This is a genomic window from Aquabacterium olei, from assembly GCF_003100395.1.
In the GTDB taxonomy this organism is placed as follows: Bacteria; Pseudomonadota; Gammaproteobacteria; order Burkholderiales; family Burkholderiaceae_C; genus Aquabacterium; species Aquabacterium olei.
Map to the genome: position 1 here is coordinate 55,136 of NZ_CP029211.1, position 55,594 is coordinate 110,729.

Below are 55,594 nucleotides of genomic sequence, written 5' to 3' on the forward strand. Positions count from 1 at the left end.
ACCAGCCGCATGCAACCGCACTTTGGCCTAACTGGGCGGTCAAGCGGACGCCAACAAGGGCCATGCCTTCGGCATTTTCATGGCCCTTGTTGGTACCCTCCGCACCTTCGGTGCTCCGGCGCCGCTTACCTTGTTCCCCGCGCAGGTCCAACCTTGGTTCATCAACGCGGCATCACGCCATGAATCGGTACACGGGCACTCTCAGGCAGTCGTCAGGTCAATGGCCTGAACGCTTCGCCTTTGCTGAGCATCGCCCAGGCCATGCGCGCATTCTTGGCCGCCACCGCCACCACGGCTTTCCAGTACCCACGTCGCTCAGCCAGGTCTGCCACCCAGCGACTGAGCCGGTCGTCCTTCTTCTTCGCATTGGCCACCACCGCTCTCGCTCCCAATATCAGCAGCATGCGCAGGTAACCGTCACCGGCTTTGGTGATTCGCCCCAGACGCTGTTTGCCCCCAGAGCTGTACTGGCTGGGGACCAGGCCCAACCACGCCGCCAGCTGCTTGCCGCACTTGAAGTCGTGCGCGCTGCCGATGCTGGCCATCAGGGCGGTGGCCGTCTTGTCGCCCACACCGGGTATGGACATCAGCCTGCGGCAGCGGTCGTCGGCCTTGGCCATCGTCTCGATGTGGCGGTCGTACTCGGCAATGCGCTGATCGAGCCGGTGAACTTCGCTGAGCAGGTCACCGATGGCCGTGTTGGCCCAGCCGGGCAGGTCTTCCAGGCATTGGCCTGCTTCGCGCCGAACCACCTCGGCGCGCTGCGGCAGCACGTGACCGTACTCGCTGAGCAAACCTCGGATGCGGTTGATCGTGGCGGTGCGCTGTTCGATGAACCCTTGGCGCACGCGGTGGATGCTCAAGCGGCCTTGCGCGTCTTCGCTCTTGATCGGCACGAACCGCATCTGCGGGCGCTGCACCGCTTCGCAGATCGCCTGCGCGTCTGCCGCGTCGTTCTTGCCTCGCCGCCCGCTGAGCCGATACGGCGCCACAAACTTCGCCGCCATGATGCGCACCTGGTGCCCGAACTGCTGAAACTGCCTCGCCCAGTGGTGCGCCCCCGAGCACGCCTCCATGCCGATCAGGCACGGCGGCAGTTTGGCCATCAGCTCCAGCAGCGCATCTCGCCGCACCGCCGGACGCACCAGCACCGCCTTGCCCGCTGCATCCACCCCGTGCACCGCAAACACGTTCTTGGCGAGATCGATCCCAATCGCAATAATGGCCATGGACTTCCCCTTCCGAGTGAGTTGATGAGATTCGCAACCCCATCGTGGCACTTCGATGCCGTTCGCCGCAATACGCGGCTAGCTCGGGACGGGGAAGTCCCTTTCATTCGTTAGGCCGCGTTAATAGTGGTAGCGCAATTGGGCAATCAGCATTGAATCGCCATCAACTTTGTAAACCATGCGGTGTTCGTCGGTGATTCTTCTGGACCAATATCCCGCCAGCGCGTGCTTCAAAGGCTCAGGTTTACCGATCCCGGCAAAGGGTTCACGCTGCGCCTCTTTGATCAGCTTGTTGATGCGCTCAACCATGCGCCTGTCTTGTTGTTGCCAGTAGAGGTAGTCATCCCATGCGGCATCTGCGAAGATCAACTTCATTCGGCCAGCTCGCGTCCCGTGCCAGTACCAGCATTCAACTGCTCAATCGCGCCCATCAGTCGTTTCGCGTTCGAGGGGCTGCGGAGAAGGTACGCTGTCTCTTCAAGGGCAGTGAAGTCCTCAAGAGAGAGCATCACAACAGACTGTTGGCCGTTGCGCGTGATGATGAGGGCTTCATGGTCTTCGCACACGCGATCCATGGTGCTGGCCAAGTTGGCGCGAGCAGACGAGTACGAGATGGCATCCATGGTTGGAGGGCTCCAGAGTTGTACGCAACATTGTACAATAAAGCCGTGGCAACTGTCCAGCGCTCCGGTCAGGCTGCGCGGTCTAACCGGCGGTTCAACGCGGACGCCAACACAGGCCATGCCTTCGGCATTCTCATGCTGTTCTGGCCTGCGACAACAGCATCCCGCACTTGCTCACAGACGACGACATTCTGACGGCCTTTCAGCAATGTCATCGCGCGCTGCAACCCTGGCGGTGTGGCTGTGTTTTCGGTTCGCGATTACGGCGATCGACCGTAGATCGCCAGACGTGCGGCCATACGGGCTGCGCGTTGAACGCGATCGCCGGTTTCTGGCCGTTCAGGTGTGGGAGTGGGATGGGGACCAGTACAACGTGAGCATGTACCTCACCTCCGAGTTCGGTGATGGCACGTGCAAAACGGAGGTTCTTCGCAGCCGCTATGACGCGGTCTCGGTCGACCGATTGATGGATCTCCTCCATCAGGCGGGGTTCGAGGACGTCGAGCGCAGGGACGGCGTTCTTTTTCAGCCGGTCTTTTTCGGACGCACGCCCGTCTGAGAGCAGGCCGGCTCATGTCGATGTACGCTGTGCTCTCCCAACAATCCAGGAGACAAGCGATGTTCAGTCACGTCATGGTGGGCTCCAACGACATCGAGCGTTCGAAGCGCTTCTACGACGCGGTCCTCGGCGTTCTGGGCGCCGGAGAGCCGCTGCGCAATCAGAACGCGACCGGGCACACACGCCTGTTCTATCGGCATCAGGGCAACACCTTTTGCGTGGTTCAACCGATCAACAACGAGCCTGCGTGTCCGGCGAACGGAGGGACCGTCGGCTTTCAGTGTCAGTCTCCCGAGCAGGTGCAGGCCTTTCATGACACGGCAGTTGCGAACGGTGGCCAGTCGATCGAAGAGCCCCCTGGCCTGCGCGATGCCGGCGGCCTCGGTTCGCTGTATCTCGCTTATGTCAGGGACCCGGACGGCAACAAGCTGTGCGCGCTCTACCGGATGCCGAAGCCGGCTGCTTGACGCACGTGGCCCGCGCGGTCACGCGCGGCTGATCGACACACCGCCGTCCACCAGCATGGCGGTGCCGGTCGTGAAGGACGCGGCATCGGACGCGAGGTAAAGCACGGACTGGGCGATTTCCTCCGGGGTGGCCATGCGCTTCAGCGCATGAAGTGCCTTCACGTGGGCCTCCGCCTCCGGCGTGTTGGCCACCTCGCGGCCCATCGGCGTGTCGGTGCCGCCAGGCAGGATCGCGTTGACGCGGATGCCGCTGGGGCCGAACTCGGTCGCGAGTGCCTGTGTCAGACCGATGAGCCCCGACTTGCTGGCCGCGTAGGCCGCCATGCCTGGGAAGGCGGCGGTGTATCCCACGAACGTGGACGTGAAGATCAGGCTGCCGCCCTGCCGGTTCAGCATGGCCGGGATCTGATGCTTGGCCCCGATGAACGCGCTGGTCAGGTTTGCCGCCAGGGTCTCTGTCCAGTCGTGCAACGCGATCGACGGTGTGGGGCCCATCGCGCCGAGCGTGCCGGCGTTGTTGAAGGCGATGTCCAGTCCGCCGAACGTCCGCACGGCAAGGGCCACCAGGGCTTCGGCATGGCGTTCATCGCGAACGTCGCCAGCCAGGGCGACGGCGTCTCCGCCCCGCTCCCTGATCTCCGAGACGAGCGCGGCCAGTTCCGCCTCGCGCCGCGCGGTCACGACGATTCGCGCGCCCTGCTGTGCCATCAGCCGTGCTGCTGCGCGGCCGATGCCCGAACTCGCCCCGGTCACGATGGCGACCTTCTCATTCAACAGCATCATGTTTTGCTCCTTGGTGGATGAAGGGGCCAGTCTTGGGGCTTCGGGGTTGCGTGGCACTCCGTTTCTTGCTGTCAGCAACAGTTCCTTGGGATCGGTCTCTGGCAAACTCGATTCAACAGAGATGGCAGAGCATCACGACGCGCGCGCAAGGCTATGCGTTCCATCAGGCCGCGATGGCCGCGGGTGGTGTCGACAACGGGCCGCCCTGCCCTTCAGGCTTGCGATGCGTTCATGTTTGAGAGGACGTCCCGCACGATGGTGAGCGCCTTGCCATAGTCAAAGCGCGCCATCGCGTCTCCCAGCGCCGCCGTGTCGCGCTTGAAGTGAATCGTCAACTGGGGTGCGAGACGTTCCCACGCATCGGCCGCATCCATGTCGCCCACCGCCAGCAGATCTGCCAGGCTTTGCAGGTCGTTCCGCAATTCGTGGGGGGCGAGGCTGGCTTGCATCGCTGGCAAGTCTGCATCCGGTGCAGGAACGCACGCGAACGCCTGCCGGGCGTCCGAGAGGGCGGCCCTGAGGCGTTGCATCGCCGGGTGATGAGCGACCGAGCCCACGTCATGCTCTGGCTGCAGCAACAACTCGATTTCTTGTGCCGCCAGCCCGATGGCATCGAGGCCGAACATGAGCGCCACGCCGCGCAAGGTGTGCGCTCGCCGCCTTGCACCGGTGCGGTCACCGGTTTCTGTTTCAAGGCAGATCTGGGTCGGATCGTCGCCGTGCTCGTCAAAGAATCGGCGCAGTCGATCGTGGAGCTGCTGCACAGAACCACCCGTGTGGCGCAATGCTTCGGCGATAGACAGGCCCGGAACACCCGCGAGTGCGGCGAGCGTCGCCGTGGGCAGTGGCACGGGTGCCTCTGCCGAGCAGGCCGGATCTCCCAGGGTACCCAGCCAGCGCGTGAGCACCGCGCGCAGGGCGGCGGGGTCCACGGGTTTGGCCAGGTGGTCGTTCATGCCGGCGGCCAGTGCGTTGGCCCGGTCTTCGGTGAAGGCGTTGGCGGTCACGGCCACGATGGGCGTGGTGCCGAAGGCGGGCAACTGCCGCAGGGCCCGAGCGGCCTGCAAGCCGTCCATGCGGGGCATCTGCAGGTCCATGAGGATCAGGTCATAGTGCGCCTGGCTTGCGGCTTCGAGGGCGGCCACGCCGTCGGGTACGCTGTCCACGGTCAGGCCCAGGCGCTCGAGCAATTCACCGAGCACCTCGCGGTTCAGCGCGTTGTCCTCGGCCAGCAGCACGCGTTGTCCCGGCTTCAGGCGGGTGGGCGCATCGCCCGCTTGCATGGGCGCCGGCAGATGCTGGACGCTGGTCAGGGCAGTGCGCGCCAGCACGCTCACCACAGCCGATGGCAGGACCGGCTTGGCGATGAATCCATCGATGCCGGCTGCGGGGTCGGCATGTTCCGGGCTGCCGCTGCTGCCACTGAAGAGGATGCCCACGGGGTGGCCGGGCAGGGGCAGGTGTCGCAGTCGCCGCAACGCTTCGGCACCGGTCATGCCGGGCATGTTCCAGTCTGCGAACACGTGCGTGTACGGCGCACCCGCCTGGGCCGCCGCGGTCACGCGTGACAGCCCTTCTTCGCCATTCACGCAGGTGTCCACGCGGGCGGCGCCCAGCTGCGTGAGCACGACCTGGATCGCTTCGCGTGCCTCTTCCATGTCGTCCATGACCAGCACGCGGGCGTCGGGTGCGAAGCCGTGAAGCACAGGCGGCGCGTGCGCAGCGAGCGTGAAGGGCAGTTCGACCCAGAAGGTGCTGCCCTGCCCTGCCGCGCTGTGCACGCCCACCGTGCCACCCAACAGATCTGCCAGACGGCCGCAGATCGCCAGGCCGAGGCCCGTGCCGCCGTACAGGCGGGTGGTGGAATCGTCGGCCTGCTGAAAGGCGGTGAACAGGCGGGTCTGTTGCTCGGGACTGATGCCGATGCCTGTGTCTGCGATCTCGAAGCGCAACCATTGCCTGTCTTCTTCGTGCCGCGAAGTCCGCACGCGCAGCCGCACATGACCGCGCTCGGTGAACTTCACCGCATTGCTGAGAAAGTTCAGCAGGATCTGCCCCAGGCGCACAGGGTCGCCGTGGAGGGCGGTGGGCACATGGTCGAGGTCGGAGACCAGCTCGAGGTCCTTGGCTTCGGCCTTCTCGGCCACCAGCGAGAAGGCCTGCGAGATGACCTGCTCAAGGTTGAAGTCGGTGGGGTCGACAGAGAACTTGCCCGCCTCGATCTTCGAGAAATCCAGGATGTCGTTGATGACGGCCAGCAGGTGCATGGCCGCACCGGTGATCTTGTCCACGCGCTCTTGCTGGCGCGGGTTCAGCGCCTCGCCCTTGAGCAGATGCGCCATGCCGACGATGGCGTTCATCGGGGTGCGGATCTCATGGCTCATGTTGGCCAGGAAGGCGCTCTTGGCCCGGCTGGCACTCTCGGCCATGTCGCGCGCCACGATCAGGTCCTGCTGCGTCCGCTCGAGATCGCGCGTGCGCTCGGCCACCAGCGATTCCAGGTGCTTGCGATAGCGGTCCAGTTCGAACTCGGCGCGCTTGCGCTCCGTCATGTCCAGCCAGATCGCGCTGATGCAGTCCCGCCCTGGCAGGGCCAGCGGCTTCATGGAGACCCAGTAGTCGCGCAGCTCACCGGCCTTGGTGCGGCTGGTCGCTTCGAATTCGACGCCGCCTTCCGAGAAGACCTGCTCCACCAGTCCGTCGAGTTGCTCCGGTTTGCCGAACGCCAGGTCGTGCAGCGTGTGGGAGGCGAACTCGTCGGCGTCGTATCCCAGTGAGCGGTAAGCGGCCTCATTGAAGCGCAGCATGCCCAGCGTGTCGCGGGCGATCAGCGCAATGCCGGCGGGGGCTTGTTGCACGATGGTGGCGAACAGCTGCTCGCGCTCCTGCAAGGCGATCTGCGCTGCATCCCGCTCGCGCTGCACCTGTTGCAAGGTGAGCACCGACTGGGCCAGGGTCGACGTCAGGGGGTTCTGCGCCCGCGCGATCTCGCGGACGGCGGCGAATTCATCATGGTCCTCGCCGGCATGCTGGCCTTTGGCCAGCCGCCCCACGGCACGATCCAGCACCTCCAGACGCCGGGCCAGCACAACTGCGGCCACGGCCCACAGGGCGGCAGCCACCAGCAGTCCGATTCCGCTGATCTGCGTGGAATGGGTGCTGTAGCGTTCCACCTCGGCCTCGGTCGCTTGCAGGTGGGCCACACCCTCTTTCGACATGGCCTCGTTGAAACGCTGTAACTGCAGGGCATACCGCAGAGAGGTGTTGCGGCTCGCCAGCAGCGCCTGGTTCACCACGTCGAGTGGCTGTGCCATCAGGGCATCGGACGTGGCCAGAAAGCGCTGAAGATCGTCCATGAGCACCAGGGCCTCTTCCAGCGCCTGGCGACGCTCCGCGTCCTTTTCCCGTGCCAGCAGTTCCTGCAGCCGCTTGTTCTGCAAGGCCAGCCGCGCCTCCTGAATGCGTCGGAATGCGGGCCAATCTTCGGCTTGACGCAGCCCCTCCCTGCGGGCGTTGATCTCCAGGGCAATCGTCTGGATGAGCTCAAGCGTCTCGGACGAGACCGCGTTGGCTTCGAAGGCTGCGCGGATCGTGGCCACATGCTGGGCAGAGGCCGTCTGGTAGCCAGTGATGGCGACCTGATGGGAGTAGTAGTTCATGGCCGAGGCCAGGCCCAGCGTCAGCATCACGGGCCCGATCAACAGGGCGAGCAGCCTCCAGCGGCGGGGAATGTGCAAGCGTCTCTCCGTCAGGCGGCTGCAGGGTGCTCGTCGTCGGCGAAGTGACGCGCGACCTCGGCAAACTGGTCGACCAGTTCAACAAAGGCATCCACCACATCGGGATCGAAGTGTCGCCCCCGTTCGTCGCGGATCATGGCCACGGCCCGCGCCAGCGGCATGGGCTCCTTGTACGGGCGGCGCGAGATCAGGGCATCGAACACATCGGCCAGCGCCATCAGCCGGCCGGGCAGCGGAATCTCATCGCCCCGCAGGCCCTTGGGGTAGCCGCTGCCGTCCCACCGCTCGTGGTGGCTTTCGGCCATCTGCGCGGCGGTTTCCAGGAAGGCAAAGGGCTCCCCTGGCGCGTCGGGGCGGGCAAAGCGCACGCGGCCCACGGCCTCGCGCAACGCTTCGGCGCCCAGCGCCGCATGGGTCTTCATCACCGTCCATTCTTCCGGCGTGAGCTTGCCCGGCTTGAGCAGGATGTGGTCGGGGATGCCGACCTTGCCGATGTCGTGCAGCGGCGCACATTGGGCAATGCGATCGCGCAGCGCGGCATCCTCCAAGGCCTCGGCAAACCGCGGCTTCTGCTTGAGTCGTTCCAACAGCAGCGTGATGTAGGCCTGCGTGCGGCGCAGGTGGTTGCCGGTTTCGTTGTCTCGTTTCTCGGCCAGCGTGGCCAGCGCCATCAGGGTCACTTCTTTGACCCGCTCGTTCTCGGCCGTGCGACGGCGCACTTCGGCATCCAGAAAGGCGTTCTGGTCCGCCAGCCGATCGCGGGCGCGCTTGAGTTCAAGATGCGAGCGGACGCGCGCCAGCAGCAACGCGGGCTTGTAGGGCTTCGTCACGTAGTCCACGGCCCCGAGGCTCAGCCCCATCTCCTCTTCTTCGGCGGCGTCCAGCGCCGTCACAAAGATGACCGGGATGTCCTGCGTGCGGGGTGATTGCTTGAGTGCACGCAGCACCGAGTAGCCGTCCATGCCGGGCATCATGATGTCGAGCAGGATGAGCGCCGGCACCGGGTCCAGATCGGCCACTTCCAGCGCCCGCGCGCCGCTGTTGGCCACCCGGACGCTGTAGGCGGGGCGCAGCAGGTCGCCCAGGACACGAAGGTTTTCATGCGCGTCGTCGACGATGAGGATGCATGGACGAGGTTCGTCCGCCCCGGCTTCGGTGTTCGTCATCGACCCTCCGTGACCAGCATGGTCCGCGCCCTCCGGTGATGACAGCACAGAGAGCTCGACAGTTGTGTACGGAGGTTAACCGATAAGTAACAAATTGCGAACGCGGCGTTTCCCGGTGTCAGAAGGTGATGCGGACCGACGCGGCGCTTCTGTTTGCCTCACCGTGGTAGACCGCTTCGATGTTGTTGCCGTCCGGGTCCAGCACGAAGGCGGCGTAGTAGCCGGGGTGGTAGGGGCGCTCTCCGGGGGCGCCGTTGTCGCGGCCGCCATGCGCCAGTGCCGCCGCGTGGAACGCCTGCACCATGGCACGGTCACGAGCCTGGAACGCCAGGTGATGCCGTCCGGTGAGTGCGCCTTGCGCCGCGGCGCTCTCGGCCGTTGAAACAAACAGCTCGTCCGCCCAGAAGTAGTCGTCGGCCTCGCCTCCGAGCGGGATGCCCAGTGCCCCCAGGACCGCCTCGTAGAACACCTTGCTGGCCGGCAGATCCTGTACAACGAGTTGAATGTGATCAATCAGCCGGCCGCGATGCAGTTCCTGCGTTTCCATGGTGTGCTCCTGAGTGGGCATGAGTATGGGAGCGGCGGCCGAAAAGCGGAGGCGCTCATGGCAACCGACCCGTATGATCTCCAGCGATTCCTCGACGCGCAAGAGCACAGCTACGCTTCTGCTCTGGCAGAACTGCGCGCCGGCCGCAAGCGCTCGCACTGGATGTGGTACATCCTGCCGCAACTGCGGGGCCTGGGACACAGCGAGATGGCCTGGCGATATGGCATTTCCGGGCTGCCCGAGGCCGAGGCGTATTTGAATCACCCGCAGTTGGGCCCTCGGCTCATCGAGTGTGTCGAGGCCGCGCTCACGCACAAGGCCACCTCGCCCGTGGCGATCTTTGGGGACATCGACGCAAGGAAGTTTCACTCCTGCGTCACGCTCTTCGCCGCGGTCAGCCCGGCCGGCTCGTGCTTCCATGAAGCGTTGGGGCAGTGGTTTGCGGGCGAGCGCGATGGGAACGCTTTGGTGTTAAGGTGAACGGACAGACCATTCAGAAAGCACCCGCCATGGCCAAGCCCAATTACCAGTTCGAAAAGCGGCAGCGCGAACAGCAGAAGAAGCTGAAGAAGGCCGAGAAGGCCCAGCGCAAGGCGCATGCCGAACCGGCAGCGCCATCGCCCGACATGCCTGCCCCTCAGGGTGAGCCCCTGCCTGGTTGAGCCCCCGGACGCGAGGCCACACCTTCAAGAGGACCACAACATGCCCAAAGGCGAACAGCGCAGCAACAAGATGGCCAAGAAGCCCAAGAAGGACACCAGTCCTCCGAAGGAATCGACCGGCACGTCCACCCGGCCCATGGCGCCAACCACGTCCGTGCTGCCCAAGGGCAAGTTGAAGAACAAGTAAGGATCATCCCATTCGCCCCACTCCCTTGACCGCCGCGCTGGCCGGCGTCATTGCTGCACTCGCATGGCCCTTTCTGTGGGCCCGGTTCGGCGGCCCGACGGCCGCAGGCGGCGTCGAACTGATTGTGTCCACCCTGCTGGTCATCGCATTGCCGGCCCATGCTTTCGTGGTCGGCTTCGGTCGCCCCGCCGAGTCGTCGGGGCGCACGCTCGACACCGCGCTGCTCAAGCGCGTCGGCGTGTGGCTGCTCGCTGCGGCGGCCACCGTGGTCCTGCGTGGCGCTCTGGGGTTGTAACCTTCCCGCCATGCTCACCCCCGATCAGTTCACTGCCTTTCTGTTCGCTGCCGTGCTGGTCACGGCCACGCCCGGTCCGGACAACCTGATGGTGCTGGGGCTGGGCATGTCGAAAGGCCGCCGCCAGGGTATGGTGTTCGGTCTGGGCTGTGCAGTGGGCTGCCTGAGTCACACCGCCCTGGCCGTGCTGGGCGTCAGTGCGCTGATTGCCGCTTCCCCGGTGGCCTTCACGGCTTTGAAGACGGGCGGCGGGCTGTACTTGATGTGGCTGGGCTGGCAGGCCTTGCGCAGCCGGGGCCCGACCCCTGTACCGGGTGCCTCCGCGATGGATGACACCCCCTTGGGCCGTCTGTTCCTTAAGGGCATGCTGGCCAACGCGATCAACCCCAAGGTCGGGTTGTTCTTCCTGTCTTTCCTGCCGCAGTTCGTGGCGAAGGACCACGGTTCAGCGGCCGGCCAGATCGGGGCGCTGGGCCTCGTGTTCACCTTGCAGGCCGCCGTGCTGTTCGGCGCGCTGGGCTACTTTGCCGGGCGCGTGGGCCAGTGGCTGGCCAGACGCCCGCAAGTCGGCCCGTGGCTGGACCGTGTGGCAGGCGGCGTCTTCATGGCGCTCGGCCTGCGGCTGGTGGTGGCGCGCTGAGCGTTCAGACGCGCAGCAATTGCTGAAGCCCTTCGACGCCCACCGGCGGCTCGGCCGTCCACGGCACGACAAACACCTCACGCGCCAGACCGTCGGCGATGCGGGCCATCTGCTTGCGCTCGCCTGCGAGGCGCGCGGTCAGGAGCGGGTCGCGCGTGCCGGCAGCCAGAATCGAGCGGTTGACGACCCAGGCATAAGGCTCGATCTTCGCCCGCCGAAGGTCGGTCTGCAACGCGGCGGCCTGTGAAACGGGCGTCGTCTCGGGCAGCGTCACGAGGATGATGCGCGTGTACTGCGGATCCTGCAGCCGCATCAGCGGTGTGATGAGGTGTGCAGCCCCGCCGCTGCCCTCGAATTCGCGGGTCATCTGCCGGTGATAAGCCCCGGTGGCATCCATCAGCAGCAGCGAATGGCCTGTCGGTGCGGTGTCCAGCACAACGAATGCGCTGCGGGCCGACGCGACCGTGCGTGAAAAGGCATGGAACACCGCCACCTCTTCGGTGCACGGCGACTGCAGGTCCTCCAGCATCAACGCCCGCTCGTCGTCGCTCAGGCCGGCCCCGCGGCTCGCCATGATCTTGTCGATGTAGCGATGCGTTTCGGCCTTGGGATCGATCCGGCTGACGTCCAGCCCCGGCAACTGGCCATCGAGCGTGCTGGCGAGGTGGGCGGCCGGGTCGGTTGTGCTCAGGTGCACGGCATGGCCTCGCTGCACCAGGCCTACGGCCAGTGCGGCCGCCAGCGTCGTCTTGCCCACCCCACCCTTGCCCATGACCATGATGAGGCCCTTGCCGGCGGTGGCCAGATCGTCCACCAGGCGCTGCAGGGGCGCGGCGAGCAGCGAGGTGTCTGCTGGCACGGCCGTGGGTTGCAGAGCCTGCGCGGCGGCGTCGTCCAGCAGGGCGCGCAGGGCAGGCACCCCCACGGTGTCGAAGGCGCGCAGCGGCACCGAGGCCCGCGGCAGCGCTTGCAGGGCCGCCGGCATGTCGGCCAGCGCGGCGTGACCCCACGCTTCCATCGCTTGGGCGATGGGGTCGTCGGCGATGCTGGCCCGGAACACGCCATTGATCGCCAGCATCTGGCGCTGCAATCCCAGCGCGTTCAGTTCGACAGAAGTCCGGCCGGCCTCTTGCAGGGCGCCCTTCTCCGGGCGCGTGACCAACACCACCATGGTCTGCGCCGGGTCGGTCAGCGCGGCCAGTGCGGCATTGAAGCGGGCTTCCTGCATCTTCAGGCCCGAGTGCGGGCCCAGGCACGAGGCGCCCCGGTCGTTGTCCTTCAGGAAGCCGCTCCAGGCCTTGGGCAGGCTGAGCAGCCGCAAGGTGTGGCCCGTGGGCGCCGTGTCGAACACGACGTGGTCGAAGTCGGCGGCATCGCCGGCCAGCAGGCTCGAAAACTCGTCGAAGGCGGCGATCTCGGTGGTGCAGGCGCCGGAAAGCTGCTCGCGCACCGTGGTGCGGGCCTCGTCGGTGGTGTCGTCGCCCATCTGCGCGATCACGCGCCTGCGGTAGGCTTCGGCCGCCTCATCCGGGTCGATGTTCAGCACGGACAGGCCGGGCACGGCGGGCACCGGCGTCGGCGTGTTGCGCAAGGGCACGCCCAGCATCTCGTCGAGGTTGGAGGCCGCGTCGGTGCTGACCAGCAGGACGCGCAGGCCACGGTCAGCCAGCTGGATGGCGGTGGCGGTGGACAGCGAGGTCTTACCCACGCCGCCCTTGCCGGTGAAGAAGACGAATCGGGTGGGTTGGTCGAACAGTGTCACGTGCGGCTCCCTGCAGATTACAGCGCGCGCTGGTTGACGCGGCGCATCAGTTCCTCGGCGGATTCCTTGCGTTCACTGTAGCGGTCGACCAGGTACGGTGCCATGTCGCGCGTCAACAAGGTGAACTTGACCAGCTCTTCCATGACGTCGACCACGCGGTCGAGGTAGCTAGAGGGCTTCATGCGGTTGTGCTCGTCGAACTCCATGAACGCCTTGGCCACCGACGACTGGTTGGGGATGGTGAGCATCCGCATCCAGCGACCGAGCACCCGCATCTGGTTGACGGCATTGAAGGACTGCGACCCGCCGCACACCTGCATCACGGCGAGTGTCTTGCCTTGTGTGGGCCGCACCGCGCCTGTGTTCAGCGGGATCCAGTCGATCTGCGCCTTCATGATGCCCGTCATGGCCCCGTGGCGCTCGGGCGAGCACCACACCATGCCTTCGCACCAGAGGGTCAGCTCACGGAGTTCCTGCACCTTGGGATGGGTGTCCGGAGCGTCGTCCGGCAACGGCAGTCCGCTCGGATTGAAGATGCGGACTTCGGCGCCCATGGCGCGCAGCAGTCGCGCCGCTTCCTCGGTCAGCAGGCGGCTGAAGGCTCGCTCACGCAGTGAGCCATACAACATCAGGATGCGCGGCGGATGGGCCGACGGCGTGCTGGCCCGCAACATGGCCGGATCCGGCACGCGGAAGTGCTCTGCTGCGATCTGCGGCAGGTCGCTGAGATCAGGCGTGGCGTCAGACACGGCGTTGACCTTGCGCGTCGATCACCACTTCCCCGTCCTCCTTGCTGAACGGGCCCTGTTGCGGTTGGTGAAGGATGTCGAGCACCTTCTCGGAGGGCCGGCACAGCGCAGTGCCCTTCGGCGTGACGACGATCGGGCGGTTGATGAGAATGGGGTGCGCCACCATGAAATCGATCAGCTCGTCGTCGGACCACTTCGGGTCGGCCAGGCCGAGGGCATCGTAGACCTCGCCCTTGTTGCGCAGGACGTCGCGCACGGCCACGCCGCAGTCGGCGATGAGCTGGACGAGTTCAGCCCGTGTCGGCGGGGTGTCGAGGTAGTGAATGACCCGGGGCTCGATGCCCGCGTTGCGGATCAGCGCCAGGGTGTTGCGGGACGTGCCGCACTGCGGGTTGTGGTAAATCGTGGTGTCGCTCATGGCTCGATTGTCTTTCTTTGCTGCCTGAATCACTGGTCCAATGGCTCTCATGTTCACGCGCCGCGCGCTCCTGCAACTGGGCCTGGCTTTGCCGGGGGCTGCTGCTGCGTCGCGCACGGGTCTTTCTGCGTCCTGGCCGCAGTGGGAGGCCTACGCCGCAGCGTTCATCCAGCGCGACGGCCGGGTGATCGATGACCAGCACGCCACACGATACACAACATCGGAAGGACAGGCCTACAGCCTGTTTTTTGCGCTGGTGGCGGGGGATCGGACCCGGTTCGAGACCTTGCTCGACTGGACGCGGGACCACCTGGCGGGGGGCGACCTGGGCGCCCGCCTGCCGGGCTGGCGGTGGGGCCGCCACGACGATGGGCAATGGGGGCTGGTGGATGCGAACGCGGCAAGCGATGCAGACCTCTGGTTGGCCTACGCGCTGCTGGAAGCCGGCCGGCTGTGGCGCGAGCCAGGGTGGCGCCGCCTGGGGCGCCGTGTGCTCGCGCTGAGCGTCGAGGCAGAGGTCGTCCGGGCGGGCGGCCTGACGGTCCTCCTGCCCGGGCCGCTGGGCTTCCGGCTGGATGAGGACACCGTGCGGCTCAACCCCAGCTACCTCGTGCTTCCGCAACTGCGGCGCTTTGCGGCCGAGCAGCCTGATGGACCGTGGCGCGATCTGGCATTCGATACGGTGCGCTGCGTGCAGGGCGCGGCACCACGGGGTCTGGCCCCGGATTGGGTGCGCTTGCGCGCCGGGCGCTGGCTGCCGGACAGCACCGCCCCCGATGTCGGCAGCTATGACGCCATTCGCTGCTACCTTTGGGCGGGGCTGACGCATGCAGGCGACCCACTGCGGGCGCCGTTGCTGGCCTCGCTGCGAGGGATGGCGGGCGTGATCCGGGCACGAGGTGGCGTGCCGCCTCAGCACGTGAACGTACGCGATGGCACAGGCAGCGGGACCGCGCCCTCCGGCTTTGCGGCAGCGCTGCTGCCCTGCTTTCATGCGCTGGGCGACGCAGCTCAGGCGCAGGCGATGGCGGCCATTGTGAACGCCGCGCGGACGGCCAGACAGGGGCCGGCGGGTGCGCTGCCTGATGCGGTGGCACCATCTGCCCGATTGCTGGCGCAGCCGGAGCAGCCGCCCACCTACTACGACCAGGTGCTGGCCTTGTTCGGTACGGGCTTCATGGCACGCCGCTATGGCTTCCGAGCCGATGGCAGCTTGTGGACCGTTTGGCGGTCGTGAGCATCAGGGCACCCACGACATGCCAAAGGTGAGGTAAGTCCCCGTGCGGCCGTCCCGGTCTCGCTGCTGGCCTGCGCTGAACGTGGTCTGGACCCCGTGATCCCAGTTGCGCCCGATCACCACACCAGCAGCGGCATCGGCATAGCGCCGTCCTGCCTGGTAGGCCGCTTCTGCCCCGGCCACCCAGGCGCCACCGACCGGTCGGTGGCCTCTCAGTCGGACATGGTGGTCGCGGGGCCCCAGGCTGTACGCCGCTCTGGCTTCGAGCGTCCAGCCATCCGCAAGCTGTTGAATCAGCGCCGCCTGCGGCGACACCGAAGCCCGGGTGCCTTCCACGCTGTCGTCGAGCCCTTGGGGGTCGAGCCGGCTGTGCCGCGCGCCCACGGCCAGCGCCAGTTCGATCTGGCTTGATCCGGTCGACCATGCATGGCCGCGCGCGAACTCGATGCCGGGTGCATGCGCGTGCACTCGAACGCGCTGCCCGTTCTGCTCGGTGTCATAGCGATAGCGCAGCATGCTGACCACAGCCCGCGAGAAGGGCCCGCTGCCGAGCAGCTGCCCGGCATCGAAGCGCACCGCGCCAGCGTAGGTGTAAGCGCTGCTGCCCGAGAACTGTGCGCCCCCGAAGGCCAGCCACGGTGCCTCTGCTGTCGCGGCAGACTGGGCCCGGGCTTCAGGGCTGCCCGCAGCAATGGCGGGGGCGATCAGTGCAAGCACCAGCTTGTTCATGAGCGGGCTCCATCGTCCCGACGCTGCGCCGGCTGGGGCGGCAGGTGCCGCCGGCGGTAGATGTCCAGCGCCTTGCGGGTGAACCAGACGAGCAGGGCCAGCAGGACGATGAGGAGGAAAAGCGAGGTCCACGGGTACTGCGAGATCCAGAGGCCCAGCCCCCCGCGCAGCGAGTACGCCGTGAACGGCGCATCTTCCGCGGAATGCGTCTGCACCGTCTCTTCACCGGGGCGCCACGTGGCGCGGTCGCCTTTCAGCTGGCTCCATGGCCCGTGTGCGACCAGGGTGCCAATGGCAGCTTCGAGCGTGGCGGGCGTGGGCGCCGTGAACACCGTCATGGGGGCGTCGCGCACCAGGGCCGTGGCCGCAAGCGCACGGTTGCTGGGGCCGGGCCGCAACGTCACACCGGCCGACAGCACCGAAGGGGCGGCGTCGAAGTCCTCGATGTGGCGCCTGAGCGCCTGGAGGGTGTCGCCGCCTTCGAGCACGGCCACCGACGACGACTGGATCAAGGGGACCGCATCGACCAGTTCGCCCTCCGAGCCGATGCCGGCCGCATTGCGGACAGCGGCGGGGAGCTGTCCCAGCGCCCCGACCCAGATGCCGTGCCGGACGCCCTCGACGGGCCCGATGGCCATCTGCGTGCGCAGCAGCGGCCCCTTGAACACCTGCGTGAGCTTGGCCATCAGCGTCATGGCGGCCCCCACCGTGGCGTCGTCTCCGGCAGCGAGTTGGACCGCCATGCCGACGCCAACCGGTGCGCCGGGCGTGGGGCGCCCGCTTTGTGCAAGCAGCGCCAGATCTGGCCGACGCATGGGGCTGCCGCCAAAGGTCTGGATGGTGCTGTCGTCGTAAACCGTGACCGCCAGATTGCCGGGAAAGAACGGCTGGCACTCTCCCCCGCGGGTTTGCGGGACGAGAGCCGGCTCGAAACTCAGCGTGTTCCAGCCCGGGCGCAAGGCCCCTGCGGGCAGGCTGACCGCGTAGTTGTCATAGCTGCCGCCTGCGGGTTCGCTCAAGGGGATGGAGCCATGCACCACCCCATTGGCCACGATGTTCAAGGCCGATTGGGGCGCCATGCCCGCGGTGTAGCTGGCATGGACGCGCGTCTGGATGCGACCCTGCCAGGCGTCGTGCCACAAGCGAAGCGTGGTGCCACCGCTCTGCAGGCCCTTCAACGTGGCGGTGCGGTAGCCCAGCGCGCTCAAGGGATAAGCCTGGGTCGAGGGCTTCAGCGAGGCCGCCACCCCGGTGACGGAGCCGAGGGGCGGCATCCGGATCGAGGCCACCGCAGCCCAGGGCGTGTCGGGCCAGGGCATGGCCGGCATGGCAAACGCGGCGGCCGCCAGCCGCAGGTCCTGTTCCGTTTCTGCTGCAAAGACCACCATGAAGCGGGTGTCATCGCCGGGCACGTGCTGCAGCGACACGATGGGGCCCCGGTTGCGGGGCACGTTCGGGGGCAGGACGCTGGCCAGATCGGCAAAGCGCCCGGCCACGATGATGCCCGGTGCGTCGGCGGGCAGACTGGTGGCCAGTGAGGCAAGGCCCGGCGGCAGGCGTCCGGTGCGCAGCTGAACCGGGACGTAGTCGAGGCGCTGGCCCACGCCTTGCGCCACGAGGTTGAGCGCCGTGAGCATCTCGGCGCTTGCAGGGCGAGGGGTCAGCACAGGCAGTACGACGCGAGGCGCCCAGGTCAGGCGGGAGAACAGGTCTTCCAGTCTGTCCAGCCGGGTGGGGGGCGCGGTGAGGGTGTGCTTCACCGAGAAGCTGGAACCGGTCAGGTCCACGTCCGTCCAGAGTTCCGGTGCCAGCGGATACTCGCAGCGGTCCGTGTGGTGCTGAACGGCCTGAAGGCGCACATCGTTGTACCCGTGACGAAGCACATCGGGAGGCACGTCCAGATCGGCCTCAACCCGCGGGGATCGGCCATCCAGTGGCACTTGCCCGACGACGTGGCCGTTGACCGACACGGCGAGAGAGCCCGTCGTGAGCGCGGACGAGGCCGTGGCGCGCAGCCGCAGGCGCAGCTGCTGAACGGTCCAGTTCGGCGGCAGCGGCAGAGACACGCCGGCCTCGCCCTCCACCCCCCGCAATCGCAGCGGCGCAGTCGATCCCATGATGGCTGACAAGGACATCTGCCGCTCGGTGGGCAAGGGCTCTGCCCGTGCTGTCGTGAGCGCCATCACGCAACTGAGGAGCCCCGCGCCCCACAGCGCACTGCTTCTTGGCCACCACATGCATCATGCCTTTCCGCGATCCTGACGCGTGCCGTCAGCAAGCGAAGTGCCCGCCTGCGACGGCCGCCTTCGCACGCCGCGCTGCAGGGATTGCCACCAACGGTGGCCGACGCGCATGAGGTCGGCCTCGACATGCACCAGGTGGTCGATGCCATGGTGCCCGGCGTGCCGGAGCAGCCGCCACACCGATCGAAGAATCGATTGCCCCCCGTGGCGATGCCGGTTGTTGTCCACCAGAACCGAGCTGGAGCCAAAGGCGATGGAGACGGCCAGCCGTTCATCCTGCAGCGAGCGGAACCGGTATCGCACGCCCAGTGCCACCAGTCCGTCGGGGCGCACCCGCGCCGCCTGCACCGTGCCTTCCAACTCCACGCCTCGCCCGAGGAACTCGGCCCACACCGGCAGGCCGATCAACGACTCCACAGGCCGGTTGCCTGTCCATTGCTCAAGCACCAGGCCCGCGCCGGATGCCGAAGCGTCGACAGTCCGGCCCTGCCATGACTGGCCGTCCAGCAGCACGCCGGCCGACTCCCTGTGCGGCGCGCGCGGCTCGGCGCGCAACTGGCGGCGTTCGAGCGTGATGCCCAGTGCGCCCAGCAGGAGCACCAGGTCGACCACCGCCCAGAACTGCACGAAGGCGATGCCGCTACGCTGCCAGGTGGCGTCTGCATAGCGCTCGGCGCCCACGATGATGGCCATCACCGTGAGGGCCAGCAGGATGTAGAACGGCCAAGCCAGCGCCGAGACGAACTGCTGGTCCAGCACCTCGCCTTTCGGGGTCACCTTGAACGTCGGGGCCTGCGGCTGACGCAGCACCTTCCACAGCCCGGACACCACGTAGACCGACTGCACCACCTCGTACAGCTGCGACACGAAGGGCCACCGCACGCGGCCATAGAAAAACTGGGTCGACCACAGCGAGGCCAGCAGCGCCGGCCCGGCATAGGCCAGCAACTGGTCAGCGGTCGTGTCGCACAGCGTGATGCCGAACAAGAGGTAGACCGGGGGGGCCAGCAGCATGATCAACCGGGATGCCGCAAAGCCCCAGTACACGGCAAAGTTCGTGTAGAGCATGCGCTGCATGAAGCTCAGCCGCGGCTGCAACCAGGGGTTCTTCAGCAGGAAGATCTGCATCATCCCCTGCCCCCAACGGACGCGCTGCACGATGAAGCCCGAGAAGGTCTCGGGCTGCAGGCCGGACACCATGGGGCGGTTGTAGTAGGCCGAACGGTAACCGAGCGAAAGGGCATCGAGCGTGGTTTCCGCGTCTTCGGTGATGGTGCGGCCCGAGATGCCGCCCAGCTCATCGATCACCGCGCGACGCAGGATGGCCGCGGAGCCACAGAAGAACGACGTGCCCCAGAAGTCGAGACCCGGCTGCATCACGTCGTAGAACAGCTCGTTCTCTGACGGCGACGCCTGGTGGGTTTCGAGGTTGCGTTCGATGGGATCCGGGCTGACGAAGTTGTGCGGCGTCTGCAGCACGAAGAGCTTGGGGTCTGCCAGAAAGAAGCCGACGCACCGGGTCAGGAAGTCCTCCGCGGGGATGTGGTCGCAGTCCAGCACCAGGATCAGGTCACCCCGCGTATGCGCCAGGGCGCTGTTGATGTTGCCGGCTTTGGCGTTCAGATTGCGGTCCCGCGTCAGGTAGCCCGCCCCGGCCCGCTGGGCCAGCGCCTGCAGCGTGGTGGCCCGTTCGGCGGCGGCTGCCGCACGAGCGGGGTCGGCGTCATTCAGCTTCTGCGCCGTCCCGCCGTCGTCGAGCAGCCAGACGTGCAGCTTCTCGGCGGGATAGCGCAACTGCGTGGCCGCAATGAGCGTCGGGCGCACGATCAGCGGGTCTTCGTTGTAGGTCGGGATGTAGACGTCGACGTGGGGCCACGTGGCGGTGTCCGAAGGGAGCGGGACGGAACGCCGGTAGAACGGCTCGCTGTTGATGACGAAGCCGAAAAGCGTGTTGATGAAGCTCCACCCCTCCGCCAGAAAGAGCAGGAGCCCGCACACCATGGACAGCAGCCCGTACTGCAGGGGCAGGGATTCGAACGCGCGCCACTGCATGTAGCGAAGAAACAGGAACGTGCTGACCGCGATGACCGTCAGACGCAGCAAGGATTTCATCCGCAGCGTCCGGGCCCGTCCCGAAAGGCTCACCGCCAGCATGAGCACACCGAGCAAGGGCGCGGCCAGGAGAAGCTGCGCGCCATGTGCCAGGGGGAGAGTGGCCACGGCGGTAAAAATTGCACCCAGCGTCACCCAGGCGCCCAGGGTCGCCAGGTCTCGGTGCGGGGAAGGGGCAGCGGCCATCGGCAGGCTCGAGCAGCCGCTGTGCCCGGCTGCGCGTCGCTATGGCGGCGATAGGAAATGTTGCGTTGTTCCTGGGGTCGTCGGCTTCTAGACTTTCGAACACGTTGCGGAAAGAAACAGGAGTCCAGAGATGTCTACCGAAGCAAAATGCCCGTTCGCGGCCGGCTCGTACGCCGCCCCCATCGCCCAGGCCCGCCGGAACCACGACTGGTGGCCCGAGCAACTCAACCTGTCGGTGTTGCATCAGCGCTCCCCGCTGTCCGACCCCATGGGCGCCAACTTCAACTACGCTGAAGCCTTCATGCAGCTCGACCTCGACGCCGTGGTCAAAGACCTGCATGCCTTGATGACCGACTCGCAGGACTGGTGGCCCGCCGACTGGGGCCACTATGGCGGCCTGTTCATCCGCATGGCCTGGCACTCTGCCGGCACGTACCGCATCCACGATGGCCGGGGCGGTGCCGGCAACGGTTCGCAACGCTTCGCGCCCCTCAACAGCTGGCCAGACAACGGCAACCTCGACAAGGCGCGCCGACTGCTGTGGCCGATCAAGCAGAAGTACGGCCGCAACCTCTCGTGGGCCGACCTGATGATCCTGGCGGGCAACGTGGCGCTCGAATCCATGGGCTTCAAGACCTTCGGGTTTGCCGGCGGCCGCCAGGACATCTGGGAACCCGAACTCGACATCAACTGGGGCTCCGAAAGCGAGTGGCTCGCCACCAGCGACAAGCCGAACAGCCGCTACAGCGGTGACCGCCAGCTGGCCAACCCGCTGGCCGCCGTGCAGATGGGCCTGATCTACGTGAACCCCGAAGGCCCGGACGGCAACCCCGACCCGGTGGCATCGGGCCGCGATGTGCGCGAAACCTTTGCCCGCATGGCCATGAACGACGAGGAAACCGTGGCCCTGGTGGCCGGCGGTCATACCTTCGGCAAGGCGCACGGTGCGGGCGACCCGAAGCTGGTCGGCCCCGAGCCGGAAGGCGCGCCCGTCGAGGCGCAGGGCCTGGGCTGGATCAACCAGTTCGGCACCGGCAAGGGCGTGCACACCACCACCAGCGGCATCGAAGGGGCCTGGAAGCCCAACCCCACCCAGTGGGACAACGGCTACTTCGACATGCTTTTCGGCTACGAGTGGGAACTCACGAAGAGCCCGGCTGGCGCCCACCAGTGGACGCCGAAGAATTGCAAGCCGGAGCACCTGATTCCGGATGCCCACGACCCGAGCAAGAAGCACCCGCCGATGATGACGACGGCCGACCTGTCGCTGCGGTTCGACCCGGCTTACGAGAAGATCTCGCGCCGCTTCCATCAGAACCCGGCCGAGTTTGCCGACGCGTTCGCCCGGGCCTGGTTCAAGCTCACGCACCGCGACATGGGCCCGCGTTCACGCTACCTGGGCAAGCTCGTGCCGCAGGAAGTGCTGATCTGGCAAGACCCGGTGCCCGCGGCAGACCACCCGCTGATCGACGCGAACGACGTGGCGGCACTCAAGGCCCGCGTGATGGCGTCCGGCCTGTCGGTGCCTCAGCTGGTTCGCACGGCATGGGCTTCGGCGTCCACCTTCCGCGGCAGCGACAAGCGCGGTGGCGCAAACGGGGCCCGCATCCGCCTTGCGCCGCAGAAGGACTGGGCCGTGAACCAGCCCGAGGAACTGGCACAGGTGCTCGATGTGCTGACGGCGATCCAGACGGACTTCAATGCGATGCAGCCCGCCGGCAAGAAGGTGTCGCTGGCTGACCTGATCGTGCTGGCGGGTGGGGCCGCCATCGAGGCGGCAGCCAAGGCGGCGGGCCACGATGTGACGGTGCCGTTCGCTGCGGGGCGCACCGATGCGACGCAAGAGCAGACCGATGTCGAGTCGTTCGCCGTGCTGGAGCCGGTGGCCGATGGCTTCCGCAACCATGCCCGCACGGGCTCGCAGGCGCACGCGGCCGAGTTGCTGATCGACAAGGCGCAGCTGTTGACGCTGACCGCGCCGGAAATGACCGTGCTCATCGGCGGCCTGCGCGCGCTGAACGCCAACACGGGCCAGAGCACCCATGGCGTGTTCACGCACCGCCCGGGTGTGCTGACCAACGATTTCTTCGTCAACCTGCTCGACATGCGCACCGCCTGGAAGCGGTCGGCCACGGCGCCGGGCGTGTTGGAGGGCCGCGACCGGCAGTCCGGTGAGGTGAAGTGGACCGCCACCGTGGTGGACCTCATCTTCGGTTCGAACTCGCAGCTCCGCGCGCTGGCCGAGGTCTATGCGTCTCAGGATGCGCAGAAGACCTTTGTGCAGGATTTCGTGGCGGCGTGGACCAAGGTGATGAACCTGGACCGCTTCGACCTCGCCTGATCCACCCTGACCCGATGAGGGCCGGATCGGATGACGTGCCCGGACACCCTGCGTGCCGGGCACGTCTGTTTTGTGTTGTGCAGGGCAGGCAGAACCTGCCTAACATAGCGGCTCTCTTGCCGCTTGATGTGCCTGATCGCCCATGTCCCGACTTCTCTCCGAACTGCGCCGTCTGTATGGCCTCGACGCAGGGCCAGCCTCTGCCACCACCCCCGCGCTCATCGACGCCGAAGGGCGTACCCGCACGCTGGTGATCGAGCTGGCACGGCCCGCGGACTGGAGTGCGCTCGCCCGGCTCTGGGAGGGCCTGCAGGCCGATCTGGATTGGCCCGCCCCGTCGATCGCGATCAATGGCCGGGACGGCTTTCAGCTGTGGGTGTCACTCGCAGAGCCGGTGACGGCCGCGCAGGCCGGGGCCTTGCTTGCTGCGCTGGTGGCGCGCTACCTGGCCGACGTGCCCGCGCAGCGGGTGGCCCAGTGGCCCGGTCGTGCAGAAAGCGGCGTGGCCTGGCGCCATGTGGATCTGGTGCCTCGCGAGCATCCCGGCGGGCAGTGGTCGGCCTTTGTCTCTCCGGGGCTGGCCCCCGTGTTTGCCGACACACCGTGGCTCGACATCCCGCCCGGCGAGGACGGCCAGGCCGATCTGTTGAGTGGCCTGAAGTCGGTCGGCGGGGAGCAACTCCGTGAGGCGGTGGCGTCCCTCGGGGGCGAACGTCGTGAGGACGCGGCCGCTCAGGCGGTTCAACCCGCTGGGTCTCCGGATCGCGCCCCTGCTGCATCGGGCCCGCAGAGCGAACCGCATCGCTTTCTGCTGCAGGTGATGAACGACGAGCGGGTCGACATGGCGCTGCGCATCGAGGCGGCGAAGGCCTTGCTGCCCTACGCGGCGAACGGCGTGTGACGCGACCGGTCAGACCGGCCAGCCACGGAACGCCTCGCAGGCTGGCTCGACCTTGCCGCACAACTCCGGCCGGTAGCCCTCCAGCGCCTGAAACGCCGCCTGGCAGGCCGGCGATCGCAGCATGCCCAGCAGCCGCTGTGCGCCCTTGGTTTCCAGCGTACTGGCCGACATGAGCAGGCCGTAGCGCTCGGTCTGCACCGGGATGAACTCCAGGCCAAACCGGCGCGCCGAGGTTTCGACCCCAAAGCCCGCATCGGCCATGTGACTGGCCACGTGGGCGGCCACGGCCGAATGCGTGTGCTCGCCCGGCGTGCCATCGGCCAGCGGGGCCGGGTCCAGCCCTTCGGTGCGCAGCAGCGTCTCCAGCAGGAGGCGCGTGCCTGAACCCGGCGCACGGGCCACAAAGCGGACTTCGGGCCGCAACAGGTCGGCCAGCCTGTCGATGTGCAGCGGGTTGCCGGGCTTCACCATCAGGCCTTGCCGGCGGGTCACCATGTGAACGTAGACCGAACCGGGCGCGAGCCATCGGCCGTATTCACGCAGCACCTCGCCTTGCACCGGGCCGGTGGGCAGGTGCAGGCTGGCCACATCGGCCGATCCCCCGTTCAGCGCGGCCAGCGCCTGGCTGCTGTCGGTGTAACGCCAGTCCATCGGCTCACCGGCGTCGCGCAGCAGGCGCTGCAGCGTCTCGATGGCAAAGCCGTGGCTGGCACACACGCGCAGTGGGCGCTCGGCATCGCGCAGCGCGCGGTGCAGCTCGGCCTGAAGCTCGAACGCCAGGCTGTCGAGCTGTGGCCGCAAACGGGCCTCGAAGCGCCGCTGCGCCCACACCAGGGCCTGACCGAGCGGTGTCAGCTGAGACCCCTTGCCGCGGGCCATCACCACCAGCGGCGCGCCCATGGCGGCCTCGGCCTCGCGCACCAGCTCCCACGTGTGGCGGTACGACGCGCCGTGTGCCTTGCAGGCGGCCGAGAGGCTGCCGTGTGCCTGGATGGCCAGCAGCCAGGTCATCACGCGGGGCGGTAGCGGTGTGCCGCCCGGGCCTGTGACCTGCCAGGCCGGGTCAATGTGAACGTGCAGAGGCCGTATATGCTGCATGCGGCATATGTTATCGGCTGTCGGCCGCTTATTGCCACGGGCGCGCGGCTTCTCTACATTGCGCTGATGGACGGCCGCCTCGCTGCCAGGCAGGGGCACATGCTTGTTCTGGCATAAACACAGCGAGTGCACCGATGAGCGAAGCAAAGATCCAGTTCTACAAAGGCCCCGCCGGGGGATGGGGCGCATTGCGCAGCGTGGCGCGCCAGCTGCTGCAGCATCGCATCGCTGCCAAGGGCTCGCGCACGCTGCTGTCGGCCAACCAGCCCGATGGCTTCGATTGCCCCGGTTGCGCCTGGCCCGACCGCCAGCATGCCTCCAGCTTCGAGTTCTGCGAGAACGGCGTGAAAGCCGTGGCGGCCGAAGCCACCGCCGACCGCGCGACCCCCGACGTGATCGCCCGCCACACCGTGACGGAGCTGCGCGGCTGGAGCGACCACGCGCTGGAGGCCATGGGCCGTCTGACCGAGCCGCTGGTCTACGACGCGCACACCGACCGCTACCGCGCCATCGGCTGGGACGAAGCCTTCGCCATCGTGGCCCGCCACCTGCGCGCCCTGCCCTCGCCCGACGAGGCGATCTTCTACACCTCGGGCCGCACCAGCAACGAAGCCGCTTTCCTCTATCAGCTGTTCGTGCGCGAGTTCGGCACCAACAACTTTCCGGATTGCTCGAACATGTGCCACGAGCCCAGCGGCATGGGCCTCAAGGGCAGTGTCGGCGTCGGCAAGGGCACGGTCACGCTGGACGACTTCGAGCTGGCCGACTGCATCCTGATCTTCGGGCAGAACCCGGGCACCAACCACCCGCGCATGCTCGGTGAACTGCGTGCGGCGGCCCGACGCGGCGCACGCATCCTCAGCTTCAACCCGCTGCGCGAGCGGGGGCTGGAGCGGTTTGCCGATCCGCAAAGCCCCGTCGAGATGCTCAGCGGCGGCGCCACCACCATCTCGTCCGACTACTTCCAGCTCAAGGTGGGCGGCGACATTGCGCTGCTCAAGGGCATCATCAAACACCTGCTGCAGCTGGATGACGAGGCGGTGGCACGCGGGAGCGCGCGCGTGCTCGACACCGCGTTTCTTGCGGAGCACACCATGGGCTTCGATGCCCTGCGTGCCGACATCGAAGCCGAAGACTGGGCCCTGATCGAACGCGAGTCGGGCCTGAGTGCCGAGCGGCTGCGCCATGCCGCCGAGGTGATTGCCCGATCGGACAAAGTCATTGCCTGCTGGGGCATGGGCATCACGCAGCACCGGCATGGTGTGGGGGCGGTGCAGATGATTGCCAACCTGCTGCTGATGCGCGGCATGGTGGGCCGCCCGGGTGCGGGGCTGTGTCCCGTTCGCGGCCACAGCAATGTGCAGGGCGATCGCACCATGGGCATCTACGAGAAGCCATCGGCCGCCTTTCTGGATCGCTTGCAGGCCGTGTATGGGTTCGAGCCGCCGCGTGCCGAGGGCTACGATACGGTGGGCGCGATCGAGGCGATGCGCGATGGGCGTGCCTCGGTGTTCTTCGCCATGGGCGGCAACTTTGCCGCTGCCACGCCAGACACGCCCACCACCTGGGCCGCACTGCAACGCTGCGCGCTGACGGTGCACGTGGCCACCAAGTTCAACCGCAGCCACACGGTAATCGGCCGCGAGGCGCTGGTGCTGCCCTGCCTGGGCCGCACCGAGATCGATGAGCAGGCACATGGCATCCAGCATGTCAGCGTGGAAGACTCGATGAGCATGGTGCACCTGTCAGCGGGCATCAACGCGCCCGCCTCGCCGCACCTGCTGTCGGAGCCGATGATCGTGGCGCGCCTGGCCGCTGCCACCTTGCCCGACAGCCGCGTGCCGTGGATGTGGCTGGTGGAGGACTACGACCGCATCCGCGACCACATCGAAGTGGTGTTCGATGACTTCAAGGGCTTCAACGACAAGGTTCGGCAGCCCGGTGGATTCCGCCTGCGCAACACCGCGGGTGAGCGCGTGTGGGCCACGGCATCGGGCCTGGCGGAGTTCCACGTGCACGCCATCCCGACGGACACTGCCGTGCACCGTGCCAAGGCCGCTGCCGGTGGTGAAGGCATGGCCGGCATGGTGTTCACATTGACCACGGTCCGTTCGCACGACCAGTACAACACCACGGTGTATGGCCTCGATGACCGTTACCGCGGCGTATTCGGCCAGCGGCGCGTGCTGTTCATCCACGCCGAAGACCGCGCACGGCTCGGCCTGCTGGAAGGCGCCTGGGTCGACCTGGTGGGCGCCGCGCCGGACGACGACTGCGTGCGCGAGGCCGAAGGCTTCCGGCTTGTGGACTACGACATCCCGCGCGGGTGCGTGGCCGGCTACTACCCCGAGACCAACGTGTTGGTGCCGTTGAGCAGCCACGCGGTCGGCGCGCGCACGCCCACGTCCAAGTCGATTCCGGTCCGGCTGCGCCCTGCCCGATCCGTCCCGGAGGCCGCTTGAACCGCGATCCGGTGTTCGCGGCAGGCGCGCCCACGCCCGGTGTGGGCCATGTTGATGTGGTGCGCCATGACGGTGGCCAGGCAATCGTGCGGGCCGACGTGGTGATCGACGAGCAGCCCGTTGCCCTCGTCTACAACGGGCTGTCGCACGTGGTGATGATGGCCACGCCGCTTGACCTGGAAGACTTTGCCCTGGGCTTCTCCTTGTCCGAAGGCTTGCTGAACTCGGTGGATGAGGTGCGCGACCTGACCGTACAGCCCGGCGCCATGGGCACAACGGTGCAACTGGAGGTGTCGCCCCGGGCCTTCTCCCGCTTCAAAGACCGCCGCCGGCATCTGGCCGGACGCACGGGGTGCGGCCTGTGTGGTGTGGACAGCCTGCAGGCTTTCCACGACGCTTTGCCTGCGAGCAGCGTGACGCAGCGCTCTGGCGCCCTCCCCGGCCCCGTTGCCGTTGCACGCGCGTTTGCCGCCTTGCCCGCGTTGCAGCCGCTGCAGGCCCGGACGGGCGGATGCCATGCTGCGGCGTGGAGCAACCCTCAGGGGGAGATTCAACTGGTGCGGGAAGACGTGGGCCGCCACAACGCGCTGGACAAGCTCATCGGCGCCCTGGTGCGCCAGGGTGAGGCCTTGCCTGAGGGCTTCGCGCTGGTCTCGAGCCGGGCGAGCCACGAGATGGTCAGCAAGTGCATGCGCCTGGGGGTCGGCACCCTCGCAGCCATTTCGGCGCCAACCAGCCTGGGCGTGGACCTGGCGCGGCGCGGGGGGCTGCAGCTGTTCGGATTCTGCCGAAACGACGTGGCGGTGCAATATGCATGACCCGCCTAAACCGGCCGTGCGCAAACGTCAGTAGCGATTGCGTTCCGACGAGGAGCGCGGGCCACCAGCTTGCCGTCCGAAGGCCAAGACGCTAGCATGTGTATGCTTTTCATCAAGGGTACACATCATGCGCACGAACATCGAGATCGACGACAAGTTGATGAGCGACGCCCTTCGCCTCACGGGCTTGAAGACCAAGAAGGAAGCCGTTGAGCTGGGGTTGCGCACCTTGCTGAGGTTACGGCAGCAGGAAGAGTTGCGCCGCTTCCGCGGCAAGTTGCAATGGGAAGGAGACCTCGACGCCATGAGGACCGACAAGTGATTGTTGTGGACTCCAGCGTATGGATTGACTTCTTCCGAGGGGTGACGACGCCGCAGACCAACCGGTTGGACGCCTTGTTGGGCACTGAGCCCCTCGCTGTGGGCGACTTGATCCTGGCCGAAGTGCTTCAGGGGTTCAGCAGCGAGAAGGACTTCAACCAGGCCAGAAGGCTGCTGACCTCATTGGATGTGATCACCCTTGGCGGGCAACACGTTGCACTGCAGGCCGCGAGGAATTACAGGCTGAACCGCCCCGGCTTCTGCGGAGGCCAGTTGCTTTGAGTCAGACGTTGATCGCGGCCTGACTAGCGCGTTGGGAATGGTATCGGTCTTCGAACTCGGCAGGTGGCCTGTAGCCCAGGGGTGCCATCAGCCGATGGTGGTTGAACCAGGCGACCCATTCCAGCGTCGCCAGCTCGACCGCCTGCTTCGTCTTCCACGGCCCGCGGCGGTGAATCACCTCGGCCTTGTAGAGCCCGTTGATCGTCTCGGCCAGCGCGTTGTCGTAACTGTCACCGCGGCTGCCGACGGAGGGTTCGATGCCAGCCTCGGCCAAGCGCTCGCTGTAGCGAATCGACAGGTATTGCGACCCCCTGTCGGAATGACAGATGAGCCCGTCCTTCTCGGTCGGCCGCCGGGCGTACAACGCTTGTTCCAGAGCGTCGAGGACGAACTCCGTGTGCATCGAGCTGCTCTGGCGCCAACCGACGATCCGACGGCTGAACACGTCGATCACGAAGGCCACGTAGACCCAGCCTTGCCACGTCGAGACGTAGGTGAAGTCGGTGACCCACAGCTGGTTCGGATGGTCGGCCTTGAACTGCCGATTCACACGATCCAACGGGCATGGCGCCTTCGGGTCAGGCACCGTCGTGCGCTGTCGCTTGCCTCGGCGAACTCCCTGCAGGCCGTGCTGGCGCATCAAGCGCTCCACGGTGCAGCGCGCGATGTCGATGCCTTCTCGACGCAGTTGGTGCCAGACCTTGTCGGCACCGTAGACCCCGAAGTTCGCCTGCCACACGCGACGAATCTGCGGCGCCAGTTCAGCGTCGCGCAAGCTGCGTCGGCACAGCAGCGCCGGGTCGCGTTGACAGGCCGCGTGCCGCCAGTACGCCGACGGGGCGATCTGCAGCACGCGGCAGATCGACTCGACCCCGAATTCTTGGCGATGCCGGTCGACGAACGCCTTCAGGACTTGATGCGGCGGTCGAGCTCCGCCTGGGCGAAAAACGCGCTGGCCAGCTTCAGAATCTCGTTGGCCTTGCGCAGTTCGCGCACCTCGCGCTCGAGATCTTTGATGCGCTGCGCTTCCGCCGTCGTCGGCCCACCGCGCAGGCCGTGGTCGCGCTCGTGCTGCTTGATCCAATTGTCCAGCGTCTGCGCCGTGCAACCGATCTTGCCGGCGATGGACTCGATGGCCGCCCACTGTGACGGGTGCTCATCTCGGTGCTCCAGCACCATGCGCACCGCGCGCTCGCGAACCTCGGGGGAATACTTCGAACTTCTCATCTTGGCTCCATCATCTCAAACGAGGGAGCCTCCTTCAAAGCCGGGGCGGTTCAAGACACATCGGCAAATCTGCGTGGTATTGACCACATGTCGTGCAGTTGAAACCGTTCATATGTGAGGCCTAACGAATGAAAGGGACTTCCCCGTCCCGAGCTAGCCGCGTATTGCGGCGAACGGCATCGAAGTGCCACGATGGGGTTGCGAATCTCATCAACTCACTCGGAAGGGGAAGTCCATGGCCATTATTGCGATTGGGATCGATCTCGCCAAGAACGTGTTTGCGGTGCACGGGGTGGATGCAGCGGGCAAGGCGGTGCTGGTGCGTCCGGCGGTGCGGCGAGATGCGCTGCTGGAGCTGATGGCCAAACTGCCGCCGTGCCTGATCGGCATGGAGGCGTGCTCGGGGGCGCACCACTGGGCGAGGCAGTTTCAGCAGTTCGGGCACCAGGTGCGCATCATGGCGGCAAAGTTTGTGGCGCCGTATCGGCTCAGCGGGCGGCGAGGCAAGAACGACGCGGCAGACGCGCAGGCGATCTGCGAAGCGGTGCAGCGCCCGCAGATTCGGTTCGTGCCGATCAAGAGCGAAGACGCGCAAGGCCGCTTGAGCATCCACCGCGTGCGCCAAGGGTTCATCGAACAGCGCACCGCCACGATCAACCGCATCCGAGGTTTGCTCAGCGAGTACGGTCACGTACTTCCGCAGCGCGCCGAGGTGGTTCGGCGCGAAGCAGGCCAATGCCTGGAAGACCTGCCGGGCTGGGCGAACACGGCGATTGGCGATTTGCTCAGCGAGCTGCACCGGCTGGATGAACGCATTGCCGAGTACGACCGGCACATCGAGACGATGGCCAAGGCCGACGACCGCTGCCGCAGGCTGATGTCCATACCCGGTGTGGGCGACAAGACGGCCACCGCCCTGATGGCCAGCATCGGCAGCGCGCATGACTTCAAGTGCGGCAAGCAGCTGGCGGCGTGGTTGGGCCTGGTCCCCAGCCAGTACAGCTCTGGGGGCAAACAGCGTCTGGGGCGAATCACCAAAGCCGGTGACGGTTACCTGCGCATGCTGCTGATATTGGGCGCGCGAGCGGTGGTGGCCAATGCGAATAAGAAGGACGACCGGCTCAGTCGCTGGGTGGCAGACCTGGCTGAGCGACGTGGGTACTGGAAAGCGGTGGTGGCGGTGGCGGCCAAGAATGCGCGCATGGCCTGGGCGATGCTCAGCAAAGGCGAAGCGTTCAAGCCATTGACCTGACGACTGCCTGAGAGTGCCCGTGTACCGATTCATGGCGTGATGCCGCGTTGATGAACCAAGGTTGGACCTGCGCGGGGAAGGCTCGGTTAACTTGTGAAGGCGCCACGTGGCGACCTTGACTAACGAATGGAGCCCCCGCGTGCGTCTTTCATCAGGGTCCGCAGCACAGTGATGCTGCTTTGAAGACCGGTTGTAGTGTTGCCGTCCTTATCCCTTGGTTGACCTTTGCGCGACTGATCCCTGGGTTGGTGTTTTGATGGTTTGCAGGTTCCAGGTGAATCGCCTTCGGCGAATCACCCGGGGATGGTTTTGCTTGACAGATGGGGAAGCCCTTGTAGTTCGAGCTAAGCTGCCCGCGTAGGCATGTGCCGCAAGGCCGGGCTGCGAAGATGCGACGATAACCGCAGACCGGCCTTGCGGCGCATGCCGTAGCGGGTCAGCTTGAGCGAGGGGTTAGATTCGCTCGTACGCAAGCTTGACGGCCTGCGGTCCGTAAATGCGTTCAAGTCTGCGAACAGTGAAGTGACCCCGACTCATGTCTTGGAAATGGTCCATAAACAAGTAGTTGATTGCGCCGCCGGAGATCGCGCCGATTACCGGTATTGCCTGGGCCGCCGCCTTCTCAGTGACCTGCACTTGGAACCGGGAGGCAACCAAAACGACAAGGCGCACGAGCGCAGGAGCACCTTCTTCGGCAATGGTGTGTGCGGCAAGATACTCCGTTGCTTCGGTGACCGCGCGACTAAGCGCCGCCCTCATCGCAAAGTATGCTGTCTCCGAGGCGTCGTCCTTGCTTCCGGGGCCGCCCAAAGCAAAAACTTCAATACACGCCAGCTTTGTCTGCACGTCTGTAAGGCTCTCACCATTGGAGCGCGCAATATCCGCAATGGAGCGGCACATGATGGTCGTTGAAACTGGAAGCTCGATGGCAAGGGCGGGCAATCCAAAGAAGCCGCCTGCTGCACCAGTGATCGTGGCCGCGGCCTTGTGCCACCAAGGATAGGAGTCTGTCTCCGCCTTGCTCATCGTCAGCACTGCGCCCTTCAGGGCAACCATGAGGGCTTCGCGGGTGAACTCGCCTACCTTGTCCTGCCATGTAGCCGGTAGGAGTTCGATGCCTTTTTCGATTGGCTTCCCGAGCAGATTGCTTGCCTTTATTGCAAAGCCCGGGTTCTCCAGCAGTTGCTTTGCATAGCGAAGCTGGTCGAGATGCTGGGGTTCGAGTTGCTTCTCTTGCTTGGCCACAAGTTCCTCCTCCGCACGAGGCGGTTGTTGCGAATCTAACTGTGTTTTAGCGGACAAGACCGTCCGGTTACATTGTCCATTTATCAGTCTTGTAACACGAGACACCCCACCGCGGCACCCCTCCTAAGTAGGCGTTCCAACTAGACTTTCCTCGCGAACCCGGCGCCCACAGTATCCAGATAGGCCCCAGCCAAACCGGACATTGTTACTGTGCCGTTCGCCGCGTCGAAGCCGCTCCATCCTTGCGCTGATTCAGCGATCCACACTGCGCCACCTGGAATGCGCAGCACCCAAGCGTCACGAACGTCGCCGAGAATCACGCCCATGCCCGCCCGCCATCCCGCCCTCGCCCTGCTGCTCGCCGCCGCTTTGCCGGCGCAGGCCGCCCGCCCCTTCATCACTGACGACGCCCGTCTGACCACCGCCGGCAGTTGCCAACTCGAATCCTGGACGCGGGCGGAGAGCGGCAGCACCGAGTTCTGGGCGCTGCCTGCATGCAACCCGTGGGGCAATCTGGAGTTCACCGCCGGCATGGGCACGGCGCGCATCGAGGGCCGTCCCGACTCGCACGACCACCTCTATCAGCTCAAGACGCTGTTCAAGCCACTGGAGACCAACGGCTGGGGCTGGGGCCTGGGGGTCGGCACCGTTCGCCATCCCGGCGTGAACCCGGGTCCCAACCTGCTGGGGAACGTCTACGCCTATGTGCCGATGTCGTTCTCGTTGCGCGACGACCAGGTGGTGGTGCATGCGAACGTCGGCTGGCTGCGCGACCGTGCGAGCCGCGAGCACAACCTGACCTGGGGTCTGGGCGGAGAGATCCGACTGACCGACCGTGTCCTCGGCATTGTGGAAAGCTTCGGCGACCACCGCCACCGCCCGCTGTTTCAGATCGGCGCGCGGTTCGCCTTCGTGCCCGATCGCATCCAGTTCGATGCCACCGTGGGCGAGCGCGTGAACGGCCCGCACAGCAGCCGGTGGATCTCGTTCGGCGTGCGCCTGACCCCTGACCGACTTTTCTAACGGGTCAGGCGTGCCCTTGCACGCCCTCGGGTTCGGGTCGCAGCCCGCCGCCCTGCAAGGCCCACAGCACCCCGGCCACCAGCAGCCCCACGCCCACCAGGGTGCCCCGGTCGGGTGCCGTGCCGCGCAGCATCAGCGCGTAAGCCAGCGCGGCCAGCGTTTCGAACACGATGAGTTGGCCCACCAGGGCCGTGGGCAGTCGCTGGCTGGCTTCGTTCCAGCACAGGGTGCCGATCCACGAGGCCAGCAGGCCGATGGCGAACATGGTGCCGACGAAGGCCTGTGCACGCGGGCCGAAGGGCATGGCGAAGGCCGAGCCGCTGGCTGCGTTCCAGAGCCAGAACCCGGCATAGCCAATCAGCGCCAGGGGCAAGGTGGCCAGGCCCTGGGCCGTGGCCCAGGTGCGCGGATTGCGGTCGGGGTGGGCGCGCAGCCAGTCGGCGTTGCGCAGCGGATACCAGGTCCAGCACGCCACGCCGAACACCGCGAGCACCGCGCCCAGTGCGTAGTTCGCCAGATCAAGCTGGCCGCTCTCAGTCAGCAGGGCCAGTTCGGCGCGGTTCACCAGCCCGATGCCAGCCAGAATCAGCAGCAGCGAGGGCCCCAGTCGTTGCCACGGCAAGCGCCCATCGCGGCGGGCATTACGCCGGTTCGAGCACAGCGCGATGACGACCGGCAGCGTGCCGATGATGACGGTGGGCAGGGGCCCGCCGGCCAGCTGGATGGCCGACGCGAGGCAGCAGTAATAGACCACATTGCCGACCAGAGCGAGCTTGAGCGCATCCTTCCAGTCGGCCGCGGTGAGCTGGCGCAGGTTGGTGCGGTCCAGCCAGCCCAGAGGCAGTGCGATCAACCCGAAGGCCAGGTAGCGCGCAAAGGACAGCAGGGCCGCTGGGTATTCCGGCAGCAACACCGGGGCGATGAAGACGAGCCCCCACACCAGTCCGGCAACGAGGGCAAACAGGGTTCCGATCCACATCGACCGGATTATCCCAACTGCGGCGGCTGAAAGCGTTGGCGGGCCTCGGCCACCTGCGCGCGCACCACGCAATCGGCGGCGTGGTCATTGGCCAGCCCCATGGCCTGCATGAAGGCGTACATGGTGGTCGGCCCCACGTACTTCCAGCCGCGGCGCTTGAGCTCCTTCGACAGCGCGATGGACGATGCGCTCGTGGCCACGGGAGTGGGCGCTTCCTCGTCCACGCGCGGTGTCTCGAACCGCCAGAAGAAGGCCGCCAGCGAGCCCGCCTCGGACACCAGCTCCTGCGCGCGGGCGGCATTGTGGATGGCTGCCTCGATCTTGCCGCGATGGCGGACGATGCCCTCGTCCTGCAGCATCCGGTCGACGTCCGCTTCGGTAAATCCGGCCACACGCTGGAAATCGAATCGGGCAAAGGCACGCCGGAATGCCTCGCGTTTGTTCAGGATGGTCAGCCAGCTCAGACCGGACTGGAAGCCTTCAAGGCAGATTTTCTCGAACAGGCGCCGGTCATCGGCCACCGGAAAACCCCACTCCTCATCGTGGTACGCGCGGTAGGCAGGCGTGCTCAGGCACCAGCGGCAACGGACAAGGCCATCGGGGCCGGCGGCGGTCGGGATCATGCATCTGCTCCAGGGCGGGCGAAGGGCGGGCCAGCATAGCAGCCCGGGGTGACAGCGAGGCGGGCACCGCAATTGCCGGATGAAGGCATGCGCACGAGCGCTGCGCCCCACACCCCGGCGGACTGCGCTCAGAAGTTCCGCCTGACCCGAAGGAAAACGTCATGCCCACATCCAAGTCCACCAGCTCCAAGTCGAGCAGTTCGAAGTCGGCCTCTGCCTCGCAGGGCAAGACGGCGACGAGCCAGCCGGAAGCCGTCAAGCTGCTGGTGAAGGACCACAGGGAAGTCAGCAAGCTGTTCAAGGCCTATGCCAAGCTCGTGAAGGACGAGGCCGAAGGCACCGAGAAGCAGGCGCTGGTGACCGAAATCTGCACGATGCTCAAGGCGCACACCGCCATCGAGGAAGAACTGTTCTATCCCGCCGCACGCGAGCTGATCGAACAGGACATGGTCGATGAAGCGGTGGTGGAACACGCCAGCGCCAAGGACCTCATCAGTCAGATCGAGGCCATGCAGCCCGATGAAGAGCTGTACGACGCCAAGGTCACCGTGCTCGGCGAGTACATCGAGCACCACGTGAAGGAAGAAGAGGAAGAGATGTTCCCCAAGGTTCTGAAGGCCCGCAGCGATGTGGACTTCGACGAGCTGGGCGAACAGATGACCGCCCGCAAGGAAGAGCTGCTGGGCGAGATGGGCGCCGATGGCGCGATGCACTGAACGCCGCCACCTGGCCGGCAACCCAGGAGAACACCATGGATACCGCTGAAGTGACCCCCTCCCCCACGCTGTCCCGGCCGGTCGATCTGGCCGAGACGGTGCTGCGCACGGCCGAGCAGTTCTGCCAGATGAACGTGGCGGCCACGAGCGTGATGCTGCAGGCGCAGGCGCAGGCGGCTGGCGCCGTCGGCCTGCCGGACTGGTCGGCCATGATTGCGGTGGGCAGCGAGCAGACCCGCCAGATGCTGTCCCTGGGGACCGACCAGCTCGTGCAGGCCGCGCAGCATGCCGACGCCATGGCGTGCGAGATGCAGCGCAACACCTCGCAGATGCTGCAAGACCAGACGGCACGGGCGACGGAGATGGTGAACGCCAGCATGGACCAGATGGGCCAGCGCGCGCGGGAACAGCTCGACCGTGTGGGCTCCTGGCAGGATCGCAGCGTCAACGTTGCGGCCGGCTGGACACAGGCCACCGCAGAGGTCATGGAGCGTCTGCCCCGACCTGATCTGCGGATGGCGCCCCTGTCTCAAGCCGTTCAGAGCGCGCTGCCAGCCGGACCGTTCTGATCAGTCGCTGGCCCTCTCTTCCACGAAGGGGGCCAGCGCCTCTTTCACCGTCCGGGCGTGAATGTCGCCCCCGTCGGTGACGAGAATGTGCAACTGCACCGAGCGTGCTTCCGAGCGGTGGGTCTGTCCGGCAGCGAGCGCCGCATGCTCCTCGCTGGTCGCTGTTTGCGCCGTGTCGATCACCAGTTCCCACGATTGCGCCTCCGACACATGCGGCATCACGAAGTCGATTTCTTCATGGCTTGCGTTGAAGACGACGAACACCGTGGCGTCGTCTGACGGACGGTCAATGCCCGACGAGGGCGCACGCCCGTCGAGCAGCATGCCGATCCATCGACGTCCCGGGTCGTGCCACTGCTCTTCGGTCAGGTCGTTGCCCTGCTCGTCCAGCCACGCACAGTCGCGCAACTCGAACGCTTCACGCCATTCGCCGGTGAGAAAGCGGTTGCGTCGCAGAACCGGCAAGGCTTGCCGTAATGCCAGCAGCCGCTGCACGAAGCGCGTCAACCGCACCCCGTCTTCGCCGATGTCCCAGTCGAACCACGAGGTCTTGTTGTCCTGACAGTACGCGTTGTTGTTGCCGCCCTGTGTGCGGCCGCACTCGTCGCCGGCGAGCAGCATGGGCGTGCCCTGCGCCAGCAACAGCGTGGCCAGTAGGTTGCGCTTCTGTTGTTCGCGCAACGCCAGAATGTCGGCGTCGTGAGTGGGGCCTTCGGCGCCGCAGTTCCATGAGCGGTTGTCGGCATGGCCGTCCCGGTTCTCTTCGCCGTTGGCCTCGTTGTGCTTGTCGTTGTAGCTCACCAGGTCGTGCAGGGTGAAGCCGTCGTGGGCGGTGATGAAGTTGACGCTGGCCCATGGGCGCCGACCCCGGCGATCGAACTTGTCGCCCGACGCGGTCAGTCGCCTCGCCAGATCGGGCAGCTGCCCCTCATCGCCTTTCCAGAACGCACGCACCGTGTCCCGGAAGGTGTCGTTCCACTCGGCCCAGCCCGGCGGGAACCCGCCGACCTGGTAGCCGCCCGGGCCGCAGTCCCAGGGCTCGGCAATCAGCTTCACGGATGACAGCACCGGGTCCTGGCGGCAGCTGTCGAGAAACCCGCCGCCTTCGTCGTAGCCGTGCGGCTCGCGGGCCAGGATGGTGGCCAGGTCGAAGCGAAAGCCGTCCACGCGCATCTCGGTGGCCCAGTAGCGCAGGCTGTCGGTCACGGTCTGCAGCACCCGCGGATGGCTCAGGTTCAGGGTGTTGCCTGTGCCGGTGTCGTTGATGTAATAGCGCGGCTGCTCCGGCATCAGCCGGTAGTAGCTGGCGTTGTCCACGCCTTTGAAGGACAGCGTGGGGCCGAGCTCATTGCCTTCGGGCGTGTGGTTGTAGACCACATCCAGAATGACCTCAAGGCCGGCCGCATGAAACCGCTCGACCATGTACTTGAATTCGTCGATGGTCGGGGCACTGAGGTAGCGTGGGTGTAGCGCGAAGAAGCCCAGCGTGTCGTAACCCCAGTGGTTGCGCAGGCCCTTGTCGAGCAGGTAGGGCTGGTCCACGAACATCTGGACGGGCAGCAGTTCGACCGAGGTCACGCCGAGCTTGCGGATGCGCTCGATCACGGCATCCTCTGCCAGCCCCGCAAACGTGCCGCGCAGGTGATACGGCACATCGGGATGCTGCTGCGTGTAGCCGCGCACGTGCGTCTCGTAGATCACGGTCCGGTCCCAGGGCACACGCAGGCGTTCGTTCTGCTGCCACTGGAAGCGGGAATCGACCACCACGCACTTGGGCATGAGGTGGGCGCTGTCGCGCTCGTCGAAGCTCAGGTCGGCATCCGGGTGGCCGATCTCGTAGCCGAACAGGGCCGGGCCCCATTGCAGGGACCCCATGAAGGCTTTCGCGTAGGGGTCGAGCACCAGCTTGTTGGGGTTGAAACGGTGCCCCGCATCGGGCTCGTACGGGCCGTGGACACGGTAGCCATAGCGGGTGCCGGGCCCGATGCCGGGCAGGTAGCCATGCCAGACTTCATCGGTGTACTCGGGCAGCGTGACGCGCGCCCACTCGGTCTCGCCCGACTCATCGAACAGGCACAGTTCCACTTTGGTGGCATGCGCAGAAAACAGCGCGAAGTTGACGCCCTGGCCATCGTATGTGGCACCCCGCGGAAATGGAGAGCCTTCAGCCAGCGCCCCCAGGTCGTATCCTGAACCCATTGATCGAGACTCCCGTGGCACCCGCACCCGACGGGTGACTTGCAGCGGTGGCCACAGGGGCGATCACGGCAAACCTCGTGCCCGAGAGGTCAGGCCGATGCGCCTTGCAAAGCGCGTTGCACGAGCGTCTGCAGGTGCGGCACCTGTTCGGCTTCGAACCAGGGATTCTGTTTCAGCCAGCGGTTGTTGCGTGGACTGGGGTGAGGCAGCACGGCCGTCATCGGGTCTCCTGCAGGCGGCCGGCGCACGAGTTCGGCCAGGGATGACCGCGTGCCGGGCATGTGGTGCGCGAGCGCGTACCGACCGATCACCAGTTTCAACTGGAGGTCGCGCAGTTCATGCAGCAGCCTGGCATGCCACCGTGCCGCGCATTCCGGGCGCGGCGGCAGATCCCCTGAAGGGCCGGTGCCCGGGTAGCAGAAGCCCATGGGCAGGATGGCCACGCGGTGTGGGTCATGGAACACGGTCGCATCGAGGCCGAGCCAACGGCGCAGCCGCGCACCACTGGCATCGTTGAACGGGATGCCCGTTGCATGGACCTTGCGACCCGGTGCCTGGGCGGCGATCAGAATGCGTGCCCGCGGGTGCAGTTGCAGGACCGGGCGAGGCCCAAGGGGCAGCACACCTTCGCAGACGCGGCATGCGCGCACCTCGTCCAGCAATGGAAAAAGCGCCGACATCAGGGCAGTGTGCCCGATGAGCGGCGCTTCAGGTGAGGCAGCCTCAGCTGCCCCGACCGGCGTACCGGTTATCAGTAGCTCGGACGACGCGGGCGGAAGCCGCCGGCACCTTCTTCGCGGGGACGGGCCAGGTTGACCACGAGGGCACGGCCGTCAACCGACTGACCGTTCATGCCCTTGATGGCGCTTTGTGCTTCTGCACCGCTGGACATTTCGACGAAGCCGAAGCCCTTCGAACGGCCGCTGTCGCGGTCCATCATGACCTTGGCGGACACGACATCGCCGAAGCGGCCGAACTGCTCTTGCAGATCGCCGTCTTGGGTGGAGTAAGGCAGATTGCCAACGTAGAGCTTGTTGTCCATGAGGGACCTTTCAGAAAATGGCCGCGTCCAGGCAGACGCCTTGCGGCACGGGTTGAATCAGGGGTTGCGCGACGGAATGTCGGGCAATCAGAAACGACGACGGGGGGGCGGCTTCGGCGCGCCACCCACACGGGGTTCGAGGTGACGGAAGGTGATGCGGCCCTTGGTCAGGTCATAGGGCGACAGCTCCAGCGACACCTTGTCACCGGCCAGGATGCGGATGCGGTGCTTGCGCATCTTGCCGCCGGTGTAGGCGGTGAGCGTGTGCCCGTTTTCCAGGGTCACGCGGAAGCGCGAATCGGGCAGGACTTCTTCGACCTGTCCGCGCATTTCAATCAGTTCTTCTTTGGCCATGTGCGATGCCTCGTTGATGTTTGCGCCGGGGTGTGCCGCTCAGGCAGGCAATCCGGAAAGACGGAGGTAGCCCAGCCCCTGCTCCAATGCGTACTGCATGGCGGCCTGGGGGGTGGGAAACACGGGGATGAAGCGGAACACACGATCGTGTGTGCCGGAGCCCCGGCCGCTTCGAATGGAGAGCGAGGCGGCGTATTGGCCGCTTGGCGTCTGCTTGCTGAGCGGTGACAAGAGGAACTTGCCGACAGCGCGTGTATGAGATGGGATGCTTTTCAAGAGATCTCGGGCGGGCGCACTCAGGGTACGGCCGCAGGGCGGGCGCAAACCAGGCTGCACGATGCAGTCGGACGCCACGCGGAATGGGAGGAGTGGCTTTGCACACCCGGATACGGGTTGGGTGACGCAAAGAGGCTCTGAGAGCCAGGCGACGCTTGCCTGGAAGGGGCTGATCACGCCATCAAGGTGATCGCCGATGGGGCAGCTGCGGCGCCGTGGTGGCGGGCAGTGCGACAACGATGCTGCGGAGGTAAGCGGTGCTGCAGCAAGTGATCACACTCTAACAGCGAAACGCGGTTTGTGCCAACTTTGTTTTCACACCACGGCTTTGCGGTGGACAGGCTGCATCACCGATGGCCGGTCCGGCGGGCCAGCTCGGCGTCCATGTCGGCCATGGACAGGGGCTTGGCCAGGCACTCATCGGCACCCGCTTCGATGCATTGCCGGCGGACTTCGGCAGACCAGCCGGCGGTCAGGATCACGATGGGAAACGGCGGGATGTCGCCCCGCCGCTGCATGGCACGAAGCTGCATCGTGGCTTCAGCCCCGCCCAGAACGGGCATGTGGAGATCCATGAGCACCATGTCTGGCGCGTCCCGCATGCAGGCATCGATGGCGGCCTGACCATCCGTTGCGGTGCGGACGACATAGCCCAGCGCTTCAGCAAAGCCCTGCCCCACGATCAGGTTCATCGGGCCGTCGTCGACGATCAGGACGGTGGAGGGAGACGGCCCGCGCAAGGGCTCGGGCGTGGTGGTGTCGGCGACGCCGTCCGGGGAGGACAGGCTGCGGGTCATCTCGTCGAGGTCATGTGGGCTCAGCGGGTAGACGTGCACCTCATAGCCCTTGACGTGCGCGGGGTGACGCAGGCTGGCAGACCCGGCCTGGACCGCGTAGATCAGGCGGGCGCCGGCGTGCAGCAGCGGGGCCAGGTCCAGTGTGCCGTCTCGAGCGGGGTTGCCGGTTTCGAGCACGATAACCAGGGCCGGCAGCGCGTGCCTGGGCGTGGAACGAGCCCGCGCCGTCGCGTTCTCGAAGGAGCCGATGCGGGTGGTGGTCCAGCCGAGTCTGGCGAGGCGCCTTTCCCAGCTGCGGGCAAGTGCATCGTCGACGTTGACCAGCCATGCGTGGGCACCCTGCGCGTGCGGTGCAGGCGCATCGGTGGCCAGGGGCGCCTCGACGCCGGGCACGTTCAGGGTGACCAGAGCGCCGTGTCCTGGCATGGCGGTCATCTCGACCTGGCCCTGTGTGTGGGGGCAGATGCCCGAGGCGGTCACGGTGCCCGGGTCGACCGAGGCCGCCTGGCAACGCCACAGGCCGAGGTGAGCGTGCGCCGCCGTGACCGATGCCATCGTGACGTTCGTGCCGACGGCGGCGGCGCGAAGTTGCAGGGAGGGCGGCGATTGCGAGAGGTCGGCCCGTGCCGAGATGACGAACGAGCCGCCGGTCGACAGCCCGATCACCGCGAGGAACAGGCGATGCAGCGCCCCTTGCAAACTGCCCGGATCGCCGGCGATGCGCACGCCCGCACTCTGGCAGTCAAAGGTGAACGAGAGGCCTTGGCTTCGAGCGAGAGGAACAACTTGTCGCGCGGCGACCGTGAAGACCTCTGCGAAATCGAAGCTCATGACGATTCCCCTGAGGAGGAGCAGGTAGTCGGGGCACGGTAGCACGCGGCGACCCGGGCTGATACCCCACGGTCTGCATGTCGCTCCAGCGGCAGGCCCATCTGCACGCGAGCAGGGCGCGCGGACTAGACTGGCCCGATGACGAATGAAAACCGGGAGAGTGCTTTGCATGCGGGGCAGTTGCCGCGCGAGTTGAGTGATCGCCTGAAGCGGCCGTTCACACTGTTCTTCCGCGTCCACGCCGCTGGCGGCGGCGTCCTGCTGCTGTGTTCGCTGGTGGCGTTGGGGCTGGCCAATTCACCCTGGGCCCATGCCTATGCGGCCATCTGGGAGACCCGGGTCGGCGTGCACGCCGGAGGCTGGGTGTACGCGCGGTCGCTGCATGCATGGATCAACGATGCGGCGATGACGCTGTTCTTCTTTCTGGTGGCGCTGGCGCTGAAGAAGGAGTTGGTGCTGGGCGACCTGCGCAACCCCCGCATGGCAGCCTTGCCGATTGCCGGCGCCATCGGCGGCATGCTGGTGCCGGCGGGCTTGTTCCTGGCCGTGATGTCCGGCCGGCCGGGCAGCCAGGGGTGGGGCACCGTGATGACGACCGACACGGCCTTCGTGATCGGCTGTCTGGCGCTGCTGGGCACCCGCGTGCCAAGAAGCCTCAGCATGTTCATGCTGTCGCTGGCCATCGTGGACGACATCGGGGCGATGCTCGTGGTGGCCTTGGGGTACAGCGACGCGATCGACTGGCGTGCACTGGCCTGGGCTGTAGCAGGCCTGGTGCTCTTGCGGGCAGCGGCCTGGGCCGGCATACGGGGCTTTCCGGTGTACTTCCTGCTGGGCAGCTTCATCTGGGTGGCGGTCGATGCATCGGGCGTGCATGCCACGGCCACCGGCGTCGTGCTCGGCCTGATGACGCCGGCACGTCGATGGGTCACGGATGATCGCCTCTACGCGATCCTTGATCGGGTCGTGGCGCACCCCACCGCGTTGGAGCATGGCGGCGACACCCGCGACCGTGAGACGCTGCAGATTGCGGAGATTGCCGCGCGCGAAACGCTTTCGCCAGTGGAACGGCTGGAGATGGCATTGCACCCGTGGGTCAGCTTTGTGATCCTGCCCTTGTTTGCGCTGTCGAACGCCGGCATGACCCTGGGCGAAGGCCAGTCGGCTGGCACGCTGACGCTTGCCGTGGTGCTGGGGGCGGTGGTTGGCAAGCCGGTGGGCGTCCTGGCGTTTGCCTGGCTGGCCATGCGCTCCGGTGTGGCGCTGCGCGCGCCCGGCCTGGCCTGGCGCCACATGCTGGGTGGCTCGCTGCTCGCCGGCATCGGTTTCACGATGGCGCTATTCATCGCCAACCTGGCCTTCGACCACACCCAGCTTTACGAGGCGAAACTGGGCATTCTGCTCGCGTCGCTGGGTGCGGCCGTAACTGGTCTGGCCGTGTTGTGGTGGCCCTCGAGGCACAGCGTGCCCTGAGGGCACCCCGTCACTGGCCTGCCACGAAGGCGTCGATGGCCTGTTTGCCCAGCCACGGGTGGTCGGTGAAGAAGCCGTCCATGCCGAGGTTCAGGAAGGCCCTGACCTGCCCGGTCATGTCGCCCAGTTCAGCCGGGTTGCTGCTGCTGTCGAACTCGTTCGGCAGGAAGGTGTTCTCGGCGCGGAAGGTCCAGCCGTGCACCTTCAGGCCCGCTGCATGGGCGTCGGCCACCACCGTGGTCGGGGTGCCCAGCACGCCGCCCTTCAGCGGGATCATCAGGTTGGTGTTGGCCCCGATGCCGACCGCATAGGTGGCGATCTCTTTGAGGTTCGCGGGCTGGGTGAGGTCGACGTAGGTGCGGGGGTCTCCCTTGACGACGAAGTCGTACGGCTTGCCCGAGGCGCTCAGCAACTGGACCAGCGGCAGGCGCGTCATGCGCGAGAGGTCCTTCAGGTTGCTGACCTCGAAGGACTGGATGAACACGGCGGCGTCACGGCCGCGGTAGCCATTGCGGTGCAGGGTGCGAACCAGCGGCTCTTCCAGCGACAGGCCGATGCCGTCGAAATAGGTCGGGTGCTTGGTCTCGGGGTAGACGCCGATGGGCTTGACGCGCAGCGCGGCCTTCACGCCACCGCTGGCCAGGGCCTGCTGGCGACGACGCAGGTTGGCCTGCTCGACCAGGTCCAGCACCTCCTGGAAGGTCGGGACTTCGAACATGTTGTCGAAGCGCGTGTTGGCCGTGCGCAGCTGGGGCAGGCGCTCGCGGGCGCGCAGGGTCTTGAGTTCGGCCAGGGTGAAGTCTTCGGTGAACCAGCCGGTGATGCGGGTGCCGTCGATGGTCTTGGTCGTCTTGCGGTCGGCGAACTCGGGGCGTTCGGCGACGTCGGTGGTGGCTTCGCGGATGCTGCCGTCGGCGTTGAGGATGGCGATGGCATTTTCGTGGCGGGCCACGAGGACGCCGTCCTTGGTGCTCACCAGGTCGGGCTCGACGTAGTCGGCGCCCTGCTCGATGGCCAGCCAGTAGGCGGCGAGGGTGTGCTCGGGCACATAGCCGCTGGCGCCACGGTGGGCGATCAGCAACGGCCGGGTGTCCGCCGTGTCGTGGTCACGGGCGGGGCCATGGGCCGAGGCGGTGAGGGACACCAGGGCGAGCGCGACCGCGCTGAGGGTCAGTTTCAACATCGAAAGGACTCCGATCAAGTGAGGCTGAAGAAGATCGAGGCGCAGTCTCGCGGGCTTGTGTGTCGGGACCGTGATGGGGCATGAGGTCATCGGATCAAGGGGGATCACTGTCACAAACCTGTCAGCGATAGGTCAATAGGATCACGCCCGCTGCGTCACATCGACGGAAGCGGAAAAGGTATGGAGTCCATGAAGCGCTGTGGTGCGTCCCTTGACGGGGTGCCGTTCAAGAGGTGGGAGAAGGTCGGTGGCTTCACGCTGCTGGAGCTGCTGGTGGTGCTGGTCATCATCGGGCTGCTGGCAGGCTATGTGGGGCCGCGCTTCTTCTCGCAGATCGGCAAGTCGGAGGTGAAGGCCGCGGCCGCCCAGATCGATGCGCTGGGCAAGGCCCTGGATCAGTATCGGTTGGACACGGGGCGCTATCCCAGCACCGAGCATGGCCTCGGGGCGCTGTGGGTCAAGCCGGCTGACGAGACCCGGTGGTGGGGGCCGTATCTGCGCAAGGCGCCGCCGCGCGACCCGTGGGGCCGCGAGTATGTCTACAAGGCACCGGGTGAGCACGGCGACTACGACCTCAGCTCGCTGGGCAAGGACGGACGCGAAGGGGGCGAAGGGGAGGATCAGGACATCACCAACTGGTGAGCGCCTGAGCAGCCATGACCCCAAGCCGACCTGACCACCGCGGTGCGTCGCAGCCCGCTGTGCCGCCCGGCCGCCCTGCCCTGCGCGCGCAGCGCAAAGTGGCGTTTCCAAGACGCCTGTTCTGCCAGGAGTTGGCGGTGCTGCTGGACGCCGGCATCCCGCTCTATGAGGCCTTGCAGACGCTGTGCGAAAAGGAGGCGCATGCGCCCGTGGCACAGGTGCTGCGTGGGCTGACGCTGGCGCTGTCGCAAGGGCAGACGCTGTCGCAGGCGATGCGCGCCCACCCCGAGGCCTTCAGTCCGCTGCTGATCGCGTCGATCGAGGCGAGCCAGCGCACGGGCCAGACACCGGAGGCGTTGCGCCAGCACGCGGCCTATCTGGCCTGGCTGACCGGGCTGCGCGACAAGCTGGTGAGTGCCGCCATCTACCCCGCGATCCTGATCGGCGCCAGCCTGCTGGTGATCGGCTTTCTGACGGTGTTCGTGGTGCCCCGCTTTGCCGAGATCTACGAGGGGATGGGCGGTGAGCTGCCATGGCTTTCTGGCGTGCTGCTGCGTACCGGACGGGCGGTGGGCGCGCATCCGTGGGGCGCTCTGCTGGGCCTGGTGGCGGTGGCCGCTGCGGTGGTCGGCATGGTGCGCCATCCCGCGGTGCGTGCTGCGCTGGGCCGCTGGCTGTGGCAGGCGCCGGTGATCGGTGAGCGGTTGCGGCTGATCGAGCTGGCCTCGTTGTACCGCACGTTGGGCCTGCTGCTGCAGGCTGGGGTGGCCGTGGTGCCCGCCATGGAGGCGTCGGGCGAACTGATGGGCCCGGGCTTTCGGCGCGCACTGGGTGAGGCCACACGCCGCGTACGCGAAGGCATGCGGCTTTCGGATGCCATGCAGCAGCACGGGCTGATCACGCCCGTGTCGCTGCGTATGGTGCGCGTGGGCGAGCAGACCGGTGAGCTGGGCTCGATGCTGGAGCGTGCTGCCACGTTCTATGACGAGGAGCTGGCTCGCTTCACCGAGTGGGTAGGCAAGGTGGTCAGCCCGGTGCTGATGCTGGTGATGGGCACGCTGATCGGCGGCATCGTCGTGCTGATGTACTTGCCGATCTTCCAGGTTGCGGAGCAGATTCAGTGAACGCCATCCTGCAGTCGCAGCCCGACGAAGCGGGCAGCCTGGAAGCGGCCGTCGCGGCCGATGTGGATTCACCGCTCAACTGGCGGCTGTGCTGGGGCCAGTGGCCGCTGGCCAGCGCCTTGCGGCTGAAGGTGGTGGTGGCGCAGGACGGGACCGGGGCGTTCTGGGCTTTGTCGGCCGGGGCGCCGCAGCCGCTGCACCGGGAGCTGCTCACGCGCTCGGTGGGCCAGCCGGTGCGCTGGCGCACGCTGGATGAAGAGACGCTGGGGGTGCTGCTCGCGCGGGGTGAGCAGGCCTTTGAAGCGCGCGGCGTGTTCGTGCACCAGGCGACCGACGGAGGGACGCGTGAAGACGGCCAGCCTCATGCTCTGTCGGTGGAGGCGATCAGCCGTCAGAGCAGCCCGGTCATCCGGCTGCTGGACGCGACCCTGTTCGACGCGCTGAAGGCCCAGGCCAGCGACCTCCACCTGGAATCGACGGCCACGGGCATGGTGATCCGACATCGCCTGGACGGCGTGATGATCCGCGTGGGCGAAGTGCCTTCCCGGGAGGTGGCCGAGCAGTTGGTGTCCCGCCTGAAGGTGATGGCCGAGCTGGACATCGGCGAGCGCCGCCTGCCGCAGGACGGGCGCTTCAAGCTGCGCGTGCTGCAGTCGGCCGATGTGGGCGAGCGGGATGTCGATTTCCGCGTGTCCATCATGCCCAGCAGCTTTGGTGAAGACGCCGTGTTGCGGATTCTGGACCGGTCTCGCCTGACTGAGGAGGCTCAGTCGCTGAGCCTGGAAGGCCTCGGCTTTGATGCGCAGGACAGCGCGGTGGTGCGGGCGTTGGCGCGCAAGCCCTACGGCATGCTGCTGGTGACCGGCCCGACGGGCAGTGGCAAGACCACGACGCTGTACGCCGTCGTTCAGGAGATCAACGACGGGACGGACAAGATCATCACCATTGAAGACCCGGTGGAGTACCAGCTGGGCGGGGTGGTGCAGATTCCGGTGAACGAGAAGAAGGGCCTCACCTTTGCGCGCGGCTTGCGAAGCGTCCTGCGCCACGACCCGGACCGGGTGATGGTGGGCGAGATCCGGGACGCCGAGACGGCCCAGATTGCCTCACAGGCTGCCCTGACGGGGCATTTGGTCCTGTCCACCATCCACGCCAACAATGTGTTCGACGTGGTGGGCCGCTTCATGCACATGGGGGTGGACCTCTACAACATGGTGTCGGCGTTGAACGGCGTGGTGGCGCAGCGGCTGATGCGGCGCCTGTGCACACAGTGCGCAGCGCCCTGCCCGCCCGACGCGGCGGCGCTGCGTGCGGCGCACCTGCCACCCGACACCGCCGGCCACTTCCATCGCGCGGTGGGGTGTCCGGCTTGCCGGGGCACCGGCTACCGCGGCCGCAAGGCCATCACCGAGATCCTGTTGATGGACGACACCCTGCGCGACCTGATCGTGGCGCGGGCCCCGCTCACGCAGATCAAGGGCCATGCGCGGTCTCGCGGCACCCGGTTGCTCCGGGAGTCGGGCCTGGCGTGCGTGCTGCGCGGCGAGTCGACGCTGGACGAGTTGCAGCGCGTGACGCTGGCGGAGTAGGCATGTCGTCTTCTTTCTCACAAGAGGTCGGGCAAGCTGGCTGGGTCGCTCAGTGGGTGAGCCAGGCGTGGCGCCGAGCCCGCGGTCAGGCCCGCACGGTGTGGCGAGCCGAGGCCGTCTGGCTGGGGCCCGGTGCGCGGGCCCTGAGACGGCCTGCCGAGACGGCAGGCACGGGCGACGGGGCCATGGCCATGCCGGACTTGACCGACATGCTGAGCGCATGGCACGACTGGTGTGCGGCCCACCCCGGGGCGCGTTGCGAGTTGGCCTTGTCTGGCCATTGCTTTCTCACGCTGGTGGGGCCCGATGCGGGGCGCGAGGCGCAGGACCGCATCGACGCGGCCTGCGACGCCTGGGCACAGGCCACCGGCATGTCGCCGGTGCAACTGGTGGACGAGCTGGTGTGGCGGGCCTTGCCCGGCGATGGGCCCTCGCTGGTGTGCGGGCTGCCGCGCCGTGTTCTGGACGAGCTGCTCGACATCGCTTCCCGGCATGGCGTGCGCATCGAGCGCCTGGTGCCCTGGTGGGTGCCGCCGGCGCAGTCGTGGTCGGACACGGTGATCGCCGCGTCCGGGGGGGCGGTGACCTGGGTGGCGAGCGAGCCGGGCCTGAGGACGGTGTGGCAATGGCAGGCGGGCACGGACACGACGCCGCCGGCCTGGTCGGTCTGGTCCGAGCGGCAGGACGTGTGCGCGGACGGGCTGGGGCATGAACCCGGCATCGACCTGTTGCAACGGATGGGTGTGGACGCCGACACCTGCCTGATCAGCGGTCGGCTGCCGCCGTTTGCCGCGGGAGATGCGCCGTGACGCGGTGGTCCTTCCTGCATGTGAGGCCCGCCTGGGTCGATGCCATCGACTTTGTGGGCCCGCGGCGCCGTGCGAGTGTCTGGGGTTGGGCCCTGCTGGGTGTCGGGCTGTTGATGGCCTTGCAAGTGTGCGACGAGGTGGCCTCGCTGCAGCAGGCACAGGCCGACACGCAGGCGGAAGGCCAGCGTCTGGGGCGCGCTGTGCGCAAGGCCGAGCTCTCTGCACGCCTTGAGATGCAAGCGCCCACGGGCTCATCGACTGGCCAGGCGCGGTCCGCTGCGCCGCAGATGTCGCGCAGCGAATGGCGGCACGCCGCCGAGATGGCCGAGGTGCTGGCGCACGACTGGTTGGCCACGCTGGATGGTGCCGACGAGCGGGCAACCCGCGCGCGGGTCGTCCTCACCGGGTTGAGGCTGCAGGTCGGGCGTGCCGAAGGGGCGGGCGAGGCGGGTGCGGCGCAGCTGCAGGCGGCTGTCCCGGACGACCGCACGGCGCTGCGGTGGGTGGACAGTCTGGGGCCACAGGCCCAGCTGCGGGGGCGCCAGCGACTGCCCCAACCGGTGTCCGACGGGCAAGGCGAGCATGTGTGGCGGGTGGACGCCACATGGCCGGAGGCGGGGCGATGAAGGTGTTGCGAGATGCATGGGCCTTGCTGGGGCTGCCCGGCGCCGCGGGCATCGTTTTCATCGGGGGGGCGTTGTGGGCCCAGTCCACGCTGATGCCGGCACAGCAGGCCGAAGTGGATCAGGCCGCATCCGACAACCGGGCGTTGCGTCATCGTCTGCAGACGGTGTCTGCCTCACGTACGACAGCGGGTGCCGAGACGAGCGGCCCGAAGGCGCCCGCTGCGCCCGAGGCCGCGTGGGCGCTGCTCTGGCAATCCCTGCCGGTGCAGGCCGATCGGGTGGCGTTGCAGGACGGTGTGCTGCAGTGCGCCGCCCGCGAAGGCTTGCAGATCGACAGTCTGCAATACCGTGGCGAGCGCGTCCCCATCACCGGGGCAGAGGGCCTGTGGCGCCAGCGGATGGCGATGCCGATACAGGGGCCGTACAGCGCGGTGCGCCGATGGGTTGCGTGCCTGCAGCCGATGCCGTCCGTGGGGATCGATGCCTTGACGCTGGAGCGGCGTGATCCCGCCAGCGACATGGTGCAGGCTCAGGTCAGCGTGTCGCTGTGGTGGCGCCTGGCGGGGAGACCGTGATGCGGCAGCCGTTGATGTGGGTGCTGGCGGTGGTGCTGGGGCTGACCCTCTGGCTGTCGATGCAGGACGATGACGCGGCGTTGCCGGCGGCGCGCCAGCGCGATCCCGCCGCGGCCCGTGGTGACGGCCGGCCGCCCGCCCCGGGCGCCGAGCCGGCCGTGGACCGACCCGGCAATGAACGTCCTGGCCCCGAGCGGGCGCGTGCAGCGGCTGGCACAGCTTCGGCACCGTCTGCGGACGATGCCCGCCTGCTGGCTGCGGTGGTGCGCTGGCAGCATCGGGTGGCTGCGTCGGGTCCGGCGCCGGGCCAGACGCCGGGCAGCGCCTGGCGGGCGGTGGTTCCGCCGCCTCCGCCGCCCCCACCCGAGACCGCGCCCCCGCCCCCGCAGGCGCCCCCCTTCCCTCACCGCTGGATCGGCCGCTTCGAAGACACGGTGAACGCGGCTTCGGCGCCGCGTGCGCGGCAACGCGCCATCGTGGCCGGCCCCGTGTCGACCTGGGTGGTGTCCGAGGGCGAACTGATCGAAGGTCAGTGGCGGGTGGACCGCATCGAAGACCGAACCTTGCGTCTGACCTACATGCCGCTGATGCAGGCCCAGACGACCACGATGAGATGAACATGAAGCTGTGTGTGATGTCCCCGATGCCGGCCCGCCGGACGCTGCTGGCCGTGGCGCTCGCTGGCCTGGTCGCGCTCGGCGCGTGTACCACCCCCGTGGTGAGGCAGGCCCAGGATCTGGCGAGGGCGGGGCAGCATGAGGCCGCAGCGACCTTGCTGCAATCGGCCATTGCGGCCACGCCGGGCGATTCGTCCGTGCGGCAGGCCTGGTTCCAGCAGCGGGAGATGGCCGTGTCGCAGCTGGCGGTGCAGGCCGAGAAGGCGCGTCAGGCGGGGCGTGTGGACGAGGTGGCCGATGTGCTGCGCCGGATGCAGGCGGCCGCGCCGGAGCACCCACGGACGGCCGCCCTGCGCGACGAAGTGAGCCGACGCCAACGTCAGCAGCGCCTGATGACCGAGGCACAGGCTGCCTTTGATGCGCAGGCCGCGGAGCGCGCAGAAGCTGCGCTGCGCGCCTTGCTGGCCGAGGACCCGGCCCGTTCGGATGCCCGTGCCCTGCTGGCCCGCATCCAGTCGGCACGGGAAGCGCAGACGCGGGTGCAGTCCACCCGAGCGCTGGCATCGGCCACGCAGCCCGTGACGCTGGAGTTCCGCGACGCGCCGCTGAAGAACGTGTTCGAGGCCTTGTCGCGGGCGGCCGGCCTCAACTTCGTGTTCGACAAGGACGTGCGCAGCGAGGCGAAGGTGACGCTGTTCCTGCGGCAGACGCTGGTCGACGAGGCCTTGCGCGTGATCCTGAGCACCCAGCAGCTCGGGGCCAAGCTGCTGAACGACAACACGGTGCTGGTGTTCCCCGGCACGCAGCAAAAGCAGCGCGATCTGCTGGACACGGTCACCCGCTCGTTCTACCTCGTCAATGCCGACCCGAAACAGGCTCAGACGCTGATCCGCACGATCGCCAAGACCCGCGATGTCTTCGTGGACGAACGCCTCAACCTGCTGGTGGTGCGCGACACACCGGAGGTGATGCGGATTGTCGAGCGGCTGGTGGAAAACCTGGACGTGCCGGATCCGGAGGTGATGCTGGAGCTGGAGGTGCTGGAGGTGTCGGCCAAGGATGTGGACCAGCTTGGCCTGAGTTGGCCGTCCACCGCAAGCTACGGCGTGCCCGACAGTGTGGCCGCCATCACCTCGTTGACCGACTTGCGCTGGAGCACGGCGAACCCGTTGGCGCTGGCCACGCTGAAGGCCACCCGCGGTGCCACCAACCTGCTGGCCAACCCCAAGATTCGAGCGCGCAACCGCGAAAAGGCCAAGATCCTGCTGGGCGAGAAGCTGCCCGTCTTCACGACCACCAGCACTGCCAACGTCGGCGTCACGTCGTCGGTCAGTTACATCGACGTGGGCCTGAAGCTCGACATCGAGCCCCAGGTGCAGCTTGACGGGGACGTGACGATGAAGGTCGCGCTCGAGGTCAGCAGCGTCACCGACAAGACGACGCGCAACGACGGCTCCCTGGCCTACCAGGTGGGCACGCGGCAGGCCTCGACCACCTTGCGCCTGCGCGATGGGGAGACCCAGGTGCTGGCCGGCCTGCTCAATGACTCCGAAAGCCGCAGCGCGACGGGCATTCCGGGGTTGATCGACGTGCCGCTGCTGCGCCATCTGTTCGGTACCGTGTCCAACACGCGGGACAAGACCGAGGTGGTGCTGCTGGTCACGCCCCGCGTGCTGCGCAACATCGTGCAGCCGGCGTCGGCGTCGGCCCTCATGCCCTCGGGCACCGAGGCTCAACCGGGCGCGGTGCCCTTGATGCTGAGACAGGGGGACGCGCGAGGCACCACCGGGCGCGGTGGCGTGCCGGGAGCGCCTGCGGGCCAGCGCGATGATCCGTCGGGCGCGGCCTCCCGAGGCGGCGTGGTGGCCGAGCCGGCCCAGCTGTCGGGGCCGGAGGAGGTGATGCCGGGGGCCACGTTCTCGGTGTCCGTGCGCAACAACGGTGCCGTGCCGTTGTCGGCCAACCTGCTGGTGGATCTGAGCGTGGTCGAGCCCGTCGGCGCCACGAAGACGGGAGGGTTGGGCGTGGCGCTGCAGGGCCAGGAACAGGTGACCCTGACCTTCAAGGTGCGGGAAGACGTGCGCCAGGCCGACACGGAGATCGGGCTGGATCTGGGTGGCACGCCGCTGAAGATGCGCGTGAGAGGTGGCACGGTGACCCCGGCATCGGCCGGGCCGGCGGTGCCGCAGGACGACCCGGCCGATGCAGACCATGAACGTTGACCCCCGGCCCGCAGCGTCGCGCGGCTTCACGCTCATCGAGATGATCGTCGTCGTGATGATTGCCGGGATCCTGGCCAGCGCGGCCATGCCGTTGGCGGCCCTGCACAAGCGCCGTCAGCAGGAGACGGAACTGCGTGAGGGCCTGCGCACCCTCCGTTCGGCGCTCGATGCCTATCACCGGGCGTGGGAGCAGGGGCGCATCGAAAAGCGCAGCGATGACACCGGCTGGCCCCCTTCGCTGGACGTTCTGGTAACGGGCGTGCCGGATGCCAGCAACCCGAAAGGCGTGCGCATTTACTTTCTGAGGCGCCTGCCGCGCGACCCGTTTGCGTCGCCCGATGTGCCGGCCGAGCGCACGTGGGGACTGCGCAGCTATGCCAGCCCGCCCGACGCGCCCATGCCGGGCACCGATGTGTTCGACGTTTACGTCCGCACGCCGGGAACCGGCCTGGACGGCACGCCGTACCGATCATGGTGAGACGCACCCGCATGCCAGGCCAGCGAGGCTTCACGCTGATCGAGCTGATCGTGGTGTTCGCGATCATCGCCCTGCTGGCCAGCCTCGCTACCCCACGCTACCACCGCACGGTGGACCAGGCTCGTGAAGTGAGCCTGCGGACCTCGCTCAACGTCATGCGCGACGCCATCGACAAGTACGCAGCGGACCGGGGACAGTATCCGGAGTCGCTCGACGAGCTGGTCCAGCGGGGCTACCTGCGGCAGATCCCCGAAGACCCGTTGACCGGCTCCCGCCACAGCTGGCAGATGCTGCCGCCGCCTGCGGACAGCGCGGTGGCCGGGGGCATGGCCGATGTGCGCAGTGGTGCGACCGGGCGTGGCCAGAATGGCCTTCCGTATGGACAGTGGTGAGGTGCAGGGTGCGGCGAGCTCGTGGGTTCACCTATGTGTTGCTGCTGTGGTGGGTGGCCATCGGTGGCTTCATGCTGGCCGCGGCGGGCCGCTCCTGGCAGATGGATGCGCGGCGGCAGGCGGACACCGAGCTTCAGTGGCGCGGTGAGCAGATCCGCGCTGCACTGACTTCGTACAGCCAGGTGCCGGTGGCCGAAGGCGTCCGGCGTCTGCCCCTGCGGCTGGAGGATCTGCTGGAGGATCAGCGCACCGGCCAGACCGTGCGTCACCTGCGGCGCGTCTGGCCAGATCCCGTGACCCGGGGGGAGTGGGGCCTGCTTCGCCAGCCGGGAGACGGCGCCATCGTGGGCGTCTTCAGCCTGTCGACTCAGCGCCCGCTGCTGGCGCCGGCCGGCATCGAGAGCTACGCGGCGTGGCGGTTCGACATCACCGCACCTTGAGACACGTTGTGTACCGATCTCGACATGCCGTTCACAGAAGTCAACAAATCGTCATCGGCGCTCCCTATGCTGCCGTGAATTCTTCACACGGCCGCCATGCAACCCAACCCCTTCGCGCCGGAGCAGTCCGAGTACCTGCTGCGTGTCATGGAAGGCGCGCCTCAGGTGTGCCGCAGACACCAGTTCTTTGTGTGGAGCCAGGGCGACCTTCAGCGCTGGCTGCCTCACACGATCGCGCTGTGCGGCGCGTATGACCGCGAAACCCGCGCCCTGTCGTTTGACCTGTTCAACAGCCTGCCGATGCCGGCCGACATCATCGTCGGCTTGCTGGACGGGCGGTCGGTGCTGATTCAGCAGGCGCTGCACGTCTGGCAAAGAGGGCAGCAGCAGGCAGTCCGGGTGGGCATCCCCACGCCCGCGGAGTTGCAGGAGGGGTCGTTGGGTGCGCGCCTTCGCGATGTGGGCTACCGGCAGATGCTGGTGCATGGCACGACGCGGCCCGGGCGCTTGGACGAGCTGGAAAGCCTCTTCATCCTGATGCGCCATGAGGCCGAATACGACGATTTCGCCGTGGCCTCCTTCGGCATGCTGCTGCCGTGTCTGCACCTGACGTATCAGCGTGTGGCGGTGACCGAGCGCTTGATCTCGCCATCCCGCGATGTGCCCGCCGGCATGGACCTGGCCATCGGCCACCTGACGGGGCGCCAGCCGGCCATCACCGAACGGGAACGGGAGATTCTGCGTTGGGTGCGCGATGGCATGAGCAACCAGCAGATCGGCGAGCAACTGGGCATCAGCGGACTGACTGTGAAGAACCACGTGCAGAAGATCCTGCGCAAGCTGGGCGCGGCCAACCGGGCTCAGGCTGTGGCGAAGGCGATGAGCATGAATGCGCTCGGCGCCACACAGGGCAGCGCGGACGCGATGCCATTCAGGGATGCAACAGACCCTCGCTCTTCGGTGTGACGATGAAAGACAAGCTGTGTTTTTGCGCGCTCGCGCGTGGCGTGCTGCTGCCCGCGGTGCTGGGCATTTCGTGCGCGCAGGCGCAAGCGGTCGATGCGCTGTCCGACGCCAGCGATGGCGTGGCTGTGCGAGGGCGGCCCGCCGTGGCCGGGGCGCCCCTTGGCGCACGCGATGCGTCGCTGGGCGACGTCGGGCGCGGCGGCCCGCTCACGGCACCGAGGTCGGCGCGCTTGCCGGCCAACGAGCAGGCGCTGATGGCCTATCTGTTGCGCGGCGAGGGTGCTGGTGCGCTCAAGCATCTGCGCTCGGCGAACCCGCGACTCGATGTGACGGACGAAGCGTGGCGTACGCCCCTGACGCTGGCCATTCGGTTGGGTGACGTGCCTCTGGTGCGCGAGATGCTGCGCCGCGGCGCGCCGATGGAAGCGCGCGGCCAAGAAGGGATGACGCCCCTGGGGCTGGCGGCCTACATCGGACAGGACACCGTGGTGCGCGAGCTGTTGCGACAGGGGGCCGAGCCGATGGCGGTCAGCCAGCGTGGCCAGACGCCGCTGCACCTGGCCTTGGCCGGGGGGCAGTTGGGGGCTGCGCAGCTGCTGCTGGCCGCTCGGCCGGCCGCGCAATGGCAGCGGCTCTACAACGCCGAAGGGCGGCACCCTCTGGCTGAGGCCGCTTACCGCGGTCGGCTGGACGGGGTGAGGCTGCTGTTGCAGCACGGCGTGGCCGTGACGGAGCGCGACAAGCACGGGCTGGACGCGTTGCATGCGGCTG

Annotated in this window: 55 protein-coding genes, 1 pseudogene and 1 other annotated feature (1 of these 57 only partly in view); of the genes and pseudogenes, 32 read left to right on the plus strand and 24 right to left on the minus strand. The window is 67.1% G+C overall.

Annotated elements, in window-relative coordinates:
• Window positions 1-212: 212 nt before the first annotated feature.
• The 3 genes from DEH84_RS17645 to DEH84_RS17655 all read right to left on the minus strand — a co-directional run bounded on the left by DEH84_RS17645 (window position 213) and on the right by DEH84_RS17655 (window position 1,852).
• Window positions 213-1,229: an IS110 family RNA-guided transposase gene (locus tag DEH84_RS17645; protein WP_109038530.1), complete on the minus strand. Its 1,017-nt coding sequence runs from the start codon at window positions 1,227-1,229 to the stop codon at window positions 213-215.
• Window positions 1,230-1,349: 120 nt separating this feature from the next.
• Window positions 1,350-1,604 carry a Txe/YoeB family addiction module toxin gene (locus DEH84_RS17650; protein WP_109038531.1) on the minus strand — a complete coding sequence of 85 codons (255 nt, stop codon included), beginning with the start codon at window positions 1,602-1,604 and terminating at the stop codon, window positions 1,350-1,352.
• Window positions 1,601-1,852: a type II toxin-antitoxin system Phd/YefM family antitoxin gene (locus DEH84_RS17655; RefSeq protein WP_109038532.1), complete on the minus strand. Its 252-nt coding sequence runs from the start codon at window positions 1,850-1,852 to the stop codon at window positions 1,601-1,603. Before DEH84_RS17655 ends, DEH84_RS17650 begins: the two co-directional genes overlap by 4 nt.
• Before the next feature lie 208 nt (window positions 1,853-2,060).
• Here DEH84_RS17655 and DEH84_RS17660 point away from each other — a divergent pair, with 208 nt between their 5' ends.
• The gene (locus tag DEH84_RS17660) at window positions 2,061-2,411 is read left to right on the plus strand and encodes a hypothetical protein (protein ID WP_159099051.1); all 351 of its coding nucleotides are present in this window, start codon (window positions 2,061-2,063) and stop codon (window positions 2,409-2,411) included.
• 59 nt (window positions 2,412-2,470) lie between these two features.
• Window positions 2,471-2,878 (plus strand): VOC family protein, encoded by a 408-nt coding sequence (locus DEH84_RS17665; RefSeq protein ID WP_109038534.1) that lies wholly within the window; start codon window positions 2,471-2,473, stop codon window positions 2,876-2,878.
• Between the two features lie 18 nt (window positions 2,879-2,896).
• Here the strand turns inward: DEH84_RS17665 and DEH84_RS17670 are convergent, their stop codons facing one another.
• The 4 genes from DEH84_RS17670 to DEH84_RS17685 form a co-directional block, all read right to left on the minus strand.
• Complete coding sequence (locus DEH84_RS17670) at window positions 2,897-3,661, minus strand: SDR family oxidoreductase (RefSeq protein WP_109038535.1); 765 nt, start codon at window positions 3,659-3,661, stop codon at window positions 2,897-2,899.
• 212 nt (window positions 3,662-3,873) lie between these two features.
• Window positions 3,874-7,398, minus strand: coding sequence for a hybrid sensor histidine kinase/response regulator (locus tag DEH84_RS17675; protein ID WP_159099052.1), 3,525 nt, complete (start codon window positions 7,396-7,398; stop codon window positions 3,874-3,876).
• 11 nt (window positions 7,399-7,409) lie between these two features.
• Window positions 7,410-8,564, minus strand: coding sequence for a response regulator (locus DEH84_RS17680; RefSeq protein ID WP_109038537.1), 1,155 nt, complete (start codon window positions 8,562-8,564; stop codon window positions 7,410-7,412).
• Between the two features lie 118 nt (window positions 8,565-8,682).
• The gene (locus tag DEH84_RS17685) at window positions 8,683-9,111 is read right to left on the minus strand and encodes a VOC family protein (RefSeq protein WP_109038538.1); all 429 of its coding nucleotides are present in this window, start codon (window positions 9,109-9,111) and stop codon (window positions 8,683-8,685) included.
• A gap of 57 nt (window positions 9,112-9,168) precedes the next feature.
• Here DEH84_RS17685 and DEH84_RS17690 point away from each other — a divergent pair, with 57 nt between their 5' ends.
• Genes DEH84_RS17690 through DEH84_RS17700 form a run of 5 tightly spaced genes read left to right on the plus strand, consistent with a single transcriptional unit; the run spans window position 9,169 to window position 10,895 of the window.
• Window positions 9,169-9,591, plus strand: a complete 423-nt coding sequence (locus tag DEH84_RS17690; RefSeq protein WP_109038778.1) for a DUF1810 domain-containing protein — start codon at window positions 9,169-9,171, stop codon at window positions 9,589-9,591.
• 29 nt (window positions 9,592-9,620) lie between these two features.
• A complete protein-coding gene (locus tag DEH84_RS19240; RefSeq protein WP_170119687.1) occupies window positions 9,621-9,773 on the plus strand; it encodes a hypothetical protein in 153 nt (50 codons plus the stop codon).
• 40 nt (window positions 9,774-9,813) lie between these two features.
• The gene (locus DEH84_RS19245) at window positions 9,814-9,960 is read left to right on the plus strand and encodes a hypothetical protein (RefSeq protein WP_170119688.1); all 147 of its coding nucleotides are present in this window, start codon (window positions 9,814-9,816) and stop codon (window positions 9,958-9,960) included.
• A 25-nt stretch (window positions 9,961-9,985) separates the two neighbouring features.
• Entirely contained in the window at window positions 9,986-10,255 is a 270-nt protein-coding gene (locus tag DEH84_RS17695; RefSeq protein ID WP_245932821.1) for a hypothetical protein, read from the plus strand.
• A gap of 10 nt (window positions 10,256-10,265) precedes the next feature.
• Entirely contained in the window at window positions 10,266-10,895 is a 630-nt protein-coding gene (locus DEH84_RS17700) for a LysE family translocator (protein WP_109038540.1), read from the plus strand.
• A 4-nt stretch (window positions 10,896-10,899) separates the two neighbouring features.
• Here the strand turns inward: DEH84_RS17700 and arsA are convergent, their stop codons facing one another.
• The 3 genes from arsA to arsC all read right to left on the minus strand — a co-directional run bounded on the left by arsA (window position 10,900) and on the right by arsC (window position 13,824).
• A complete protein-coding gene (arsA, locus tag DEH84_RS17705) occupies window positions 10,900-12,657 on the minus strand; it encodes an arsenical pump-driving ATPase (protein ID WP_159099053.1) in 1,758 nt (585 codons plus the stop codon).
• Between the two features lie 17 nt (window positions 12,658-12,674).
• On the minus strand, window positions 12,675-13,331 hold the full coding sequence (gene arsH / locus DEH84_RS17710) for an arsenical resistance protein ArsH (RefSeq protein WP_245932830.1): 657 nt from the start codon (window positions 13,329-13,331) through the stop codon (window positions 12,675-12,677).
• A 67-nt stretch (window positions 13,332-13,398) separates the two neighbouring features.
• Complete coding sequence (gene arsC, locus DEH84_RS17715) at window positions 13,399-13,824, minus strand: arsenate reductase (glutaredoxin) (RefSeq protein WP_109038543.1); 426 nt, start codon at window positions 13,822-13,824, stop codon at window positions 13,399-13,401.
• Window positions 13,825-13,873: 49 nt separating this feature from the next.
• Between arsC and bcsZ the strand changes: the two genes are divergently transcribed.
• Window positions 13,874-15,061, plus strand: a complete 1,188-nt coding sequence (gene bcsZ / locus DEH84_RS17720) for a cellulose synthase complex periplasmic endoglucanase BcsZ (protein ID WP_245932822.1) — start codon at window positions 13,874-13,876, stop codon at window positions 15,059-15,061.
• A 3-nt stretch (window positions 15,062-15,064) separates the two neighbouring features.
• Here the strand turns inward: bcsZ and bcsS are convergent, their stop codons facing one another.
• The 3 genes from bcsS to bcsA all read right to left on the minus strand — a co-directional run bounded on the left by bcsS (window position 15,065) and on the right by bcsA (window position 20,331).
• Complete coding sequence (bcsS, locus tag DEH84_RS17725; RefSeq protein ID WP_109038545.1) at window positions 15,065-15,790, minus strand: cellulose biosynthesis protein BcsS; 726 nt, start codon at window positions 15,788-15,790, stop codon at window positions 15,065-15,067.
• Window positions 15,787-17,925, minus strand: coding sequence for a cellulose biosynthesis cyclic di-GMP-binding regulatory protein BcsB (locus DEH84_RS17730; RefSeq protein ID WP_159099054.1), 2,139 nt, complete (start codon window positions 17,923-17,925; stop codon window positions 15,787-15,789). The genes bcsS and DEH84_RS17730 overlap by 4 nt, the downstream gene beginning before the upstream one ends.
• Before the next feature lie 105 nt (window positions 17,926-18,030).
• Window positions 18,031-20,331: a UDP-forming cellulose synthase catalytic subunit gene (bcsA, locus tag DEH84_RS17735; RefSeq protein WP_109038547.1), complete on the minus strand. Its 2,301-nt coding sequence runs from the start codon at window positions 20,329-20,331 to the stop codon at window positions 18,031-18,033.
• A 130-nt stretch (window positions 20,332-20,461) separates the two neighbouring features.
• Here bcsA and katG point away from each other — a divergent pair, with 130 nt between their 5' ends.
• A complete protein-coding gene (gene katG / locus DEH84_RS17740; RefSeq protein ID WP_109038548.1) occupies window positions 20,462-22,672 on the plus strand; it encodes a catalase/peroxidase HPI in 2,211 nt (736 codons plus the stop codon).
• Window positions 22,673-22,814: 142 nt separating this feature from the next.
• Window positions 22,815-23,573 (plus strand): hypothetical protein, encoded by a 759-nt coding sequence (locus DEH84_RS17745; protein WP_109038549.1) that lies wholly within the window; start codon window positions 22,815-22,817, stop codon window positions 23,571-23,573.
• Window positions 23,574-23,582: 9 nt separating this feature from the next.
• Here DEH84_RS17745 and DEH84_RS17750 read toward each other — a convergent pair whose 3' ends face one another.
• Window positions 23,583-24,584, minus strand: coding sequence for a substrate-binding domain-containing protein (locus tag DEH84_RS17750; protein ID WP_245932823.1), 1,002 nt, complete (start codon window positions 24,582-24,584; stop codon window positions 23,583-23,585).
• Window positions 24,585-24,805: 221 nt separating this feature from the next.
• Between DEH84_RS17750 and DEH84_RS17755 the strand changes: the two genes are divergently transcribed.
• The 4 genes and pseudogenes from DEH84_RS17755 to vapC all read left to right on the plus strand — a co-directional run.
• Entirely contained in the window at window positions 24,806-27,133 is a 2,328-nt protein-coding gene (locus DEH84_RS17755; RefSeq protein WP_109038551.1) for an FdhF/YdeP family oxidoreductase, read from the plus strand.
• On the plus strand, window positions 27,130-27,951 hold the full coding sequence (gene fdhD, locus DEH84_RS17760; protein WP_245932824.1) for a formate dehydrogenase accessory sulfurtransferase FdhD: 822 nt from the start codon (window positions 27,130-27,132) through the stop codon (window positions 27,949-27,951). Before DEH84_RS17755 ends, fdhD begins: the two co-directional genes overlap by 4 nt.
• 127 nt (window positions 27,952-28,078) lie before the next feature.
• Window positions 28,079-28,273, plus strand: a complete 195-nt coding sequence (locus DEH84_RS17765) for a type II toxin-antitoxin system VapB family antitoxin (protein ID WP_109038553.1) — start codon at window positions 28,079-28,081, stop codon at window positions 28,271-28,273.
• Window positions 28,270-28,515, plus strand: a pseudogene (gene vapC, locus DEH84_RS17770) (type II toxin-antitoxin system VapC family toxin); the annotation flags it as partial. The gene DEH84_RS17765 and the pseudogene vapC, both read left to right, overlap by 4 nt.
• A 40-nt stretch (window positions 28,516-28,555) precedes the next feature.
• On the opposite strand, the gene DEH84_RS17775 reads toward vapC, so the two are convergent.
• Window positions 28,556-29,781 (minus strand): IS3 family transposase gene (locus DEH84_RS17775; protein ID WP_483860665.1). Its coding sequence is split into 2 segments (ribosomal slippage): window positions 28,556-29,475 and window positions 29,475-29,781, totalling 1,227 coding nucleotides; the frame shifts between segments, so codons are not numbered across the junction.
• Window positions 29,390-29,506, minus strand: a sequence feature (AL1L pseudoknot). (Overlaps the previous gene by 117 nt.)
• A 235-nt stretch (window positions 29,782-30,016) precedes the next feature.
• Between DEH84_RS17775 and DEH84_RS17780 the strand changes: the two genes are divergently transcribed.
• Window positions 30,017-31,033, plus strand: a complete 1,017-nt coding sequence (locus tag DEH84_RS17780; protein WP_109038528.1) for an IS110 family RNA-guided transposase — start codon at window positions 30,017-30,019, stop codon at window positions 31,031-31,033.
• A 453-nt stretch (window positions 31,034-31,486) separates the two neighbouring features.
• On the opposite strand, the gene DEH84_RS17785 is transcribed toward DEH84_RS17780, so the two are convergent.
• The gene (locus tag DEH84_RS17785) at window positions 31,487-32,278 is read right to left on the minus strand and encodes an EcsC family protein (RefSeq protein WP_109038554.1); all 792 of its coding nucleotides are present in this window, start codon (window positions 32,276-32,278) and stop codon (window positions 31,487-31,489) included.
• Window positions 32,279-32,602: 324 nt separating this feature from the next.
• On the opposite strand from DEH84_RS17785, the gene DEH84_RS17790 reads away from it, so the two are divergent.
• Complete coding sequence (locus DEH84_RS17790) at window positions 32,603-33,301, plus strand: PA4824 family protein (RefSeq protein WP_109038555.1); 699 nt, start codon at window positions 32,603-32,605, stop codon at window positions 33,299-33,301.
• 4 nt (window positions 33,302-33,305) lie between these two features.
• Here DEH84_RS17790 and DEH84_RS17795 read toward each other — a convergent pair whose 3' ends face one another.
• Window positions 33,306-34,280 (minus strand): DMT family transporter, encoded by a 975-nt coding sequence (locus DEH84_RS17795; RefSeq protein ID WP_109038556.1) that lies wholly within the window; start codon window positions 34,278-34,280, stop codon window positions 33,306-33,308.
• A gap of 8 nt (window positions 34,281-34,288) precedes the next feature.
• Complete coding sequence (locus tag DEH84_RS17800; protein ID WP_109038557.1) at window positions 34,289-34,903, minus strand: DNA-3-methyladenine glycosylase I; 615 nt, start codon at window positions 34,901-34,903, stop codon at window positions 34,289-34,291.
• Window positions 34,904-35,064: 161 nt separating this feature from the next.
• Between DEH84_RS17800 and DEH84_RS17805 the strand changes: the two genes are divergently transcribed.
• Window positions 35,065-35,619: a hemerythrin domain-containing protein gene (locus tag DEH84_RS17805; protein WP_109038558.1), complete on the plus strand. Its 555-nt coding sequence runs from the start codon at window positions 35,065-35,067 to the stop codon at window positions 35,617-35,619.
• A 35-nt stretch (window positions 35,620-35,654) separates the two neighbouring features.
• On the plus strand, window positions 35,655-36,188 hold the full coding sequence (locus DEH84_RS17810) for a hypothetical protein (RefSeq protein ID WP_109038559.1): 534 nt from the start codon (window positions 35,655-35,657) through the stop codon (window positions 36,186-36,188).
• Here DEH84_RS17810 and glgX read toward each other — a convergent pair whose 3' ends face one another.
• The 5 genes from glgX to DEH84_RS17840 all read right to left on the minus strand — a co-directional run bounded on the left by glgX (window position 36,189) and on the right by DEH84_RS17840 (window position 41,687).
• Entirely contained in the window at window positions 36,189-38,387 is a 2,199-nt protein-coding gene (gene glgX / locus DEH84_RS17815) for a glycogen debranching protein GlgX (RefSeq protein WP_109038560.1), read from the minus strand.
• Between the two features lie 89 nt (window positions 38,388-38,476).
• Entirely contained in the window at window positions 38,477-39,067 is a 591-nt protein-coding gene (locus DEH84_RS17820; RefSeq protein WP_109038561.1) for a uracil-DNA glycosylase family protein, read from the minus strand.
• 71 nt (window positions 39,068-39,138) lie between these two features.
• Window positions 39,139-39,429, minus strand: coding sequence for an RNA-binding regulator (rbp, locus tag DEH84_RS17825; protein WP_109038562.1), 291 nt, complete (start codon window positions 39,427-39,429; stop codon window positions 39,139-39,141).
• Between the two features lie 87 nt (window positions 39,430-39,516).
• Entirely contained in the window at window positions 39,517-39,783 is a 267-nt protein-coding gene (gene infA, locus DEH84_RS17830) for a translation initiation factor IF-1 (protein ID WP_109038563.1), read from the minus strand.
• 623 nt (window positions 39,784-40,406) lie between these two features.
• Entirely contained in the window at window positions 40,407-41,687 is a 1,281-nt protein-coding gene (locus tag DEH84_RS17840; RefSeq protein ID WP_159099055.1) for a response regulator, read from the minus strand.
• A gap of 138 nt (window positions 41,688-41,825) precedes the next feature.
• Between DEH84_RS17840 and nhaA the strand changes: the two genes are divergently transcribed.
• On the plus strand, window positions 41,826-43,160 hold the full coding sequence (gene nhaA, locus DEH84_RS17845) for a Na+/H+ antiporter NhaA (protein WP_109038565.1): 1,335 nt from the start codon (window positions 41,826-41,828) through the stop codon (window positions 43,158-43,160).
• Between the two features lie 10 nt (window positions 43,161-43,170).
• Here nhaA and DEH84_RS17850 read toward each other — a convergent pair whose 3' ends face one another.
• Complete coding sequence (locus DEH84_RS17850; protein ID WP_109038566.1) at window positions 43,171-44,343, minus strand: glycerophosphodiester phosphodiesterase; 1,173 nt, start codon at window positions 44,341-44,343, stop codon at window positions 43,171-43,173.
• Window positions 44,344-44,532: 189 nt separating this feature from the next.
• On the opposite strand from DEH84_RS17850, the gene gspG reads away from it, so the two are divergent.
• From gspG to DEH84_RS17915, 13 genes are all read left to right on the plus strand, one after another.
• On the plus strand, window positions 44,533-44,985 hold the full coding sequence (gene gspG / locus DEH84_RS17855; RefSeq protein WP_179950643.1) for a type II secretion system major pseudopilin GspG: 453 nt from the start codon (window positions 44,533-44,535) through the stop codon (window positions 44,983-44,985).
• A gap of 14 nt (window positions 44,986-44,999) precedes the next feature.
• Window positions 45,000-46,109, plus strand: a complete 1,110-nt coding sequence (locus DEH84_RS17860) for a type II secretion system F family protein (RefSeq protein WP_109038568.1) — start codon at window positions 45,000-45,002, stop codon at window positions 46,107-46,109.
• Window positions 46,106-47,698 (plus strand): GspE/PulE family protein, encoded by a 1,593-nt coding sequence (locus DEH84_RS17865; protein WP_159099056.1) that lies wholly within the window; start codon window positions 46,106-46,108, stop codon window positions 47,696-47,698. Before DEH84_RS17860 ends, DEH84_RS17865 begins: the two co-directional genes overlap by 4 nt.
• Before the next feature lie 2 nt (window positions 47,699-47,700).
• Entirely contained in the window at window positions 47,701-48,507 is an 807-nt protein-coding gene (locus DEH84_RS17870) for a hypothetical protein (protein ID WP_109038569.1), read from the plus strand.
• On the plus strand, window positions 48,504-49,133 hold the full coding sequence (locus DEH84_RS17875; RefSeq protein WP_109038570.1) for a hypothetical protein: 630 nt from the start codon (window positions 48,504-48,506) through the stop codon (window positions 49,131-49,133). The genes DEH84_RS17870 and DEH84_RS17875 overlap by 4 nt, the downstream gene beginning before the upstream one ends.
• On the plus strand, window positions 49,130-49,708 hold the full coding sequence (locus DEH84_RS17880; RefSeq protein WP_159099057.1) for a hypothetical protein: 579 nt from the start codon (window positions 49,130-49,132) through the stop codon (window positions 49,706-49,708). Before DEH84_RS17875 ends, DEH84_RS17880 begins: the two co-directional genes overlap by 4 nt.
• Window positions 49,708-50,325: a hypothetical protein gene (locus DEH84_RS17885; protein WP_159099058.1), complete on the plus strand. Its 618-nt coding sequence runs from the start codon at window positions 49,708-49,710 to the stop codon at window positions 50,323-50,325. The genes DEH84_RS17880 and DEH84_RS17885 overlap by 1 nt, the downstream gene beginning before the upstream one ends.
• Window positions 50,326-50,327: 2 nt before the next feature.
• Window positions 50,328-52,547, plus strand: coding sequence for a secretin GspD/PilQ domain-containing protein (locus tag DEH84_RS17890; protein WP_109038573.1), 2,220 nt, complete (start codon window positions 50,328-50,330; stop codon window positions 52,545-52,547).
• Window positions 52,537-53,025, plus strand: a complete 489-nt coding sequence (locus DEH84_RS17895; RefSeq protein ID WP_109038781.1) for a type II secretion system protein — start codon at window positions 52,537-52,539, stop codon at window positions 53,023-53,025. Before DEH84_RS17890 ends, DEH84_RS17895 begins: the two co-directional genes overlap by 11 nt.
• 11 nt (window positions 53,026-53,036) lie before the next feature.
• Window positions 53,037-53,417 (plus strand): type II secretion system protein, encoded by a 381-nt coding sequence (locus DEH84_RS17900; protein WP_109038574.1) that lies wholly within the window; start codon window positions 53,037-53,039, stop codon window positions 53,415-53,417.
• Between the two features lie 8 nt (window positions 53,418-53,425).
• Window positions 53,426-53,857 carry a type II secretion system protein gene (locus tag DEH84_RS17905; RefSeq protein WP_159099059.1) on the plus strand — a complete coding sequence of 144 codons (432 nt, stop codon included), beginning with the start codon at window positions 53,426-53,428 and terminating at the stop codon, window positions 53,855-53,857.
• Window positions 53,858-53,953: 96 nt separating this feature from the next.
• Entirely contained in the window at window positions 53,954-54,823 is an 870-nt protein-coding gene (locus DEH84_RS17910) for a LuxR C-terminal-related transcriptional regulator (protein ID WP_109038576.1), read from the plus strand.
• Window positions 54,824-54,825: 2 nt separating this feature from the next.
• On the plus strand, window positions 54,826-55,594 hold the 5' portion of the coding sequence (locus DEH84_RS17915; protein ID WP_109038577.1) for an ankyrin repeat domain-containing protein. It continues 128 nt past the right edge of the window; 769 of the gene's 897 nt are visible here — the first part of the coding sequence; the start codon lies at window positions 54,826-54,828; the stop codon falls past the right edge of the window.

Bases quoted from the DNA above. Each gene is read 5' to 3' on its own strand.
- DEH84_RS17645 (WP_109038530.1), bottom strand. From the start codon at position 1,229: ATGGCCATTATTGCGATTGGGATCGATCTCGCCAAGAACGTGTTTGCG.
- DEH84_RS17650 (WP_109038531.1), bottom strand. From the start codon at position 1,604: ATGAAGTTGATCTTCGCAGATGCCGCATGGGATGACTACCTCTACTGG.
- DEH84_RS17655 (WP_109038532.1), bottom strand. From the start codon at position 1,852: ATGGATGCCATCTCGTACTCGTCTGCTCGCGCCAACTTGGCCAGCACC.
- DEH84_RS17660 (WP_159099051.1), top strand. From the start codon at position 2,061: ATGTCATCGCGCGCTGCAACCCTGGCGGTGTGGCTGTGTTTTCGGTTC.
- DEH84_RS17665 (WP_109038534.1), top strand. From the start codon at position 2,471: ATGTTCAGTCACGTCATGGTGGGCTCCAACGACATCGAGCGTTCGAAG.
- DEH84_RS17670 (WP_109038535.1), bottom strand. From the start codon at position 3,661: ATGATGCTGTTGAATGAGAAGGTCGCCATCGTGACCGGGGCGAGTTCG.
- DEH84_RS17680 (WP_109038537.1), bottom strand. From the start codon at position 8,564: ATGACGAACACCGAAGCCGGGGCGGACGAACCTCGTCCATGCATCCTC.
- DEH84_RS17685 (WP_109038538.1), bottom strand. From the start codon at position 9,111: ATGGAAACGCAGGAACTGCATCGCGGCCGGCTGATTGATCACATTCAA.
- DEH84_RS17690 (WP_109038778.1), top strand. From the start codon at position 9,169: ATGGCAACCGACCCGTATGATCTCCAGCGATTCCTCGACGCGCAAGAG.
- DEH84_RS19240 (WP_170119687.1), top strand. From the start codon at position 9,621: ATGGCCAAGCCCAATTACCAGTTCGAAAAGCGGCAGCGCGAACAGCAG.
- DEH84_RS19245 (WP_170119688.1), top strand. From the start codon at position 9,814: ATGCCCAAAGGCGAACAGCGCAGCAACAAGATGGCCAAGAAGCCCAAG.
- DEH84_RS17700 (WP_109038540.1), top strand. From the start codon at position 10,266: ATGCTCACCCCCGATCAGTTCACTGCCTTTCTGTTCGCTGCCGTGCTG.
- arsH (WP_245932830.1), bottom strand. From the start codon at position 13,331: ATGTTGCGGGCCAGCACGCCGTCGGCCCATCCGCCGCGCATCCTGATG.
- arsC (WP_109038543.1), bottom strand. From the start codon at position 13,824: ATGAGCGACACCACGATTTACCACAACCCGCAGTGCGGCACGTCCCGC.
- bcsZ (WP_245932822.1), top strand. From the start codon at position 13,874: ATGTTCACGCGCCGCGCGCTCCTGCAACTGGGCCTGGCTTTGCCGGGG.
- bcsS (WP_109038545.1), bottom strand. From the start codon at position 15,790: ATGAACAAGCTGGTGCTTGCACTGATCGCCCCCGCCATTGCTGCGGGC.
- DEH84_RS17730 (WP_159099054.1), bottom strand. From the start codon at position 17,925: ATGTCCTTGTCAGCCATCATGGGATCGACTGCGCCGCTGCGATTGCGG.
- bcsA (WP_109038547.1), bottom strand. From the start codon at position 20,331: ATGGCCGCTGCCCCTTCCCCGCACCGAGACCTGGCGACCCTGGGCGCC.
- katG (WP_109038548.1), top strand. From the start codon at position 20,462: ATGTCTACCGAAGCAAAATGCCCGTTCGCGGCCGGCTCGTACGCCGCC.
- DEH84_RS17745 (WP_109038549.1), top strand. From the start codon at position 22,815: ATGTCCCGACTTCTCTCCGAACTGCGCCGTCTGTATGGCCTCGACGCA.
- DEH84_RS17750 (WP_245932823.1), bottom strand. From the start codon at position 24,584: ATGACCTGGCTGCTGGCCATCCAGGCACACGGCAGCCTCTCGGCCGCC.
- DEH84_RS17755 (WP_109038551.1), top strand. From the start codon at position 24,806: ATGAGCGAAGCAAAGATCCAGTTCTACAAAGGCCCCGCCGGGGGATGG.
- DEH84_RS17765 (WP_109038553.1), top strand. From the start codon at position 28,079: ATGCGCACGAACATCGAGATCGACGACAAGTTGATGAGCGACGCCCTT.
- DEH84_RS17780 (WP_109038528.1), top strand. From the start codon at position 30,017: ATGGCCATTATTGCGATTGGGATCGATCTCGCCAAGAACGTGTTTGCG.
- DEH84_RS17790 (WP_109038555.1), top strand. From the start codon at position 32,603: ATGCCCGCCCGCCATCCCGCCCTCGCCCTGCTGCTCGCCGCCGCTTTG.
- DEH84_RS17795 (WP_109038556.1), bottom strand. From the start codon at position 34,280: ATGTGGATCGGAACCCTGTTTGCCCTCGTTGCCGGACTGGTGTGGGGG.
- DEH84_RS17800 (WP_109038557.1), bottom strand. From the start codon at position 34,903: ATGATCCCGACCGCCGCCGGCCCCGATGGCCTTGTCCGTTGCCGCTGG.
- DEH84_RS17805 (WP_109038558.1), top strand. From the start codon at position 35,065: ATGCCCACATCCAAGTCCACCAGCTCCAAGTCGAGCAGTTCGAAGTCG.
- DEH84_RS17810 (WP_109038559.1), top strand. From the start codon at position 35,655: ATGGATACCGCTGAAGTGACCCCCTCCCCCACGCTGTCCCGGCCGGTC.
- glgX (WP_109038560.1), bottom strand. From the start codon at position 38,387: ATGGGTTCAGGATACGACCTGGGGGCGCTGGCTGAAGGCTCTCCATTT.
- DEH84_RS17820 (WP_109038561.1), bottom strand. From the start codon at position 39,067: ATGTCGGCGCTTTTTCCATTGCTGGACGAGGTGCGCGCATGCCGCGTC.
- rbp (WP_109038562.1), bottom strand. From the start codon at position 39,429: ATGGACAACAAGCTCTACGTTGGCAATCTGCCTTACTCCACCCAAGAC.
- infA (WP_109038563.1), bottom strand. From the start codon at position 39,783: ATGGCCAAAGAAGAACTGATTGAAATGCGCGGACAGGTCGAAGAAGTC.
- DEH84_RS17840 (WP_159099055.1), bottom strand. From the start codon at position 41,687: ATGAGCTTCGATTTCGCAGAGGTCTTCACGGTCGCCGCGCGACAAGTT.
- nhaA (WP_109038565.1), top strand. From the start codon at position 41,826: ATGACGAATGAAAACCGGGAGAGTGCTTTGCATGCGGGGCAGTTGCCG.
- DEH84_RS17850 (WP_109038566.1), bottom strand. From the start codon at position 44,343: ATGTTGAAACTGACCCTCAGCGCGGTCGCGCTCGCCCTGGTGTCCCTC.
- gspG (WP_179950643.1), top strand. From the start codon at position 44,533: ATGAAGCGCTGTGGTGCGTCCCTTGACGGGGTGCCGTTCAAGAGGTGG.
- DEH84_RS17860 (WP_109038568.1), top strand. From the start codon at position 45,000: ATGACCCCAAGCCGACCTGACCACCGCGGTGCGTCGCAGCCCGCTGTG.
- DEH84_RS17870 (WP_109038569.1), top strand. From the start codon at position 47,701: ATGTCGTCTTCTTTCTCACAAGAGGTCGGGCAAGCTGGCTGGGTCGCT.
- DEH84_RS17880 (WP_159099057.1), top strand. From the start codon at position 49,130: ATGAAGGTGTTGCGAGATGCATGGGCCTTGCTGGGGCTGCCCGGCGCC.
- DEH84_RS17885 (WP_159099058.1), top strand. From the start codon at position 49,708: ATGCGGCAGCCGTTGATGTGGGTGCTGGCGGTGGTGCTGGGGCTGACC.
- DEH84_RS17890 (WP_109038573.1), top strand. From the start codon at position 50,328: ATGAAGCTGTGTGTGATGTCCCCGATGCCGGCCCGCCGGACGCTGCTG.
- DEH84_RS17895 (WP_109038781.1), top strand. From the start codon at position 52,537: ATGAACGTTGACCCCCGGCCCGCAGCGTCGCGCGGCTTCACGCTCATC.
- DEH84_RS17900 (WP_109038574.1), top strand. From the start codon at position 53,037: ATGCCAGGCCAGCGAGGCTTCACGCTGATCGAGCTGATCGTGGTGTTC.
- DEH84_RS17910 (WP_109038576.1), top strand. From the start codon at position 53,954: ATGCAACCCAACCCCTTCGCGCCGGAGCAGTCCGAGTACCTGCTGCGT.